60 protein-coding genes and 1 pseudogene (2 of these 61 running past the window's edge) are annotated in these 55,040 nt (G+C 69.8%); 29 read left to right on the top strand and 32 right to left on the bottom strand.

Translation table 11 applies throughout. The features are described 5' to 3' along the window. The 3 genes in view from IH68_RS0130810 to IH68_RS0130820 are tightly spaced (at most 59 nt apart) and all read right to left on the bottom strand, a layout consistent with a single transcriptional unit that may run on beyond the window. Positions 1–79, bottom strand: partial view of a YgfZ/GcvT domain-containing protein gene (locus tag IH68_RS0130810; protein WP_030941516.1) — the beginning only. The gene continues 887 nt to the left of window position 1, outside the view; the window shows 79 of its 966 coding nt (coding positions 1–79); the start codon lies at positions 77–79; its stop codon lies off the left edge, out of view. A gap of 10 nt (positions 80–89) precedes the next feature. Further along, a complete protein-coding gene (locus IH68_RS0130815) occupies positions 90–527 on the bottom strand; it encodes a Fur family transcriptional regulator (protein ID WP_030941517.1) in 438 nt (145 codons plus the stop codon). 59 nt (positions 528–586) lie between these two features. Then, the gene (locus IH68_RS0130820) at positions 587–1,162 is read right to left on the bottom strand and encodes an FABP family protein (RefSeq protein ID WP_030941519.1); all 576 of its coding nucleotides are present in this window, start codon (positions 1,160–1,162) and stop codon (positions 587–589) included. Positions 1,163–1,562: 400 nt separating this feature from the next. Here IH68_RS0130820 and IH68_RS0130835 point away from each other — a divergent pair, with 400 nt between their 5' ends. Continuing rightward, positions 1,563–1,925: a DsrE family protein gene (locus tag IH68_RS0130835; RefSeq protein WP_030941521.1), complete on the top strand. Its 363-nt coding sequence runs from the start codon at positions 1,563–1,565 to the stop codon at positions 1,923–1,925. 30 nt (positions 1,926–1,955) lie between these two features. Here the strand turns inward: IH68_RS0130835 and IH68_RS0130840 are convergent, their stop codons facing one another. The 8 genes from IH68_RS0130840 to IH68_RS0130870 form a co-directional block, all read right to left on the bottom strand. After that, complete coding sequence (locus IH68_RS0130840) at positions 1,956–2,219, bottom strand: DUF3099 domain-containing protein (RefSeq protein ID WP_030941524.1); 264 nt, start codon at positions 2,217–2,219, stop codon at positions 1,956–1,958. Positions 2,220–2,469: 250 nt separating this feature from the next. After that, positions 2,470–2,757, bottom strand: a complete 288-nt coding sequence (locus IH68_RS0130845) for a DUF1416 domain-containing protein (protein WP_030941526.1) — start codon at positions 2,755–2,757, stop codon at positions 2,470–2,472. 85 nt (positions 2,758–2,842) lie between these two features. Beyond that, the gene (locus tag IH68_RS0130850) at positions 2,843–3,682 is read right to left on the bottom strand and encodes a sulfurtransferase (RefSeq protein ID WP_030941528.1); all 840 of its coding nucleotides are present in this window, start codon (positions 3,680–3,682) and stop codon (positions 2,843–2,845) included. 132 nt (positions 3,683–3,814) lie between these two features. Further along, on the bottom strand, positions 3,815–3,895 hold the full coding sequence (locus tag IH68_RS59885; protein WP_350751515.1) for an Ms5788A family Cys-rich leader peptide: 81 nt from the start codon (positions 3,893–3,895) through the stop codon (positions 3,815–3,817). Between the two features lie 198 nt (positions 3,896–4,093). After that, positions 4,094–4,840 carry a DUF2993 domain-containing protein gene (locus tag IH68_RS0130855; protein ID WP_030941530.1) on the bottom strand — a complete coding sequence of 249 codons (747 nt, stop codon included), beginning with the start codon at positions 4,838–4,840 and terminating at the stop codon, positions 4,094–4,096. A gap of 173 nt (positions 4,841–5,013) precedes the next feature. After that, positions 5,014–6,141 (bottom strand): hypothetical protein, encoded by a 1,128-nt coding sequence (locus tag IH68_RS0130860; RefSeq protein WP_030941532.1) that lies wholly within the window; start codon positions 6,139–6,141, stop codon positions 5,014–5,016. Positions 6,142–6,143: 2 nt separating this feature from the next. Then, positions 6,144–6,398 (bottom strand): MoaD/ThiS family protein, encoded by a 255-nt coding sequence (locus IH68_RS0130865; RefSeq protein ID WP_030941534.1) that lies wholly within the window; start codon positions 6,396–6,398, stop codon positions 6,144–6,146. A 41-nt stretch (positions 6,399–6,439) separates the two neighbouring features. Next, complete coding sequence (locus IH68_RS0130870) at positions 6,440–7,303, bottom strand: alpha/beta hydrolase (RefSeq protein ID WP_030941536.1); 864 nt, start codon at positions 7,301–7,303, stop codon at positions 6,440–6,442. 183 nt (positions 7,304–7,486) lie between these two features. Between IH68_RS0130870 and IH68_RS0130875 the strand changes: the two genes are divergently transcribed. The 8 genes and pseudogenes from IH68_RS0130875 to IH68_RS50325 all read left to right on the top strand — a co-directional run bounded on the left by IH68_RS0130875 (position 7,487) and on the right by IH68_RS50325 (position 14,266). After that, positions 7,487–8,266, top strand: a complete 780-nt coding sequence (locus IH68_RS0130875; protein WP_030941538.1) for a winged helix-turn-helix transcriptional regulator — start codon at positions 7,487–7,489, stop codon at positions 8,264–8,266. Positions 8,267–8,363: 97 nt separating this feature from the next. Further along, positions 8,364–9,386 (top strand): LacI family DNA-binding transcriptional regulator, encoded by a 1,023-nt coding sequence (locus IH68_RS0130880; protein ID WP_030941540.1) that lies wholly within the window; start codon positions 8,364–8,366, stop codon positions 9,384–9,386. Between the two features lie 255 nt (positions 9,387–9,641). Continuing rightward, the gene (locus IH68_RS0130885) at positions 9,642–10,700 is read left to right on the top strand and encodes a S1C family serine protease (RefSeq protein WP_030941542.1); all 1,059 of its coding nucleotides are present in this window, start codon (positions 9,642–9,644) and stop codon (positions 10,698–10,700) included. 33 nt (positions 10,701–10,733) lie between these two features. Beyond that, complete coding sequence (locus IH68_RS0130890; protein ID WP_030941544.1) at positions 10,734–10,934, top strand: hypothetical protein; 201 nt, start codon at positions 10,734–10,736, stop codon at positions 10,932–10,934. A gap of 119 nt (positions 10,935–11,053) precedes the next feature. Continuing rightward, a complete protein-coding gene (locus IH68_RS0130895; RefSeq protein ID WP_030941546.1) occupies positions 11,054–11,791 on the top strand; it encodes a response regulator transcription factor in 738 nt (245 codons plus the stop codon). Continuing rightward, positions 11,788–13,221 carry a sensor histidine kinase gene (locus IH68_RS0130900; RefSeq protein WP_030941548.1) on the top strand — a complete coding sequence of 478 codons (1,434 nt, stop codon included), beginning with the start codon at positions 11,788–11,790 and terminating at the stop codon, positions 13,219–13,221. Before IH68_RS0130895 ends, IH68_RS0130900 begins: the two co-directional genes overlap by 4 nt. Before the next feature lie 120 nt (positions 13,222–13,341). After that, positions 13,342–13,461: pseudogene (locus IH68_RS59890) on the top strand (pectin esterase); the annotation flags it as partial. 55 nt (positions 13,462–13,516) lie between these two features. Continuing rightward, a complete protein-coding gene (locus tag IH68_RS50325) occupies positions 13,517–14,266 on the top strand; it encodes a PH domain-containing protein (protein ID WP_051833817.1) in 750 nt (249 codons plus the stop codon). Between the two features lie 7 nt (positions 14,267–14,273). Here the strand turns inward: IH68_RS50325 and IH68_RS0130910 are convergent, their stop codons facing one another. The 6 genes from IH68_RS0130910 to IH68_RS0130940 all read right to left on the bottom strand — a co-directional run bounded on the left by IH68_RS0130910 (position 14,274) and on the right by IH68_RS0130940 (position 20,441). Next, positions 14,274–14,672, bottom strand: coding sequence for a hypothetical protein (locus IH68_RS0130910; RefSeq protein ID WP_030941552.1), 399 nt, complete (start codon positions 14,670–14,672; stop codon positions 14,274–14,276). Next, entirely contained in the window at positions 14,669–14,956 is a 288-nt protein-coding gene (locus IH68_RS0130915) for a hypothetical protein (RefSeq protein WP_030941554.1), read from the bottom strand. Before IH68_RS0130915 ends, IH68_RS0130910 begins: the two co-directional genes overlap by 4 nt. A gap of 68 nt (positions 14,957–15,024) precedes the next feature. Beyond that, on the bottom strand, positions 15,025–16,809 hold the full coding sequence (locus IH68_RS0130920) for an ABC transporter ATP-binding protein (protein WP_037885472.1): 1,785 nt from the start codon (positions 16,807–16,809) through the stop codon (positions 15,025–15,027). Between the two features lie 113 nt (positions 16,810–16,922). Continuing rightward, positions 16,923–17,051 carry a hypothetical protein gene (locus IH68_RS59210; protein ID WP_267883744.1) on the bottom strand — a complete coding sequence of 43 codons (129 nt, stop codon included), beginning with the start codon at positions 17,049–17,051 and terminating at the stop codon, positions 16,923–16,925. Between the two features lie 326 nt (positions 17,052–17,377). Then, a complete protein-coding gene (locus IH68_RS0130935) occupies positions 17,378–18,583 on the bottom strand; it encodes a DUF2993 domain-containing protein (RefSeq protein WP_030941558.1) in 1,206 nt (401 codons plus the stop codon). Between the two features lie 58 nt (positions 18,584–18,641). Beyond that, positions 18,642–20,441 carry a bifunctional metallophosphatase/5'-nucleotidase gene (locus IH68_RS0130940; RefSeq protein ID WP_030941559.1) on the bottom strand — a complete coding sequence of 600 codons (1,800 nt, stop codon included), beginning with the start codon at positions 20,439–20,441 and terminating at the stop codon, positions 18,642–18,644. Between the two features lie 175 nt (positions 20,442–20,616). Between IH68_RS0130940 and mshD the strand changes: the two genes are divergently transcribed. Continuing rightward, positions 20,617–21,543: a mycothiol synthase gene (gene mshD, locus IH68_RS0130945; protein WP_030941561.1), complete on the top strand. Its 927-nt coding sequence runs from the start codon at positions 20,617–20,619 to the stop codon at positions 21,541–21,543. A gap of 62 nt (positions 21,544–21,605) precedes the next feature. Here mshD and IH68_RS0130950 read toward each other — a convergent pair whose 3' ends face one another. The 6 genes from IH68_RS0130950 to IH68_RS0130970 are packed head-to-tail and all read right to left on the bottom strand — an operon-like array spanning position 21,606 to position 26,201. Further along, positions 21,606–22,304 (bottom strand): ABC transporter, encoded by a 699-nt coding sequence (locus IH68_RS0130950; protein WP_199931943.1) that lies wholly within the window; start codon positions 22,302–22,304, stop codon positions 21,606–21,608. Positions 22,305–22,314: 10 nt separating this feature from the next. Next, on the bottom strand, positions 22,315–23,847 hold the full coding sequence (locus IH68_RS0130955; RefSeq protein ID WP_030941565.1) for an ABC transporter: 1,533 nt from the start codon (positions 23,845–23,847) through the stop codon (positions 22,315–22,317). Continuing rightward, on the bottom strand, positions 23,844–24,707 hold the full coding sequence (locus IH68_RS0130960) for an ABC transporter ATP-binding protein (protein WP_030941566.1): 864 nt from the start codon (positions 24,705–24,707) through the stop codon (positions 23,844–23,846). The genes IH68_RS0130955 and IH68_RS0130960 overlap by 4 nt, the downstream gene beginning before the upstream one ends. After that, positions 24,704–25,534 (bottom strand): membrane protein, encoded by an 831-nt coding sequence (locus IH68_RS0130965; RefSeq protein WP_030941568.1) that lies wholly within the window; start codon positions 25,532–25,534, stop codon positions 24,704–24,706. Before IH68_RS0130965 ends, IH68_RS0130960 begins: the two co-directional genes overlap by 4 nt. Beyond that, complete coding sequence (locus IH68_RS59215) at positions 25,531–25,665, bottom strand: hypothetical protein (protein WP_267883745.1); 135 nt, start codon at positions 25,663–25,665, stop codon at positions 25,531–25,533. Before IH68_RS59215 ends, IH68_RS0130965 begins: the two co-directional genes overlap by 4 nt. After that, the gene (locus IH68_RS0130970; protein ID WP_030941569.1) at positions 25,662–26,201 is read right to left on the bottom strand and encodes an RNA polymerase sigma factor; all 540 of its coding nucleotides are present in this window, start codon (positions 26,199–26,201) and stop codon (positions 25,662–25,664) included. The genes IH68_RS59215 and IH68_RS0130970 overlap by 4 nt, the downstream gene beginning before the upstream one ends. A gap of 129 nt (positions 26,202–26,330) precedes the next feature. Between IH68_RS0130970 and IH68_RS0130975 the strand changes: the two genes are divergently transcribed. From IH68_RS0130975 to IH68_RS57315, 9 genes are all read left to right on the top strand, one after another. Continuing rightward, the gene (locus IH68_RS0130975) at positions 26,331–26,756 is read left to right on the top strand and encodes a GntR family transcriptional regulator (RefSeq protein ID WP_030941571.1); all 426 of its coding nucleotides are present in this window, start codon (positions 26,331–26,333) and stop codon (positions 26,754–26,756) included. After that, positions 26,753–27,667 carry an ABC transporter ATP-binding protein gene (locus IH68_RS0130980; RefSeq protein ID WP_030941573.1) on the top strand — a complete coding sequence of 305 codons (915 nt, stop codon included), beginning with the start codon at positions 26,753–26,755 and terminating at the stop codon, positions 27,665–27,667. Before IH68_RS0130975 ends, IH68_RS0130980 begins: the two co-directional genes overlap by 4 nt. Then, the gene (locus IH68_RS50330) at positions 27,664–28,629 is read left to right on the top strand and encodes an ABC transporter permease subunit (protein ID WP_037885475.1); all 966 of its coding nucleotides are present in this window, start codon (positions 27,664–27,666) and stop codon (positions 28,627–28,629) included. The genes IH68_RS0130980 and IH68_RS50330 overlap by 4 nt, the downstream gene beginning before the upstream one ends. Further along, positions 28,626–29,609, top strand: a complete 984-nt coding sequence (locus IH68_RS0130990) for a hypothetical protein (protein ID WP_030941575.1) — start codon at positions 28,626–28,628, stop codon at positions 29,607–29,609. The genes IH68_RS50330 and IH68_RS0130990 overlap by 4 nt, the downstream gene beginning before the upstream one ends. Before the next feature lie 315 nt (positions 29,610–29,924). Beyond that, positions 29,925–32,159 (top strand): RNA degradosome polyphosphate kinase, encoded by a 2,235-nt coding sequence (locus IH68_RS0131000; protein WP_030941577.1) that lies wholly within the window; start codon positions 29,925–29,927, stop codon positions 32,157–32,159. Further along, positions 32,140–33,279, top strand: coding sequence for a CHAD domain-containing protein (locus IH68_RS0131005; RefSeq protein WP_030941579.1), 1,140 nt, complete (start codon positions 32,140–32,142; stop codon positions 33,277–33,279). The genes IH68_RS0131000 and IH68_RS0131005 overlap by 20 nt, the downstream gene beginning before the upstream one ends. Before the next feature lie 52 nt (positions 33,280–33,331). Then, entirely contained in the window at positions 33,332–33,754 is a 423-nt protein-coding gene (locus IH68_RS0131010) for an NUDIX hydrolase (protein WP_030941581.1), read from the top strand. A gap of 283 nt (positions 33,755–34,037) precedes the next feature. Next, complete coding sequence (locus IH68_RS0131015) at positions 34,038–34,868, top strand: hypothetical protein (RefSeq protein WP_030941582.1); 831 nt, start codon at positions 34,038–34,040, stop codon at positions 34,866–34,868. Between the two features lie 115 nt (positions 34,869–34,983). Then, positions 34,984–35,151 (top strand): hypothetical protein, encoded by a 168-nt coding sequence (locus IH68_RS57315; protein WP_199931950.1) that lies wholly within the window; start codon positions 34,984–34,986, stop codon positions 35,149–35,151. A gap of 23 nt (positions 35,152–35,174) precedes the next feature. Here the strand turns inward: IH68_RS57315 and IH68_RS0131025 are convergent, their stop codons facing one another. Continuing rightward, positions 35,175–35,522: a metal-sensitive transcriptional regulator gene (locus IH68_RS0131025; RefSeq protein WP_030941584.1), complete on the bottom strand. Its 348-nt coding sequence runs from the start codon at positions 35,520–35,522 to the stop codon at positions 35,175–35,177. A gap of 224 nt (positions 35,523–35,746) precedes the next feature. On the opposite strand from IH68_RS0131025, the gene IH68_RS0131030 reads away from it, so the two are divergent. Together IH68_RS0131030 and IH68_RS0131035 are read left to right on the top strand one after the other, a co-directional pair. Further along, on the top strand, positions 35,747–36,367 hold the full coding sequence (locus tag IH68_RS0131030) for a DUF47 domain-containing protein (protein WP_030941586.1): 621 nt from the start codon (positions 35,747–35,749) through the stop codon (positions 36,365–36,367). A 7-nt stretch (positions 36,368–36,374) separates the two neighbouring features. Further along, positions 36,375–37,373: an inorganic phosphate transporter gene (locus IH68_RS0131035; RefSeq protein ID WP_030941588.1), complete on the top strand. Its 999-nt coding sequence runs from the start codon at positions 36,375–36,377 to the stop codon at positions 37,371–37,373. A gap of 276 nt (positions 37,374–37,649) precedes the next feature. Here the strand turns inward: IH68_RS0131035 and pstB are convergent, their stop codons facing one another. The 4 genes from pstB to pstS form a co-directional block, all read right to left on the bottom strand. Continuing rightward, positions 37,650–38,426, bottom strand: coding sequence for a phosphate ABC transporter ATP-binding protein PstB (gene pstB / locus IH68_RS0131040; RefSeq protein ID WP_030941589.1), 777 nt, complete (start codon positions 38,424–38,426; stop codon positions 37,650–37,652). A 45-nt stretch (positions 38,427–38,471) separates the two neighbouring features. Next, a complete protein-coding gene (pstA, locus tag IH68_RS0131045) occupies positions 38,472–39,533 on the bottom strand; it encodes a phosphate ABC transporter permease PstA (RefSeq protein WP_030941590.1) in 1,062 nt (353 codons plus the stop codon). Continuing rightward, entirely contained in the window at positions 39,530–40,534 is a 1,005-nt protein-coding gene (gene pstC, locus IH68_RS0131050; protein ID WP_030941592.1) for a phosphate ABC transporter permease subunit PstC, read from the bottom strand. The genes pstA and pstC overlap by 4 nt, the downstream gene beginning before the upstream one ends. Positions 40,535–40,672: 138 nt before the next feature. Further along, entirely contained in the window at positions 40,673–41,797 is a 1,125-nt protein-coding gene (gene pstS, locus IH68_RS0131055) for a phosphate ABC transporter substrate-binding protein PstS (RefSeq protein WP_030941594.1), read from the bottom strand. A 334-nt stretch (positions 41,798–42,131) separates the two neighbouring features. Between pstS and IH68_RS0131060 the strand changes: the two genes are divergently transcribed. Next, positions 42,132–43,691 carry an FAD-binding oxidoreductase gene (locus IH68_RS0131060; RefSeq protein ID WP_030941596.1) on the top strand — a complete coding sequence of 520 codons (1,560 nt, stop codon included), beginning with the start codon at positions 42,132–42,134 and terminating at the stop codon, positions 43,689–43,691. A gap of 120 nt (positions 43,692–43,811) precedes the next feature. Here IH68_RS0131060 and IH68_RS0131065 read toward each other — a convergent pair whose 3' ends face one another. The 4 genes from IH68_RS0131065 to IH68_RS0131080 form a co-directional block, all read right to left on the bottom strand. Next, positions 43,812–44,519 carry a phosphatase PAP2 family protein gene (locus tag IH68_RS0131065; protein WP_030941598.1) on the bottom strand — a complete coding sequence of 236 codons (708 nt, stop codon included), beginning with the start codon at positions 44,517–44,519 and terminating at the stop codon, positions 43,812–43,814. Positions 44,520–44,751: 232 nt separating this feature from the next. Next, on the bottom strand, positions 44,752–45,759 hold the full coding sequence (locus tag IH68_RS0131070) for an NlpC/P60 family protein (protein ID WP_030941600.1): 1,008 nt from the start codon (positions 45,757–45,759) through the stop codon (positions 44,752–44,754). A 206-nt stretch (positions 45,760–45,965) separates the two neighbouring features. Further along, on the bottom strand, positions 45,966–46,739 hold the full coding sequence (locus IH68_RS0131075) for a trypsin-like peptidase domain-containing protein (protein WP_030941601.1): 774 nt from the start codon (positions 46,737–46,739) through the stop codon (positions 45,966–45,968). A 617-nt stretch (positions 46,740–47,356) separates the two neighbouring features. After that, the gene (locus IH68_RS0131080; RefSeq protein ID WP_159403744.1) at positions 47,357–47,926 is read right to left on the bottom strand and encodes a hypothetical protein; all 570 of its coding nucleotides are present in this window, start codon (positions 47,924–47,926) and stop codon (positions 47,357–47,359) included. Between the two features lie 369 nt (positions 47,927–48,295). Between IH68_RS0131080 and IH68_RS0131085 the strand changes: the two genes are divergently transcribed. The 7 genes from IH68_RS0131085 to IH68_RS0131115 all read left to right on the top strand — a co-directional run. Next, the gene (locus IH68_RS0131085; RefSeq protein WP_030941605.1) at positions 48,296–49,669 is read left to right on the top strand and encodes a S53 family peptidase; all 1,374 of its coding nucleotides are present in this window, start codon (positions 48,296–48,298) and stop codon (positions 49,667–49,669) included. Between the two features lie 218 nt (positions 49,670–49,887). Further along, a complete protein-coding gene (locus tag IH68_RS0131090; protein WP_030941607.1) occupies positions 49,888–50,172 on the top strand; it encodes a DUF2500 family protein in 285 nt (94 codons plus the stop codon). A gap of 206 nt (positions 50,173–50,378) precedes the next feature. Further along, on the top strand, positions 50,379–51,692 hold the full coding sequence (locus IH68_RS0131095) for a S53 family peptidase (protein ID WP_030941609.1): 1,314 nt from the start codon (positions 50,379–50,381) through the stop codon (positions 51,690–51,692). A 368-nt stretch (positions 51,693–52,060) separates the two neighbouring features. Then, a complete protein-coding gene (locus IH68_RS0131100) occupies positions 52,061–52,369 on the top strand; it encodes a hypothetical protein (RefSeq protein ID WP_014673544.1) in 309 nt (102 codons plus the stop codon). 186 nt (positions 52,370–52,555) lie between these two features. Then, positions 52,556–53,386, top strand: coding sequence for a hypothetical protein (locus IH68_RS0131105; protein WP_030941611.1), 831 nt, complete (start codon positions 52,556–52,558; stop codon positions 53,384–53,386). Beyond that, on the top strand, positions 53,376–54,716 hold the full coding sequence (locus IH68_RS0131110; protein WP_030941612.1) for a hypothetical protein: 1,341 nt from the start codon (positions 53,376–53,378) through the stop codon (positions 54,714–54,716). The genes IH68_RS0131105 and IH68_RS0131110 overlap by 11 nt, the downstream gene beginning before the upstream one ends. Beyond that, positions 54,713–55,040 carry the start of an SCO6880 family protein gene (locus IH68_RS0131115; RefSeq protein WP_030941614.1) on the top strand. It continues 1,232 nt past the right edge of the window, so 328 of the gene's 1,560 nt are visible here — the first part of the coding sequence; the start codon lies at positions 54,713–54,715; its stop codon lies beyond the right edge, outside the window. Before IH68_RS0131110 ends, IH68_RS0131115 begins: the two co-directional genes overlap by 4 nt.

The following is a 55,040-nucleotide window of genomic DNA, read 5'->3' on the forward strand; positions in this document are numbered from 1 at the left end:
CGCCGTAGTGGGCGGCGACGCCTTCGTCCACGCCCTCGGCGGGGACGGCGCCGGGCAGGGACAGGAGGGGGCTCTTCATATGCACAAGCCTACGACTCGGTAGTTGAACTCTTCAGCGAACAGTCCTGGCATCTGCCGAAGATCGCGAAGTGCTTCATGTCCGTCTCGAAGCCGAACTCCCGGCGCAGCTTCGCGGTGAACTCGGCGGCCACCGACACATCGGCCTCGATCACGTTCTGGCAGTCCCGGCAGACCAGGTGGATGTGGTGGTGGCGGTCCGCGAGGTGGTACGTCGGCGCGCCGTGCCCGAGGTGGGCGTGGCTCACCAGTCCCAGCTCCTCCAGCAGCTCCAGCGTCCGGTAGACGGTGGAAATGTTGACCCCCGACGCCGTCTTCTTCACTTCCGTGAGGATGTCGTCGGGGGTCGCGTGCTCAAGGGCGTCCACGGCTTCGAGCACGAGTTGCCGCTGCGGCGTCAGCCGGTAGCCGCGCTGCCTGAGGTCGCTCTTCCAGTCGGTGCTCACCACACCGAAGAGTCTAGAACTAGTTGTACTTGTCGGAACTACTTGAAAAACGCGGTGCCGTACTACTTGAAGAACGCGATGCCGTCGTCGGGCATGTCGTCCGGCAGGGCCTTGGCCCAGCGCTCGACGTCCTCCGGGGTGACGACCTTCTTCAGGTGCGCCGACATGTAGGGGCGCAGCTCGACCTCGGGGGTCTGCTTCTCGCCGACCCACATGAGGTCGCTCTTCACGTAGCCGTACAGGCGCTTGCCGCCGCTGTACGGGCCGGAGGCGGCCGTCCGGGCGACCGCGTCCGTGACCAGGTCGATCTGCGGCTTCTTGTCGGCCATCTCGCCGTACCAGACCTCGACGACGCCGTCGTCGCGGACCATCGTCACCTCGACCTTGCGGTCGGCGTCGATGCGCCAGAAGCCATGCTCGGTCTCCAGCGGCCGTACCTTGTTGCCGTCGTTGTCGAGCACCCAGGTGCGGGACTGGTACTCCAGGAAGTCCCGGCCGTCATGGCTGAAGGTGACCTCCTGCCCGAAGTTGCACTTCTCGGCACCGGGGAAGTCGTGCACGCCCGCGCCCGCCCAGTTGCCGAGCAGGAAGGCGAGGGGGACGAGGTCCTTGTGGAGGTCGGACGGGATCTCGATCATGGGTCGGCAGTTCCTTGATGGGACCTTGATGGGGGTCAGCGCTGGCCCTGGTACAGCTTCTTCACGGTCAGCCCGGCGAAGGCGAGGACGCCGACGCAGACCAGGACCAGCAGGGCTTCGAAGAATGCCTCAAGCACGGGGTGCTCCTTGATGAGCTGAGGATGGGCGGTACACAAAGGCCGGGCCCCAGCTTACGCGGCCGGGGCCCGGCACTCCTTGTGAGGTACGCCCAAGCGGGACTCAGCCGAGCAGCTCCCTCTGCAGGGCCACCGTCTGCCGGAAAGGTACGGCCTTCGCCGCGCCCTTCCTGGACTGCACGATCACCGCGAGGACCTCACCGGCGGACAGGTACCCCTGCCGGGTCTGCTCGGCGCGAGTTTCAGTTGATTACGATTCGGCCATGGCGAAGAAGCTCGTGATCAAGGTGACGGCGGGGGCCGATGCGCCCGAGCGGTGCTCGCAGGCGTTCACGGTGGCGGCGGTGGCCGTGGCCAGCGGTGTCGACGTCTCGCTGTGGCTGACCGGCGAGTCCGCATGGTTCGCCCTGCCGGGCCGCGCCGCCGAGTTCGAACTCCCGCACGCGGCCCCGCTGCCCGACCTGCTCGACGCGATCCTCGCCGCCGGGCACGTCACCCTGTGCACCCAGTGCGCGGCCCGCCGGGACATCACGGAGAAGGACGTCATCGAGGGCGTACGGATCGCGGGGGCTCAGGTGTTCGTCCAGGAGGCACTCGGCGACGAAACGCAGGCGCTGGTCTACTGAGACGGTCCACTGAGCCGGTCGACCGGGACGCTAGGGCCTCGGGCGCTTCTTGCCGTCCAGTTCGTCCCACCACTCGTCGGACTTCGGGTCGCCTGACGGGTCGTCCCACCAGCGGTCGTCCGGACCCCTGCGGTTGGCGACCATCGCGGCGACCGGGGGGATCAGCATCGCGACCACGCACATCCCGACCGCGACCGGGACAGACCAGATCCGTACGACTCCCCAGGCCAGGACGAACAGCCCGACGCAGGTGCCCATCATGGCGAAATACACGTGACGGCGACGTGCCAGCATGCCTCCAGGGTAGGCCTGGGCACGCCCATCGGGCGCGAGCAGCCCGGGCGGGAACGTCCACCCCAGGACCGGCCCACCGCCGAAGGCCGCCGGACGGAGTCCGGCGCAGCGCTCCGAAACTGCGAAGCAGTGCGAGGCGCGCATCAAAGAGGGGCCACGTGACGGCGACGTGCCAGCATGCCTCCAGAGTAGGCCCGTACATGCCGAGGGGCCGCACCCCGGAGGGTGCGGCCCCTGGTCGGGCAGGTCGTCAGACCGCGATCGCGACCTCCGCGAGGCCGCCCTGCTCGGCGACGACCGTGCGGTCCGCGGTGGCGCCGGGGACGAGGGCGCGGACGGTCCAGGTGCCCTGGGCGGCGTAGAAGCGGAACTGCCCGGTGGCGGAGGTCGGGACCTCCGCGGTGAACTCACCGGTCGAGTCCAGGAGGCGGACGTAGCCGACGACGGGCTCGCCGTCCTTCGTCACCTGGCCCTGGATGGTGGTCTCACCGGGCTTGATCGTCGAGGCGTCCGGGCCGCCGGCCTTCGCTCCACACATGTCTTTCTCCAAGAGGGGTCTGACCGGAGGAAGGCCGGTCGGGATTTGCGGGTCTGTTCGCTTGCTGCTGTGCCTGCGGCAGTTCTTACTTGTTGGCGCCGAGCTCGATCGGGACGCCGACGAGGCTGCCGTACTCGGTCCACGAGCCGTCGTAGTTCTTGACGTTCTCGACACCGAGCAGCTCGTGCAGGACGAACCAGGTCAGGGCAGAGCGCTCACCGATGCGGCAGTAGGCGATCGTGTCCTTGGCCAGGTCCACCTGCTCCTCGGCGTAGAGCTCCTTGAGCTCGTCGTCCGACTTGAAGGTGCCGTCGTCGTTGGCGTTCTTCGACCACGGGATGTTGCGCGCGGACGGGACGTGACCCGGACGCTGCGACTGCTCCTGCGGCAGGTGCGCGGGAGCGAGCAGCTTGCCGGAGAACTCGTCGGGCGAACGGACGTCGACCAGGTTCTGCGAACCGATGGCCGCGACCACGTCGTCGCGGAAGGCGCGGATCGCCTTGTTCTGCGGCTTGGCGGTGTAGGTGGTCTCGGGACGCTCCGGGACCTCCTCGACCAGCTCGCGGGCGTCCAGCTCCCACTTCTTGCGGCCGCCGTCGAGCAGCTTGACGCTCTCGTGGCCGTACAGCTTGAAGTACCAGTAGGCGTACGACGCGAACCAGTTGTTGTTGCCGCCGTAGAGGATCACCAGCGTGTCGTTGGCGATGCCCTTGGCCGACAGGAGCTTCTCGAAGCCCTCCTGGTCGATGAAGTCGCGGCGGACCGGGTCCTGCAGGTCCTTGGTCCAGTCGATGCGGATCGCGTTCTTGATGTGGTTCTTCTCGTAGGCGGACGTGTCCTCGTCCACCTCCACGATCGCGATGTTCGGGTTGTCGAGGTTGGCCTCGACCCAGTCGGCGTCGACCAGGACGTCGCTGCGGCTCATGCTCTTTCTCCTCCGGGGCAGTTGCGGCGGGGCGTGCGAGTGCAGGGGGTGCGGGGGGCCTCCGACGGTGGGCCGGGGCGCGCACGGGTGCCCTGAGCAGGGCGGGGGGATGCGGAGGTCTGGGCCTTCCGCTCAGAAGGGGCGACAGAGCATGGCGGCGACGCGGCACAGGTCGACTGCCCGCCGCTTCGTAAGGTCCGCCTGTCGCTTCATGGCCTCGATCGTAGGGACGTACGGCGGGGCGTGTCACCGCCATGTCGTATCCTGAGACGCGATCGTCCGGGATGTGAGAAACGATCACAGCCCGGGCCGCATCGGCGCAGCCTCCGGGCGTACGAATCGGTCATCACATCTACGGCGCGGACGCGAGCGTCTCGCCTTTCGGACACCTTGCGTCCACCGCCCGTGGTACTACCCCGCGAGCTTGACGTTCGAACCCTTCACCGTGATCTCCACACCGTTCTGCGCAGCCTGCACACTGTCCAGCTTCACGCCACCCGGCAGCTGGTGGATCGCCTGCTGGAAGTCGGTGATCGACCGGATGCGGGAGTCGGCGAGGTCGACGACCAGCTTGGGCAGGTTGTCCGCGTGCACCTTGACGGTGTCGCCGTCCACGGTCACCGAGCTGAGCACGGGATATGTCTGCGCGGCGCCCGCGGCGGTGACCTTGATGTCCACCTTGATCTTGCCGTTGCCGCCGTCGGAGAGGCCGACGACCTGGGCGTTGACGCCGGGGATGATCTGCGTCGGCTCGGACTTGGCCGCCTTGAGGAGTTCGTCGTAGGCGATCGTCGCGGTGCCCGTCGCGGTGGCCGCGGTGGCGGAGCTGTAGTCGCCGGAGAAGCTGACGCCCTTCATGTCGGCCTTCAGGTCGTCGATACGGATCGTCTTCGGGCCGCCGTTGCCGCCGGCGGCGGTGCCGGTGTCGGCCTCGTAGTCCTTGATGCCGATCTCGACGTCGTCCAGCTCGCCGGAGGCGACCTGGGTGAGGAAGGGGAAGCCCTTGATGGACACGTCCGGAGTGGTGGCGAGGTTCTCGGTGGTCCTCACCTTGTCCGCCGCCTCGTTCTCGGCGAAGTGGACCGCGACGCGGTCCGCGATGACGAAGAGGCCGCCCAGGACCACGACGACGATCAGAAGTATTCGCAGGGCGCGCATTCGGTGTTTCCCCCACCTGGCCGGACGACAATGACGGTCACGACGGCCGGGTGGCCGTCCAGCGCGAGACTAACCCTGCACCGGGGTTTGATCGGGGAGTTGTCGATCAGCTGTGACAGTTGTTGCCGGGGTTGGTCCGGCCGTGAGCCGGGGGCTGCCGCCCCAGGCCGGCCCTACGCCAGCGCCCGGCCCAGCACGAACACCACCGGTGCCGCCGCCGTCAGTGGCAGGGCCACGCCCGCTGTGAAGTGGACGAACCTCGACGGGTAGTCGTAGCTCGCCACCCGGTGGCCGATCAGGGCGCAGGCCGCCGCGCCCGCGCCGAGCAGGGCGCCCTTCGCGCCGAAGCCGGTCATCCCGCCGACCGCGATGCCCGCCCCCGCCGCGGCGAGCAGCGAGACCACGACCGACGCCGGGGTGGGCAGCGGCAGGGCGCGGGCCAGGACGGCCACCGCCACGGCGGCCGCGCCGACGGTCACCGCGTCCGGCTCGGCCGCGAGGTATCCGGCCGCGACGATGGACAGCGCCGCCGAGGCGACGGTCGCCATCAGGCCGTACATCCGCTCGTCCGGGTCCGCGTGCGAGCGCAGCTGGAGGACCAGGGAGAGCAGGACCCAGACGCCGAGGGTGCCCAGGATCGCCGCGGGGGCGTTCTCCCGGCCCGCCACCAGCAGCGCGACGTCCGCGGCCAGCGCGCCCAGGAACGCCAGCGCGATGCCCTGCCGGGCCGGCCACATGCCGTTCAGCCGGAACCAGCCCGCCGCGGTGACCGCCTGCAGGGCGATGAGCGGGACGAGCAGGGCGTACGAGCCGACCGCCGCCGCACCGGACACGAGCAGGCCCAGCAGCGCCGTGAGCCCGGCCGGCTGCATTCCCGGCTCGATGATCGGGGAACGTCCCTCCTCACGGGCGCGCTGGGCGTCCGTGATCCGGGAGTTGCCGGCGAGGGTCGCGGGGCCGTAGTCGGAGTCCTCCTCAGGCTCCGCACCGCCTTGGGCGAGGCCCGCACCGCCGGGTGCGTCGTACCCGGGCTCAGCTGCAGCGCCGGCGTACCCCTGCTGCGCGAGGTACGCCGTCTCCGCGGCCGACACCGGCACCTGCGGCTGTGCCTCCCAGGTCTGCCCCTGCCACTGCTGCGTGTACTGCTGGTACTGCTGAGCCTGGGCGGCGTGCGGGTCGTCGTACCCCTGGTAGCCCTGGTACGGCTGCTGCCCCTGCTCGCCGGTCCACGCCTGCTGCTGGGGCTGCTGCTGATACGGGTCGTACGCGTCGTACGGACCCTCGTACGGCTGGTTGGTCATCGTCACCCTCCTGCGAACGGCGGGAGCACCTCGACCGTGCCGCCGTCGGCCAGCCGTACCGTCTCATGTCCGCGGGTGCCCACGGGGTCACCGTCGATGAGGAACGAGCATCGCTGCAGGACGCGCGTGAGTTCTCCGGGGTGTCGCCCGCGCACGGCGTCGAGCGCCTCGGCGAGGGTGGCCGCGTCGTACGGCTCCTCGGCGACCCCGGCCGCGGCCTTCGCGGCAGCCCAGTAGCGCACCGTGACCTTCGGCATCCGGTTCCTCTGGTAGTGGATCGGCGGTGTACACGGTCAGGCTAGCCCGCCTGCGCGGCACCCCAGGTCCCGATACGGGCCAGCAGAGCGTCGGTGGCCGCGTGTTCCGCGTGGCCCATGCCGGGCTCCAGCCACAGTTCGCCCCGGTCACCGGCGGCGTCGGCCAGCATGCGGGGGTGGTCGACCGGGAAGTACCCGTCCCGGTCGCCGTGCACGATCAGCAACGGCGTGGGAGCGATCCGCGGTACGGCCTCCACGGGGGACAGCGGCACCGGGTCCCACTCCCGGTGGTGGATCCGGGTACGGAATCCGTAGCGGCCCACCAGCCGGCCCTCCGGCCGCGTTACCAGCCAGTGCAGCTTCCGCATAGGGGCCGTGCCCCGGTAGTACCAGCGGGCGGGTGCACTCACCGAAACCACGGCGTCCGTCGCCGCTTCGGTGCGCCCCTCGCGCCCCTTTCCGTACAGCGCCGCATGGCGCAGCACCACGGAGCCGCCCATCGAGAAGCCGACGGTCACCACGCGCGCGTGCCCGAAGCCCCGCGCCCACTCCACCGCGGCCGCCAGGTCGAGGACCTCACGGTCGCCGACCGTCGAGCGGCCGCCGGAGGCGCCGTGGCCGCGGAAGGAGAACGTGACCACGGCCCCGTACTGCGCGAACGCCTCCGCCACCCGCCGAACATGTGGCCGGTCCACGTCGCCGGTGAATCCGTGGGCGACGACGAACACCGGAACAACGGAAGGTGGCGTCGAGGCGTCGTATACGACGACACCCGGGTCGTATACGGAATCGATCGCAACCTCGTCGTCGGTGCGCAGAAACGTACGGAAAGGCCCCCGTCTGCCCGTCTCACGATTCGGACGAACGGTGGATCGCGCCACATGACCTGCCGGAGTGATGCTCATGTGGGCTATTCTGCTGGGCAGAGGACTCGGGCAGCGTAGCCCCCGGGTCCTTTTGTGCTTTCGGAAGCGTTGTATACGAAGCGGGAAACTCCAGTTGACCGCAGGTGTACGGGGCCTTTCGGGATCGCAGAGCAGGTGATGCACCACACACGTCCTCGCAGGGACCGAGGAGGAACCAGACGTATGAGTTCTCTGCTGCTCCTGACCAATGCCCTCCAGCCGTCGACGGAGGTGCTCCCCGCCCTCGGTCTGCTCCTGCACACCGTGCGAGTGGCTCCGGCGGAGGGCCCCGCCCTCGTCGACACCCCCGGTGCCGACGTCATCCTCGTCGACGGCCGCCGTGATCTGCCCCAGGTCCGCAGCCTCTGCCAGCTGCTGCGCTCCACGGGCCCCGGCTGTCCGCTCGTCCTCGTCGTCACCGAGGGCGGCCTCGCGGCCGTCACCGCCGACTGGGGCATCGACGACGTGCTCCTCGACACCGCCGGCCCGGCGGAGGTCGAGGCGCGACTGCGGCTGGCCATGGGCCGGCAGCAGATCGTCAACGACGACTCCCCCATGGAGATCCGCAACGGCGACCTGTCGGTCGACGAGGCGACGTACTCCGCGAAGCTCAAGGGGCGGGTTCTCGACCTCACCTTCAAGGAGTTCGAGCTCCTCAAGTACCTCGCACAGCACCCGGGCCGCGTCTTCACGCGTGCGCAGCTGCTGCAGGAGGTCTGGGGCTACGACTACTTCGGCGGCACCCGGACGGTCGACGTCCATGTACGACGCCTGCGCGCCAAGCTCGGCCCCGAGCACGAGTCGCTGATCGGGACCGTCAGGAACGTCGGTTATCGATTCGTTACTCCCGAGAAGGCCGATCGCGTCTCCGACGAGGCCAAGGCCAAGGCAGACCGGGCAAAGCCGGAGGATGCGGACGAGACCGCCGCTCTGGACAGCACCGAGGTGGCGGCCGAGGCATAGCGGACCGCCGGAAGGGGCATTGCTTCCGCACAGAGAGCGTGGAGGCAAGCTCCTTCTCGCCCTGCCCAGGGCCGGTATATCCGCGTAGACTCCGCGCGTGGCCAAGGTGACTCGGGATGATGTGGCGCGACTGGCGGGGACTTCGACCGCGGTCGTCAGTTACGTCATCAACAACGGACCCCGGCCGGTCGCCCCGGCCACGCGCGAGCGTGTCCTCGCCGCCATCAAGGAGCTGGGGTACCGGCCGGACCGGGTCGCCCAGGCGATGGCGTCCCGGCGCACCGACCTCATAGGCCTGATCATCCCGGACGCGCGCCAGCCCTTCTTCGGGGAGATGGCGCACGCGGTCGAACAGGCCGCCTCCGAGCGCGGAAAGATGGTGCTCGTCGGCAACACCGACTACGTCAGCGAGCGCGAGGTCCACTACCTGCGCGCTTTCCTGGGGATGCGGGTCTCCGGGCTCATCCTCGTCTCGCACGCCCTCAACGACCAGGCCGCCGCGGAGATCGAGGCCTGGGACGCCCGGGTGGTCCTGCTGCACGAGCGGCCCGAGGCCATCGACGACGTCGCCGTCGTCACCGACGACCTGGGCGGCGCCCAGCTCGCCGTACGCCACCTCATCGAGCACGGCTACGACTACGTCGCCTGTATGGGCGGCACCGCCGAGACCCCGGCGGTCGGCGACCCCGTCTCCGACCACGTCGAGGGCTGGCGGCGCGCGATGGACGAGGCCGGGATCTCGACCGAGGGGCGGCTCTTCGAGGCGCCGTACAACCGCTACGACGCCTACCGCGTGGCGCTGGAGATCCTCTCCGGGCCGCAGCGACCGCCCGCGATCTTCTGCTCCACCGACGACCAGGCGATCGGCGTGCTGCGGGCCGCCCGCGAGCTGCGCATCGACGTGCCGGGCCGGCTGGCGGTGGCCGGCTTCGACGACATCAAGGAGGCGGCGCTGGCGGATCCTCCGTTGACCACGATTGCGTCGGACCGCAGCGCCATGGCTCGGGCCGCGGTGGATCTTGTGCTTGATGATGGGTTGCGGGTGGCCGGGGCTCGGCGGGAGCGGTTGAAGACGTTTCCTTCGCGACTGGTGGCCCGGGGTTCCTGCGGATGCTCGTAGGCGTTCGGCTTGCGGTTTGTTCGTTGTGGCTGGTCGCTCCCCCACTCTCGACTTCGCTCGAGCGGGGGGACCCCCATCGCGGCGGAGCCGCATATCAGCACAGCCCCGCGCCCCTGATGGGGCGCCTGCATGAGGTCCGGCTGAGAAGCTGACCGAAGGCGCGAGAACGCTCTTTATATCGGGCAAACAAGGTTCTGCCGGGCTTCTCAGCCGGCACTCAGGAAGCTCTCATGGTCACGGTTCAAGCTCGTTGTCATGACCGAGAGCTTCCGCCGCAGCGGCGAGTACGAGAGCTATGACAGCTACGGGAACCCGCAGCAGGGCACCCCGCAGCACGCCTCCTCCCCTGTGAACCCCGAGTGGCCGCCCCCGCCGGCGCAGCCACCGGTGCAGCAGGTCATGGTCGAGCCCGCCGCTCCGGCACCGAAGAAGCGGGCCCGGGGCCCCATGGCCCTGCTGGCAGCCGTGGCGATCGTCGCCGCGGCGATCGGCGGCGGCACCGCGTACGGCTTCCAGGAGCTGACCGGCAACGACACCGTCGCCACCAGCAGCACCAGCACCAATGTGGTGCCGGCCGGCAAGAAGGGTGACGTCGCCACCATCGCCGCGGCGGTCAGCCCGAGCGTGGTCGAGATCAGCGCCACGCTGAGCAACGGCTCGTCGACCGGCTCCGGCGTGATCATCACCAGCGGCGGCGAGGTCGTCACCAACAACCACGTCATCTCCGGCGCCCAGTCGATCAAGGTGACGACCAGCAGCGGGAAGTCGTACACCGCGAAGGTCGTCGGCACCGACAGCAAGAAGGACCTCGCCCTGATCAAGCTGGAGGGCGCCTCCGGTCTCAGGCCGGCCACGCTCGGCAACTCCTCCGGCGTCCAGGTCGGCGACACGGTCGTGGCGATCGGCTCCCCCGAGGGCCTGAGCGGCACGGTCACCAGTGGCATCGTCTCGGCCCTGAACCGCGACGTGACCGTCTCGACCGACGAGGGCCAGAGCCAGGGACAGGGCCAGGGCGGCGGTGACGGCCGGTGGCCGTTCTCCTTCGGCGGCCAGCAGTTCAACGGCGACACGGGGTCCTCGACGACGACGTACAAGGCGATCCAGACCGACGCCTCCCTCAACCCGGGCAACTCCGGCGGCGCGCTGATCGACGCCGCGGGCAACATCATCGGCATCAACTCCGCGATGTACTCGGCCAGTTCGCAGTCGTCCTCGGGTTCGTCGGACGCCGGCAGCGTCGGCCTCGGCTTCGCCATCCCGATCAACACCGTCAAGTCCGACCTGGCCACGCTGCGGTCCGGTTCCACCAGCTGATCCAGGGGCCCCCGGTCCAGTAGGGAGTACGTCATGTTCCAGCAGGTTTCCCACACCGCCGCCGGCACCGACCCGGCCGGTCTCGCCCTGGCCCTCGAGGTGGCGTACGAACTGCACGCACCGACGACCCGGGCGCCCGAGGTGGCCCCGCAGCTGATGGGCCTGCACACCACGGCCGCCCGCCCGCACCGCCGCAAGGTGCCGCTGAACCGGCTCGCGACGATGCACGGCTGATCCCCGCCGCTGCTCCTGTCTTCACGTGCCCGCAGGGAAACATGCGACGCTGAGGGCGTTCAGCAGTGCCGGCCCCCTGAGCTCCTGTCGTCCCACCGCACCCGAGGAATCCGAATCCCATGAGCCCCGCCGATGGCGACCGTGACCCGCAGCGCATCCTGATCGTCGACGACGAGCCGGCCGTACGCGAAGCGCTCCAGCGCAGCCTCGCCTTCGAGGGCTACGAGACGGAGGTCGCGGTCGACGGTGCGGACGCCCTGGAGAAGGCGACGGCGTACCAGCCCGACCTGGTCGTCCTCGACATCCAGATGCCGCGCATGGACGGCCTGACCGCGGCACGCCGCATGCGGGGGGCGGGCACGACAACGCCGATCCTGATGCTGACGGCGCGCGACACCGTCGGCGACCGCGTGACGGGCCTGGACGCCGGCGCCGACGACTACCTGGTCAAGCCCTTCGAGCTGGACGAGCTGTTCGCGCGCGTCCGTGCCCTGCTGCGGCGCAGCTCGTACGCGGCCGCGGCGGCTGCCGGGGCCCTCCAGGAGGACGAGGCACTGACCTTCGCCGACCTGCGGATGGATCTGGCGACCCGGGAGGTGACGCGGGGCGGGCGCCCGGTGGAGCTGACCCGCACGGAGTTCACCCTCCTGGAGATGTTCATGGCCCACCCGCGTCAGGTGCTCACGCGTGAGCAGATCCTGAAGGCGGTGTGGGGCTTCGACTTCGAGCCGAGCTCCAATTCTCTGGACGTGTATGTGATGTACCTGCGCCGCAAGACGGAGGCGGGCGGGGAGCCGCGCCTCGTGCACACCGTGCGGGGCGTCGGGTACGTACTGCGGCAGGGCGGCGCGGAGTGAGGAAGGTTCTGCGCCGCTTCCAGACGCTGCCGATCCGCTCGCGGCTGGCGATGCTCGTCGCTGCCGCTGTGGCGTTTGCGGTGGCGGCGGTGTCGGTGACCTGTTGGTTCATTGTGCAGGGGAAGCTGTACGACCAGGTCAACGACGATCTCAACCAGATGGCGGGCAGGCCCGGCACGGTCAACCAGCTGCTGCAGAGGTGCACGCAGAACCCGCAGGAGAACACCCAGAACTATCCGGGCCGGAACAACTACGTTCAAGCGATCAAGGAGAGCGGCGCACCCTGCGTCGACCCGAGCTCCCCTGGCACGGTCCAGGTCACCGGCTCCGACAAGGACGTGATCAAGGCGGGGAAGTTCCTCCGGGGTACTTTCCGCAACGGCACCGACGACCACGGCAACGCCGTCCGCGTGCTGACCCTGTACCTGGGCGTCGACCAGAACGACTCACAGGGGGTCGCGCTGCAACTCGCGGTCCCGCTCAAGGGCACGCAGTCCACCCTCAACGAACTCGCCCTGATCCTCCTCCTCGTCTCCGGCGTCGGAGTCCTCGGCGCCGGCGCCGCAGGCCTCGCGGTCGCCCGCGCGGGACTGCGCCCAGTCGACAAACTCACCGAGGCCGTCGAACACGTGGCCCGGACCGAGGACCTGGGCATCCGCATCCCGGTGGAGGACGACGCCGAGGACGAGGTGGCCCGGCTGTCCCGCTCCTTCAACTCGATGACCGCGTCCCTCGCCAGCTCCCGCGACCTGCAGCAACAGCTCATCGCCGACGCCGGCCACGAACTCCGCACCCCCCTCACCTCCCTCCGCACCAACATCGAACTCCTCACCCGCAGCGAGGAGACCGGCCGCCCCCTCCCCCCGGCCGACCGCAAGGCGCTGCTCGCCTCTGTGAAGGCGCAGATGACCGAACTGGCCGCGCTGATCGGCGACTTGCAGGAGCTGTCGCGGTCGGCGGGCCAGCGGGGCGAGCGGGTGCAGGTGATCTCGCTGGAGGACACGGTGGAAGCGGCGCTGCGCCGGGCACGGCTGCGCGGGCCGGAGCTGACGATCACGGCGGACCTGCATCCCTGGTACGTACGGGCGGAGCCCTCCGCCCTGGAGCGGGCGGTCGTCAACATCCTCGACAACGCGGTGAAGTTCAGCCCCGAGGGCGGCACCATCGAGGTGGAGCTCGGCAGCGGCATCCTGACCGTCCGCGACCACGGCCCCGGCATCCCCGCCGAGGAACTCCCCTACGTCTTCGACCGCTTCTGGCGCTCACCGAGCGCACGGGCGCTGCCGGGCTCGGGCCTGGGTCTGTCGATAGTCGCGCGGACGGTGGAGCAGGCGGGCGGCGAGGTCACCCTGGCCCGCGCGGAGGGCGGCGGCACGGTGGCGACGGTACGGCTGCCGGGGGCGCCGACGCCGCCGCCGGAAGGGCCGTAGTCCGGCCGGCCTCAGCCGCGCTTCGGGCCGGTGATCGTCTCCCCGATCACGAATCCTTCGAGGGGCCTTCGGGAATGGTGACCTCGGTGCCGTAGGGGACGCGGTGGATGTCCTCCCAGTCGGAACACCGGTGCGGGGTCGGGTGCGGCGAGCAGTGACCGGCCGCAGCTGACCGACGCGCAGGCCGCGGACCAGGAGGTCGCGGACTGGCTGGCCGGCTGGACGCCGACCGCCTCCTGACTCCCTCAGCTCCCCGCTCTACGATCACCTCGGACATGGATGCCGGGGAGGGCGTATGGGCGGGGACACGGGCGGGATCGAGCGGGTGTACCGAAGACGGCGCGGGCTGCCGTGGCTGCAGCTGGGCCTTATGGCGGTGATCGGCGCGAACGCCCTCATCCAGGCGACCCGATTCGACGATCCGTACGCCTATCGCGACGGGCCGCCCGGATGGGCGCCGTTGGCGGTGTCACTGCTCATGGTGGCGACCTTCGTCCGTATCGCACTGGAGCAAGTGCGGGCGCACACCCGCGTCACGGCTTCCGGCATCACCGTTCAGGGGCGCCTGCGCTCTCGCTCCTGGACCTGGCACGAGGTGTACGACATCCGGGTCGAGCACGCTCCACGCGGAATGGGCTCGATGGGCCCCCGCTGGCTCAGCTTCCTCTACGACGAGGAGGGCCGCCGTCACCTGCTCTGGCATCTCGACGACTGGCAGCTGGCCGACCCGTATGCCGAGGTCTCGGAGCTGTGCCTGACGGCCGCCCCGTACCGCAGCCTGGCCTGGGAGCCACGTCCTGAGGTCGAGGCGCGGATCCTGCGCGGGGCGGCACGGCGCAAGGCGTGGACGTGGGCTGCATACGGGGCGCTCGCGGTGCTGATCGCCATGTCCGTGGTCGACTTCTGGGAGGCCGTCGACGGGCGGCCCGAGCATGCGTTCCTGCTGCTCGTCTGCGTACCGCTGGTCTCCTTCGGCGTCCTGGGCGCCGCACTCGACCGGTACTGGGGCGGTCGTCCGCCGGTCTCCCCCGTACCGCGGCCGTAGCGTCCGGTCAGTAGTTGCCGAGCATGCCTGGGGAGTCGATGTCGACGGTGAGGATGCCGGGCGGGTAGTCGCTGTCCCGGCCGGTCAGGATGATCGACATACCGCCGGACTCGTGGTGCGGAGTGGCGACGTAGAGCGCGTGACAGATGTCGGGACCGCCCCACCCGTCCCGGATCATCCCGCCGACCGTGGCCGCCGCAGTCTGGCCGAGCGGGTCGATCATGACCCCGGGGAGTGCGAGAACGTCGCTCGCCACCCCTTTCTCGGTCGACTCCGCGTACATCAGACACAGTGCCGGGATGTGCAGCCAGTCCCCCGGCGTGTGGGCGACGTTGTCGGCGAGGTGGTGCAGAGCGCGGTGCCCCTGGGACAGGGCGACAACCGCGCTCGTGTCGAGAATGATCACGCGGCCCCGCCCCGCAGGCCGTGCATCTTCTCGGCAGCCATCGCATAGATGTTGGCCAGGACATCCGGCCCTTGATCGAACTCCTCGTCGGTCAGCGTGCAGCCCATGCGCTCACGCAGCACCTTGCGGGTCGCGGCGACGCGCTCCGCGATCTGCTCCGCCGTGAGCTGCTCCGAGGCCAACTGCTCGACAAGCTGCCCCAAAGTCATCCCCCGCTCCTTGGCCACCTGGGCGAGATGGTCGCGGGCCTGCCGGGACACCTGAATGGTCGTGTGCTCTGCCATGGCTCCACCATAGGGCCGCTACTGCACCCCGGTGCCCATTCCGCACCCACATCACCCGAACATGTGGGCTACCACCTGAGGATCATCGTCTCGTCCTGCGTCGGCGGTACGTCGGCCACGGCGTCCGGCAGCGGCTCGGCGAGCCGGGCGTAGGCGCCCAAGCGGGCGAGGAGTTCCTGGTGGGTGCCCGCCTCCACCAGGCGGCCCCGGTCGACGACGAGGATCCGGTCCGCGTCCGGTGCGAGGCTCAGGTCGTGCGTGATCATGATCGTCGTACGGCCCGCCATCAGCTTGCGCAGCGGTGTCACCACCTGGCGGGCGGCCACCGCGTCCAGGCCCGCGGTCGGTTCGTCCAGGACCAGGACCGGTGCGGCGCGGAGCATCGCGCGGGCGATGGCGACGCGCTGCAGCTGGCCGCCGGAGAGGGCGGCCGTGCCGGGCGCGATGTGGGTGTCGTACCCCTCGGGCAGGGCGGTGATGAAGTTGTGCGCCGCCGCCTCGCGGGCCGCCTGCTCGATCTCCTCGTCGCTCGCGCCGGGCCGCCCGCAGGCGATGTTCTCCCGGATGGTGCCGCTGAGGACGAGGGTCTCCTGGGGCAGCAGCGCCACGTTCTCGCGCAGGAACTCCAGCGGTACGTCCGTGAGCGGGACGCCGTCCAGGGTGATCGTGCCCTGCGCGGGGTCGTAGAAGCGGGTGAGGAGCTTCGAGAGGGTCGACTTGCCTGCGCCGCTCGAACCGGTGACGATCACCAGCTCGCCGGGCCCCGCGGTGAAGGTCACGTCGCGCAGGGAGGCGCGGCGGGACTCGGGGTAGCGGAAGGACACGTCGTGGAAGGCGACCCAGCCGCGCACCGGCCATTCGGCGACCGGTTGGGCGGGGTCGGCCACGGCGGGCTTCGCGTCCAGGATCTCGTTCAGGCGCTGGGCGCCCGCGGTGGCCGCGGTGAGGGTGAGGCCGAGCCGGCCGAGGTTGCGGACCGGCGGGTAGAGGTAGCCCAGGAAGGCGGCGAAGGCGAGGAGCTGGCCGAGGGTCATACGGCCGGCCGAGATCTCCCAGACGCCCAGGCCGATGACGGCCAGCACGCAGAGGGTCTCCACGACCTCGACGAACTGCTCGTACATCTCGCTGAGGCGGGCCCCGCGGACCGATGCCGTCATCCAGGCGCGCGCCTCGCGGTCGAGGCGCTGCTCCTCGTCCCGGCGGCGGTTGTAGGCCTGGGTGAGGACGATGTTGCCGAGCGACTCCTCCACGACGGAGGTGATCGCGCCGTCGGCGACCCGTTCGTCCTGCGAGGCCGTCCTGATACGGCCGGAGAAGCGGCGGGCGGCGAGGAGGAAGAGGGGCGCGAGGACGAACGTGGCCAGGGCCAGGTCCCAGCGCAGGTAGAGGGCGGCGCAGGAGTAGAAGACCGCCGAGAAGGCGGCCGACGCCGTGCCGACGACGCCCGAGACGACCATCTGCTCGATGGCCTCGACGTCACCGGTCAGCCGCTCGACCAGGTCGCCCTGGCGGTGCTTCTGGAAGAAGTGCGGTGGCAGGCCCTGGACATGCCGGAAGACGCCCGCCCGTAGCCGCAGCACGAATCTCTCCGCGGTCCAGGTGGCAAGGGAGTTGCCGAGGTAGCCGACGAGCGCGCCGAGCGCGGCGACGGCCAGCCAGGCACCGGCCGGGCCCCAGAAGGCGGAGAGCGAGCCGGCCTTCAGGGCGTTGTCGGTGAGCTCCGCGAACAGCAGGATCGAGGCGGTCTCGGCGAGCGCGGACACCACCACGCACGCGACGATCGCCACGAGCCACTTGCGGTCGCCGCGGGTCAGCGGCCAGAAACGGCGGAAGGCCGCACGGACCTCGCTCATGGTCGACTCCCTTCGGGCACACGGCCCTTGATACGGCCATCGGACATGGCCGAGGCGGGGCCCCGGTGCGAGCAGGATGCTCGCCGACCGGTGACCCCGCCTCGTGGCCTGGCTCAGCCCTGGTGGCCGACGGGGCGGCGCTTCGGGGCCGGGGCGGGCTTCTTCGGCGCCTTCTTGCGGGGGGCCGGGGCACCCTTCTTGCAGTCGTTCTTCTTCACCGGGGCAATCTTGTGGAAGCTCATGGGATTCTGCCTTTCTGGCTGTGAATTGCTTTGATTTACCGAGCTAAATTCTGTGTCAGCACTTGTGGCCGACGGGGCGCTTCGGCGCGGGCTTCTTCGGGGCCTTCTTCTTGGGGGCCGGCGCGGGCTTGTGGGCCTTCTTGACCGGGGCGATCTTATGGAAGCTCATTATGTTCTCCTTCGTTTCGCGTCGTTCGCTTTCGACATGGAAAACATTACGGCATTCCCGAAGCAGGAAAAGTCCAATACCGCTTAGAGGTTCCTGAGTTGATGCTGTGAGAGATTCTTATGTAAATTGCGGAACCGAATCCGCACTCACACAGCTTTTATGGGGCGCCGGGGGTGCTGCCGACCGCAAGGCCCGAGCCCTCGATCCGCACCCGAATCCCGTCCTTCTCCACCCGCACATCCCGAAGCCGCAGCTCACCGCGGTGCGGTGTGGGCAGGCGGAAGCCCAGGGACAGGCGGTCGACCAGCACCGGGCGGGTGAGCCGGGGCAGGGCGTCCAGGAGGGACGGGTCGAAGCCGAGGCGCTTGAGCAGGGCCGGGTGTTCCAGTGCCAGGTCGATGAGGTTGAGCCGCATGGCCCGGTGGATGAAGCGCGGTGAGCCCGTCACGCGCGCCAGCTCGGTGTCGGAGCGCAGGGCCGTGCGTACGACGGAGTCGGGTACGCCGAGCCGCCGTATCACCGCCGGAACCGCGAACAGCGCCTTCGCCTTCTTCGTCTCGTGCGCGAGGCGTGCGGCGGAGGTGCGGGTCAGGTGCAGGCCCTCGGAGGCGCGGGTGCCGGGCCGGTAGGTGGCCAAGTCCCCGATGTCCAGGCGCATTCCGCCGATCTGGGTGGCGATGCCGTGCTCGCCGTCCCGGCCGATACGGGCGTCGGCCCGCAGCCGGAGGTCGTGGCCGGCCACCGGGAGCGTGCCGCGCGCCAGCACCCGGTCGTGGCCTTCTCCCGTGAACGTCACCTGGGACGCGCCGAGTTCGCGGTTCAGGTCGTCGAAGGAAAGCAGTACGTCGCCGTCGAGCCGGGGAATCCCCGCGCCACGTACGGAGGTCGGTCCGTCGGGCGCGTCCAGCCGTACGTCGTGTGCGGTCGCCGTCACCGTGGCCAGCGTGACCCGGTCGGCGGCGACGTCCGGCACGGTGACCTTCACCGACTTCACTCTGCCGTTGGCGAGTTGGGTGAGGAAGGGGAAGCCGTCGATGTCCACTTCGGGCGCCGCGCTCAGGTGCATCCGGGCCTTGAGCTCATCGGCCGCCCGGCGCTCGGCGTACAGGAGCGCCCAGCGGTCGGCGAGGGTGAGGAAGGCGGCGAGGACGACGACGCCCACCACCGCCTTCAGCGCGAGCGGCAGGCCCGCGAAGCGTTTTCGCCTGCGGCGGCCGCGGCGACGGTGGTTGGGCGGAGCCCAGGGCTCGTCCTCCTCTTCCTCGCTCGCGACGAACTCGACCTCGCTTGCGGCAGAGGCACCCTCGAAAAAGTCGTTGATGTTTGTACCAGGATGCGTCGTTATGTGGTGGGGGGCACGCATCGATCCATCCGACCATGCGAACGCCCCCCACCCGCAACCTCTACCTCAGGTATGCGATCTAGCTCACGATCGTGATCCGGTCGGCCGCCGGGGGCGAAATCGGGCCGCCGGCCGAGGAGTTGGCCGTCAGGTACTTCTCCAGCGCGGCCAGGTCGTCGGTGCCCACCAGGTCACCGGTGCCCTGCCCGAGCGTCGGGAAGCCGTCACCGCCGCCCGCGAGGAAGCTGTTGGTGGCGACACGGTAGGTGGCGGCCGGGTCGATCGCGGACCCGTTGAGCTTGATGGAGTCCGTCACCACCCGGTCCGCGCCCGTCTTCGTCAGGTCCAGCGTGTACGTCAGGCCCGACGAGGGCTGCAGGATCTTCGGCGCGGCGGCGTTCGTGCCGCTCACCTGCTCCTTCAGGACCTGGATCAACTGGGCGCCGGTGAAGTTCTGCAGATTCACGGTGTTGGAGAAGGGCTGGACGGTGAAGCCCTCGGCGTAGGTGACCACCCCGTCGCCCTCGCTGCCCTTGGCCGCGTAGGTCAGCCCGGCCCGCACCCCGCCCGGGTTCATCAGCGCGAGGTCGGTCTCCGGGTCGAGCTCCTTGCCGTACGCGAGCTGCGCGTCGGCGATCAGGTCGCCCATCGGGGACTCGGTGCCGGTGTTGGGGACGTCGGCGGAGATGTAGCCGATCGTACGGTTGCCGATGGGCGCGGCCAGGGTGTTCCACTTGCCGATCAGCTCGGTCATGTCCGGCGCCTTGGCGACGGTCCGGGTGACCACGTGGTTCGCCGACTTGACCGCGGTACGGGCGATGTCACCGGTGAAGCGGTCGTACGTCAGCGTGGTGTCCGTGTAGAGACGGCCGAAGGACGCGGCCGAGGTGACCATGCGTGGCCTGCCCGCCGGGTCGGGGATCGTGCAGACGTAGGCCGCGTGCGTGTGGCCCGTGACCAGAGCGTCCACCGACGGCGTGATGTTCTTCGCGATGTCGACGATCGGGCCGGAGATGCCGCTGCCCGCGCCCGCGGAGTCGCAGTTGTAGTTGTACGAGCCGGAGGCGGGCAGGCCGCCCTCGTGGATCAGCGCGACGATCGACTTCACGCCCTGTGCCTGGAGCACACGCGCGTACTTGTTGATCGTCTCGACCTCGTCCTTGAACTTGAGGCCCTTGACTCCTTCGGCGGAGACGACTCCCGGGGTGTCCTCCAGCGTGACGCCGATGAAGCCGATCTTGACGTCCTTCTTCTTCCACACCCAGTAGGGCTTGAGGATCGGCTTGTTCGTCTTCTCGTCGAGGACGTTCGCCGCCAGGTAGGGGAAGTCGGCGCCCTCGAACTCCTGGTCCGTGTAGCAGCCGGCCGTGGGGTGGCATCCGCCGTTCTGCAGCCGGGCCAGTTCCCTGGCGCCCTCGTCGAACTCGTGGTTGCCGACGGAGGTGACGTCCAGGTCGAGCTTGTTCAGCGCCTCGATGGTGGGCTCGTCGTGGAAGAGGCCCGAGATCAGCGGGGAGGCGCCGACCATGTCGCCGCCGGCCGCCGTGATGGAGTACGCCTTGCCCTTGCGGGCCTCGCGCAGATGGGTCGCGAGGTACTCGACACCACCGGCGTCGATGGTCTTCGTCGTACCGTCGGCCTGCAGCTCGGTGACCCGGCCGGACGAGCCCGACGGCGGCTCCAGGTTGCCGTGCAGGTCGTTGAAGGACAGCAGCTGTACGTCCTGGTAGCGGCTCGGGTGGTGACCGCCGCCCTTCGTCTCGTGCGCGTCCGCCGGAAGCGCGGCGGCAAGGGCGCCGGCGGTGGCGAGTCCGGCGGCTGCGGCGACGAGACGGAACGCCCGTCTGCGGCGCGGGTACGGCTGGGAAGTGGCTGGCATGCGCCCCCCTGAGGGTCCATTGAGGCCTGCGGGTCTGCTGAATGTCATGGCCTCGTCCGGCGCAGCCTAGAGTCAACGCGCGTAGCACGAAAAGGGATTCGTGGTTACATCCTGGTTTCCCTTTGCCCTTCCGTTGACCCCCACTTTGCGGGGCGCTCCGCTTACCCTCGTACGCATGACCAGCGACGACACCGCCCGGCCCGGCCGGACCCGCTCCATCGAGACCTACTCGGCGCTCTCCCCGGAGCAGACCGAGGCCGTGCTCTCCCTGCTCGCCGCGGCCGCCGAGGACGACGGCCAGCAGGCGGTGTCCGAACAGGGGCGGCTGCAGCTGCGCGGCGGCGAACGCGAGGGCGTGTCCCATCTGCTGCTCAGCGTCGGCGACGAGCTCGTGGGTTACGCGCAGCTGGAGGACACCGACCCGGTGGAGGCGCCGGCCGCCGAGCTGGTCGTGCACCCCGCGCACCGCGGGCACGGGCACGGGCGGGCGCTCGGCTCGGCACTGCTCGCGGCCTCCGGCAAGCGGCTGCGGGTGTGGGCGCACGGCGGGCACTCCGCGGCCCGGCATCTCGCGCAGGTCCTGGGGCTCACGCTCTTCCGCGAACTGCGGCAGATGCGGCGGCCGTTGACCGACCTGAACCTGCCCGAGCCGGTGCTGCCGTCGGCCGTGACGGTCCGTACCTTCGTCCCCGGCGAGGACGACGCCGCCTGGCTCGCGGTGAACGCCGCCGCCTTCGCCCACCACCCCGAGCAGGGCTCCCTCACCCAGCGCGGCCTCGACGACCGCAAGGCCGAGCCGTGGTTCGACCCCGCGGGCTTCTTCCTCGCCTTCCAGGGCGGCGAACTCATCGGCTTCCACTGGACGAAGGTGCATGCGGCCGACCGGCTGGGTGAGGTGTACGTCCTCGGGGTGCGTCCCGGGGCGCAGGGCGGGGGGCTGGGCAAGGCCCTGACGACGATCGGGCTGCGCCATCTGGAGGCGCAGGGGCTGCCGACCGCGATGCTGTACGTCGACGGGGACAACAAGGCGGCGGTGTCGGTGTACGAGCGGCTGGGGTTCACGACGTACGAGACGGATCTGATGTACCGCACGGAGACGTGAGCCAGCCTCCGGCGGTCGGGCGGAGTGTTGTGCGGGCCAGTCGGGGTGCGCGTCCCTGGGGGCTACGCCCCCAGACCCCCATCGGCCTCCGGCCTCGTCCTCAAACGCCGGACGGGCTGAAAGTGCCGCACCGGCTCCGGCAGACAGATCCCCAACGCCACCGCCGCAATCCCCAGCAGCACCCCCCACCGCTCATGCGCATCCCCCCAGCGGGGATCACCGGCGGTGGCGAGCAGGGTCCAGCGGCTGGGGATCAGCAGGGCCCCCAGCGTCGCCGCGGTCAGGACGGCGGCCGCCACCGACGGGCCCGGTTCGGGCTCGTCCGTGAGGCGTACGGCGATGGCCGCCGCGGCCAGGGCGAGGGCGGCGGTTGCGCCGGCCTCCAGGGTGACGGCGCCGACCGGGGGACGTACGCCGTGCGGGACGAGGGCCAGTGCGGCCGTCCACCACAGCGCGGCCACCGGCGCGACCAGCAGCACCCGCAGGCCCGTGCGCACCCAACGCGGGGTGGTGACGGGTGTGGTGAGGTGCCGGGCCGGGTCGTCCAGCAGGAACGTCAGGCCCAGCGCGAAGGCGAGGGCGGCGGCCCGCAGCAGGGTGAGCGCGAGCCAGGCACCCGGCGGGCCGTCGGACAGCCGTGGCAGGGTGACGAGCAGCAGCCCCACGGCCGCACCCGCCCCGAGCGCCCGCCACGGCACCGTGCGTGCCACGGCCGCCACCAGCGCCCCGCTCACCGGCACGGTTTTGCGCTCACTTCTCACACTCGTCCGCTCACCGCCCACACTCGTCCGCCCCCTTCGGCACCTTGGTCCCGAGCACCCGCGCCACCTCGGCCGTGGTCACCTTGGGAGCCGTCAGCTGCGACCAGTGGGCCTTGACCGCGGACGTCACCTCACCGCGCGGGCGGGAGAGCAACTCCCGTACGACATCGGTCTGTCCGGCCGACATCGACACCGGGTTGGTCGGTGTCAGAGCGATCGCCGGGCCGCTCAGGCTGTCGTCGAGGCGGACGTGCTTGAGGTCGGCGAACGGGTCCGCGTCGCGGCCCAGTGCCAGCCACATCACCGTCACCACGCGGCCGTCGCAGAGCTCGCTGCCCTTCTTCTCGTCGCCGCCGACCAGCACGGAGGCGACGCCGACCGCGAACTCGGGCACCCTGTTGCCGCCCCAGCGCGTGCCGACCGTCACCTGGCCGGGTGTGGTGGACGGTTCGATCGCCGCGTCGCCGTCGAGGCCGTAGCGGGCGTCGATCCGCTGCCGTACGAGCAGGGGCCGGCTCGCGGCCGTGCCACCGGCGAGGGCCTGGACGCGGTCGACGACCCCGGCCCAGGTACCGGTCCGGGCGTTCCACTCGTCGAAGGCGCAGTACTGCGAGGCGCCGTGACGTACGCACGACTGCTCCTTCTCCGGGGAGACCGTGGCCCGCTCCCGGGCCGCCGCCAGCTCCGGCGAGACGCCTCCGGACTGCCCGACCGCGCCGGTCAGCGCGAGGGCCAGCGCACCCGCGAGACCCGCCTTCAGCGGCCAGGACCGGCCGCCGGCCGCCACCACCGCGGCCATGGCCGCCAGCAGAACCAGCCCGGCGAGGTACAGGGCGTGCCAGGCCGCGGGGCGGCCGAGCAGGTCGGACGGCAGGGTCGAGCTGCTGGTCTCGCTCACGACCGGTGACAGCCAGCGGCTCCACTGCGCATCACCCGTCCCCGTGGAGACGAAGAGCAGGGCGGTGAAGAGACCGATCACCACGATCGGGGCGGCGAACGCGGACGGGATCAGCCGGGCGACCAGCAGGCCGAGGGCCCCGAAGAGCAGCACGTACAGCGGAGCCACGGCCAGTTCGGCCACCGACCCGTGGCCCACCGCGCCCGACCGCAGCGCCTGCCAGGTGAACTGGGTCAGCACGACAAGTGCGGTGAGCACGGCGAACGGCACCACGGACAGGACGTGCCCGACCGTGCGCCGCCACGGCTCCATGACCAGCACGTCGAAGTGGCGGTCGGTACCGCGCCGGCGGGAGCGCAGCGCGGCCCGGTTGACGCAGACGAACAGGGCGATGCCGAGCAGGATCGGCGTGGCCTGGGTCGCACGGTCGACGTCCTGGAGCGCCGGGTAGGCGGCCATGCCGTCCGAGGGGGACACCAGCTTCCAGCCGGTGTAGCCGACGTAGAACAGCAGGGTCGCCGCCACCGGGATGTACTGGAGCAGATCGCGTGCCTCGAAGCGGGCGAGGGCGAACACGGCCGCCCAGCTGCGGCGCTGTTCGCCGTCTACGACGGGCGGGGCCGTCGCCTCCATGAGCGTGCTCATGCGGCCGCCACCTCCGCGCCCGCGCCGTCCAGGGTGAGCAAGTAGCCGTCCTCCAGGGTGGGTTCGAGCAGGTCGGCGCCGACGGGCGGACTGCCGACGTTGCGGAAGGTGCCCGTGCCGGTGCGCCAGCCCGCCTTCGCGCCGGGGTCGCGTTCCGTACTGCTCCACACCCGTCCGGCCGCCCGTGCGGTCAGTTCGGCGGGCGTGCCGTCGAAGCGGATGCTGCCGCCCGCCATCACCAGCACACGGTGGCAGAGCATCGCCACGTCCTCGGTCTGGTGGGTGGAGAGGAGGACGGTGCGACCCTCCCCAGCCTGTGCGATCAACTCCCGGAAGCGCATGCGCTGTTCGGGGTCGAGCCCGACGGTCGGCTCGTCGAGCACGAGGAAACCGGGGTCGCCGACCAGCGCGGCGGCCAGCGCGACCCGCTGCCGCATCCCGCCGGACAGCTTCTTGATGCGCTTGGCACGTACGTCGCCGAGGTCGACCTCGTCCAGCACGCGCCGCACCTCCCGGTGCCGGGCACCCCGGTCCGTCACCTCCTTGAGGATCGCCACATAGTCGACGAACTCGAAGGCCGTGAAGTCCGGGTGGAAGCCGGGCGTCTGCGGCAGATAGCCGAGCCTGCGCCGCACCTCCTGCCGGCCGGCCGCCGTCGCCGGGTCGTGCCCGAGCACGGTGAAGGCACCCCGGTCCGGGGGCACGGCGGTGGCCAGCACACGCAACAGGGTGGTCTTTCCTGCCCCGTTGGGCCCGAGCAGCCCGGTGACGCCCGAGGTCAGCCGCAGCGACACCTCGTCGAGGGCCTGTGTCCCGCCGAAGCGGAGACTGAGCCCGGAAGCGGAAACGGTCGGTGTCATACGGCATCCCCCTGGAAGCGGTCGAAACGGTCACGTACGAAGAAGAGCAGCCCGCCGGCGAGCGCGGCGACCGCCGCCGCCACCCCCTGGCCGGCCGCGGTGAACGGCACGGGCGTGGCGCCCGCGTCGTAGGCGCGGGCCGCCAGGAGCAGCGCCACCCACACCCCGCCGACCAGCGACGGCGCGAGCACCGGGCCGAGCCGGGCGGTGAGGACCAGGCCGGTCGAGGTCAGGGCCAGCGCGGGCAGCAGCCAGGCGAGGGCGCCCAGTCCGTAGCCCGGCAGCGCGAGCGTCGCCAGGCCGCTGAGGCCGAGCACGGCGGTGAGCACGGCCACCGTCCGCACCATCAGCAGCCTGAACCCGTGCATCGGCGCGACCACCGCCATCTCGTACGTCGGGTCCAGCGCGGGTCCGTACGACAGCGCGACCCCGCCGAGGGGCAGCAGCGGCGCAAGGGCGAGGAAGAGCGTGGGCGAGGCGGCCGCCGTACCCGCGTGGGCCGCGACGACGCTCATCACCAGCACGGCGACGACCGCACCCAGCCAGGAACGGCGCAGCACGGGCGTGGCCGCGAGCAGCCGCGCGGTGTGATCGGCGACCCCCAGCCGCATCAGCAGCCCCTCGAACACCCCCGGCCGGGGCGCATCCAGCTCGGCGTCCAGCCGCTCCCAGCCGGCGTCGACCCGGTCCGGGTCACCGACCTCGGCGAGAACGCCACGGCACTGCGCGCACGCGACGAGATGGGTGTCGGCGGACCACAGCGCGGGTGGCGCCAACTCGCCCCGGGCGTAGGCCCGTAGGTCCTCTGCATCCACATGCCAGGTCATGCCGTCACCTCCAGCACCGGCACGCGGCCCGGCAGAGCCCGGTCGCGCACCTGCCTGCCCATGCCGCCGCTTCCCTGCCCGTGCGGCCGGCGCGCGGCCCGCCAGACCCGATTGCACATCCGCCCGCTCATGTCAGCGCCTCCCGCAGTTGCTTACGGGCCCGCATCGCCCGTGTCTTGACCGTCCCCGGCGGTATCCCGAGCAGGACGGCGGCCTCCCGGGTGGTCAGGCCGTCGATGACGGTGGCCTGGAGCACCGCGCGCAGCTCCGGTGAGAGCCGGACCAGGGCACCCGCGAGATCCCCGTGCTCCACCCCCGCGAGCACGCGTTCCTCCGCGGACGCCTCGTCCCGGTGCCGCAGCCTGGACAGTGCCTGCCTGAGGCGCCCCCGGGCCCCGTCGCTCCGCAGCGCGTCGATCAGCCGCCGGGAGCCGATCCGCCACAGCCATCCGGCGACGTCGCCGTCCTCCCGGTAGCGGGCCTTGCCCCGCCAGATCGCGAGGAACGTCTCCTGTACGACGTCGTCGACCACGCCCGCGTCGGCGCACCGGCCGCGCAGCCGGGCGGTCAGCCACGGCGCGTACCGCCGGTACAGCTCCTCGAAGGCGCGCCGGTCCCCGTCCGCGGCGGCCCGCAGCAGCTCACCGTCGCTTCTCGTTTCGCTCACGTCCCCTCATCGGACCGGCCCCGCGGATCGGTTCACACGGTTTCCCTCGACTTTCTCAGGCGGCTTGACTTTCACAGGCCACTTCAACCACCCTTTCACTACTCAATTAGTGAAAGGGTGGTTGTCCGCGTGGTCGAGTACCGCATCGACCGGCGCTCCGGCGTCGCCACCTACGTCCAGATCGTCCAGCAGACCAAGCAGGCCCTCCGTCTGGGCCTCCTGGAACCGGGGGACAAGCTGCCCACAGCCCGCGAGGTGGTCGAGGCCACCGCCATCAACCCGAACACGGTCCTGAAGGCCTACCGCGAGCTGGAACGCGAGGGCCTGGTCGAGGCCCGCCGGGGCCTGGGGACCTTCGTACGGCGGTCACTGGGCACCGCACCGGCCGAGTCCCCCCTGCACGGGGAGCTGGACGTCTGGGCCGCGAAGGCCCGCGCGGCCGGCCTGGACCGGGACGACGTGGCCGCGCTCTTCACCGCCGTACTCGAGAAGCACTTCGCCGACTTCCCGGCCCAGCACAGTTCGGACCAGCACAGCCAGGGGGACCTTTCATGACCGACACCACCGGCTTCGCCCTGGAGGCGGCCGCTGTGGGCAAGCGCTTCGGCAGGCGCCGGGGGGCCGGGGGCTGGGCGCTGCGCGACTGCGGCTTCCGGCTGCCCGCGGGCCGCGTGTGCGCCGTCGTCGGCCCGAACGGGGCGGGCAAGTCCACGCTCCTGGCGCTCGCCGCCGGGCTGCTGGTCCCTACCGAGGGCAGGGTCACCGTCCTCGGCACGGACCCGGCCTCGGCCCGCGCCCGCGTGGGCTTCGTCGCGCAGGACAAGCCGCTCTACCCGCACCTCACGGTCGCCGAGACGCTGCGCATGGGCGCCGACCTCAACCCCGACCGGTGGGACGCACCGACCGCCGAGCGGATCGTCGCCGACGGCGACCTCGACCCGAAGACGAAGATCCGCGCGCTCTCCGGCGGCCAGCGCACCCGCGTCGCGCTCGCCCTCGCCCTCGCCAAGCGGCCCGAACTGCTGCTCCTGGACGAGCCGATGGCCGACCTCGACCCGCTGGCCCGGCACGAACTGATGGGGGTGCTGATGGCGCAGGCCGCGCAGTACGGCACCACGATCGTGATGTCCTCGCACGTGGTCGCCGAACTGGAGGGCTCCTGCGACCACCTGCTGCTCATAGGCGGCGGCCGCGTCCGCCTCGCCGGGGAGATCGACGAGCTGCTGGAGGCGCATGTGCGCGTGTCCGGCCTCGCGACCTCCCTCGACCCGCACACCGTCGTCGAGTCCCGTACGACGGGCCGCCAGCTCAGCGCGCTGATCCGCCCGGCGGGCCCGCTCCCGGAGGGCCTGCGCACGAGCGCGCCCTCCCTGGAGGAGCTCGTCCTCTCCTACCTGCGCAACCCCCAGGCCCCGGGTACGACACCGGCCGAAGCCGCGTCCGAGTCCGAGAAGGCCGCGCTGTGAGCGCGCTCCGGGTGCCGGGACTGCCCCGGACGGTCCTGCGGCTGCACCGCCCGGCGCTGATCGTGTGGGGTGCCTTCGTGGCCGCCCTGATCGGCTGGCTGGTCTGGCTGAACACGGTGACGTCGAGCGCGGGCGAGCGGGAGCGGGCCTACTGCGACCATCACGGGACCTGCAACATCCTGGACCAGCTGAACTACGGCCAGCGGACCGTCTGGGGCGCGACGCTCGTCTGCTACAGCTCCCTGGCCGTGGCCGCCTGGGCGGGCGCCTCCCTGATCGGCCGCGAACTGGAGTCCGGTACCGCGCAGTTGGCGTGGACACAGGGCGTCTCCCCGGCCCGCTGGCTGGCCGCCAAGCTCGCCGTGCCCGCACTGCTGCTCACGCTCGGCTGCACGGCGCTGGTCCTGGCGTACCGCCACGCCTGGAACGCCCACCCCGGCCTGCGCGACGGCGCCTGGTTCTCCGTCGTCACCTTCGTGGCCCGCGGCCCGGCGACGGTCGCCTACGCCCTGTGCGCGCTCGCCGTCGGCACGCTCACCGCCCTGCTGCTGCGCCGCACACTGCCTGCCCTCGGCGCCTCCCTCGCCGTGACCTGGGCGCTGCACTTCGTCCTGGAACGCTTCCGCGAACACCTATGGCCGCCGGTGACCCGCGTCACGGCGACCGAGGCCCTGACGACCCGGCACGCCTGGCAGCTGGAGGACGGAGCCATCGAGCACGGCCACCGCGTCGCGTACACCGGCACCACGCCATGCGACGGCACCCCCGCCCAGGTCAAGCAGTGCGCCGCAGACCTGCACATCACCGGCTACTACCAGGTCTTCCACCCCCAGTCCCACTACTGGCCCCTGCACCTCGTGGAGACCGGCATCGTCCTGACCGTCGCCGCCCTCGCGACCTTCCTCGCCTTCCGTCTCCTGCCCGCCCCTGCTCGGGCCGCCCGCAAGGAAACCCTCGTATGACCGCCCTGACCACCGGCGCCGCTCGCGCCGTCATACGAGTGCACCGCACGACGCTGATCGTGTGGGCCGTGTTCATCGTGGGCGCCGTCGCGTGTCTGGTGTGGCTGAACGAGGTCACCGCACCTTCCGCCCGCCGGACGATCGCCGCCTGCAGCCGCATCGGGCACTGCGACACCCCTTTCACCGCCCTCGGCTTCACCGAGCTGATGGGCTGGGTCGTCACCCTGGCCTACTACACCTTCTGGGCCGTCGCCGCCTGGGCGGCCACCTCGTTGATCGGCCGCGAACTGGAGCACGGCACCGCGCAGCTCGCCTGGACGCAGGGCGTGAGCCCCGCCCGCTGGCTCGCCACCAAGCTCGCCCTGCCCGCGCTGGCGATCGTCCTCGGCGGCACGCTCTTCTCCCTCGTCTACGGCTGGGCCCGGTCGGCGAACCACGCCCTGTTGGGCGACGACTGGACCTTCCCCGAGGTGTTCGCCGACCGCGGCCCCACCCTGGCGGCGTGGAGCCTCGCCGCCCTCGCCGTCGGCACGCTCAGCGCGCTCGTGCTGCGCCGCTCGCTGCCCGCGCTGGGCGTCGCGGTCACCGTGATGATCGTGCTCAACCGCTGCCTGGAGCAGTACCGCGTGGACCTGTGGCCGACGGTGACACGCACCTTCGCGAGGCCGCTTCCGATGGGCAACGGCGTCTGGCAGGTCGAGCAGGCGGGCAAGGGCACATGGGGGGTCGAGACCGGCGTCCTCGTCCACGGGCAGCGGAACCCGAACATCGACGCCTACGGCCTCTGCGACGGCACCGCCGCAGAGGCCAGGCGCTGCCTCGACAGACTGGGCATCGACGGCTACTACACCGTCTACCACCCCCAGTCCCACTACTGGCCCATGAACCTCGTCGAGACCGGCATCCTCCTCACGATCGCCGCCCTCGCGACCGCCGCCGCCTTCCTCGTCCTCCGCCGCCGCACCGCTCGCACCGTGTGAGGCATCCGATGCGCGTACGTCCTTCCACGGGGGGATGGACGTACGTATTCTCGGGGCGGCTCCCAGCAGGCTCGTACGCCGGTCCCGCCGACGTAGACGTCTGGGAGCCGCCCCCAGATATCCCGCACGCCATGTCGCCGTAACCAACGGTTCAGACAGGCTTGCGACGCTCAGCCAATGACGCCCTCCGTGCCGAAGCCTTCGCCGCCCCCCGAGGGGCCCGCGGGGAACGGGGACGCCCTCCGCTCCGCAAAAGCACTCCCACCCGCGCTTTCCGACGCGCCCGTTTCGCTGGGAACGCGGAAGAATGGGTTCATGAGTCAGCCAGACACCGCCCAGGCACAGGTCCAGCACGCGCAGCCCTCCGTGGGCTCCATCGCCGCGCACCGCCCGCACACGGTGGCCGCCGCGGTCTCCGACCTGGAACCCGACATCGATGCCGATCTCGATGCCTACGAGGAGTCGCCGTACGACGGCCCTCAGTTGCCGCAGGGTCGTTTCCTCGACCGGGAGCGCAGCTGGCTGGCGTTCAACGAGCGGGTCCTCGAACTCGCCGAGGACCCCAACACCCCGCTGCTGGAGCGCGCCAACTTCCTCGCGATCTTCGCGAGCAACCTGGACGAGTTCTTCATGGTCCGGGTGGCCGGTCTGAAGCGCCGTATCGCGACCGGTGTCGCCACCCGCTCCGCCTCCGGCCTCCAGCCCCGCGAAGTCCTCGAGATGATCTGGGCCCGCTCGCGCGAACTCATGGCCCGGCACGCCGCCTGCTACCACGAGGACGTCGCCCCCGCGCTCGCGGAGGAGGGCATCCACCTGGTCCGCTGGAGCGAGCTGACGGAAAAGGAGCAGGCCCGCCTGTTCACTCTGTTCCGCCACCAGATCTTCCCGGTGCTCACCCCCCTCGCGGTCGACCCGGCGCACCCCTTCCCCTACATCTCGGGCCTCTCCCTGAACCTGGCCGTGGTCGTACGCAACCCGGTCACCGGCCACAAGCACTTCGCCCGCGTCAAGGTCCCGCCGCTGCTGTCCCGCTTCCTGGAGAGCTCCCCCGGCCGCTACGTCCCCATAGAGGACGTCATCGCCGCCCACCTGGAGGAGCTGTTCCCGGGCATGGAGGTGCTGGAGAGCCATGCCTTCCGGCTCACCCGCAACGAGGACCTGGAGGTCGAGGAGGACGACGCCGAGAACCTCCTGCAGGCCCTGGAGAAGGAGCTCATGCGGCGCCGCTTCGGGCCACCGGTGCGCCTGGAGGTCGAGGAGTCCATCGACCGCGAGGTCCTGGACCTGCTGGTCCGCGAGCTGAAGATCAGCGAGGCCGAGGTGTACCCGCTGCCGGGTCCGCTGGACCTCACGGGCCTCTTCCGTGTCGCCGGCCTCGACCGTCCCGAGCTGAAGTACCGGAAGTTCGTCGCCGGCGTCCACCGCGACCTCGCGGAGGTCGAGTCGGCGTCCGCGCCCGACATATTCGCCGCGCTGCGCAGCCGGGACGTGCTGCTGCACCACCCGTACGACTCCTTCTCCACGTCGGTGCAGGCGTTCCTGGAGCAGGCGGCCGAGGACGAGGACGTCCTCGCGATCAAGCAGACCCTGTACCGGACCTCCGGCGACTCCCCCATAGTCAACGCGCTCATCGACGCGGCCGAGGCCGGCAAGCAGGTCCTGGTCCTGGTCGAGATCAAGGCCCGCTTCGACGAGCACGCCAACATCAAGTGGGCGCGCAAGCTGGAGGAGGCCGGCTGCCATGTGGTCTACGGCCTGGTCGGCCTGAAGACCCACTGCAAGCTGTCCCTGGTGGTCCGCCAGGAGGGCGACACGCTACGGCGTTACAGCCATGTCGGCACGGGCAACTACCACCCGAAGACCGCGAGGTTGTACGAGGACCTCGGCCTGCTGACCGCCGACCCGCAGGTCGGCGCGGACCTCTCCGACCTCTTCAACCGCCTCTCCGGCTACTCGCGCCGCGAGACGTACCGCCGTCTCCTCGTCGCCCCCAAGTCCCTGCGCGACGGCCTGATCGCGCGGATCAACAAGGAGGCCCAGCACCACCGTGCGGGCCGCCCGGCCTTCATCCGCATCAAGGTCAACTCGATGGTCGACGAGGCCCTCATCGACGCCCTCTACCGAGCGTCCCAGGCCGGCGTACCGGTCGACATCTGGGTGCGCGGCATCTGCGCGATCCGCCCCGGCGTCACGGGCCTGTCGGAGAACATCCGGGTCCGCTCGATCCTCGGCCGCTTCCTCGAACACTCCCGGGTCTTCGCCTTCGGCAACGGCGGCGAACCCGAGGTGTGGATCGGCAGCGCCGACATGATGCACCGCAACCTCGACCGCCGTATCGAGGCCCTGGTCAGGGTTACCGACCCGGCCCACCGCGCAGCCCTGAACCGGCTGTTGGAGACCGGCATGTCCGACACCACCTCGTCCTGGCACCTCGGCCCGGACGGCGAGTGGATCCGGCACGCCACCGACGCGGACGGCGGGCCCCTGCGAAACATCCAGGAGATGCTCATAGACGCCCGGAGGCGCCGGCGTGGCACAGCAACACCTTGACCCGACGGTCCCCACAGGCGAAGCCCTCGCGGGCTACCTGAGGGCCCAGGCCACGGAGTTCCTCCGCGCCCTGCGGCTGCACCGGGAAACCGGCGGTGCGAGCGGCAACGGCACGGAGGACTCCGTCGACGCGGCCCGCGCCCTGCGCCGCTCGGTCCGCCGCATCAGCGGCAGCCTGCACACGTTCCGCCCCCTCCTGGAAACGGAATGGTCGGAGTCCCTCCAGCCCGAACTGGCCTGGCTGTCCGGCACCTTGGCCATGGAACACGCCTACGCGGCAAGGCAGGAACGGCTGTTGCTGGCGCTGCACAGGTTGTCGGGGGCGACGGCATTCCCGGCCCAGACGGCTGCTGCAACGCCGGCTGTCTCTGCGTCACCGGCCGCCGTTGTGGGCAGCCGTGCCGACGTAGCTGCGGGCAGTCGTGCCGCTGGGGCGGCACCCGTCCCACTGAAAGCGGCACCGTCCCACGCGGGCCCCCCACCCCCCACGCCCACAACAGACCGCGGGAACTTGACAGTTGGCGCCGCCAAAGCAGGCGCCCTACTGGAGCGCCAGCTGACCCTGGCCCGCACCCGAGCCCACAGCACCGCCCTCCAGGCCCTGGGTTCCTCCCGCTTCCACGCCGTAGCAGACAAGATCGCAGTCCTCGCCAGCGAAGTCCCCCTCACCCCCACCACCCCCCTCCACCCCCTCGCCACCGCAGCCGAGGAGCGCCTGACCGACGCCATCACCGCGCTCCCCCTCGTCACCGCAGGCAGCCCCTACAACGCGGAGGCCCTGATCCACGGCCTCTCCCCGGACCCGTCCCCGCACCCCCAGGACGCCCCCTGGCACCAGGTCCGCCTGCTGCTGCGCCTGCACCGCTATGCCCGCGAGGCCCTCCACGGCACCGGCGGCCCCATCGACGTCCGCCTGCTGACCGCGGGCCAGGCCCTGGACCGGCACCGCGACGCCTCGGAGGCGGCGGCGGCCGCGGCCTCGGCGGCCCGTACCCCCCGGATCGCCCCGGCGACGGCGTACGCGCTCGGGGTGCTCCACGCGGACCAGCGGCACGAGGTGGAGGCAGCCCGCTTCGCCTTCCAGCAGTGCTGGCAGAAGCAGGCGGTGAGCACGCCCTGAGCCGGTGACCCCGGCGCCCTCAACCCCTGTCGAAGGAGGCGGTGACCCACCCGTGACCCACACCAACGACACCATCGTCCAGGCAGCCGGCTGCGTCCTGTGGCGACGCTCACCGGTCGACGGCGAGCTGGAGATCTGCCTCGTCCACCGGCCGAAGTACGACGACTGGTCCCACCCCAAGGGCAAGCTGAAGCGGGGCGAGGACCACCTGACGGGCGCCCTGCGCGAAGTCGCCGAGGAGTCGGGCTACATTGCGGAGCCGGGCGCCGAGCTGTCCACCCTGCGCTACTTCGCCAACGGACGCCCCAAACAGGTCCGTTACTGGGCGGCCGAGGCGGTCTCGGGCGGCTTCACCCCCACCACGGAGGTGGACCGCATCCTGTGGCTCTCCCCCGCCGCGGCCCGCAGCCGGCTGACCCAGTACCGCGACCGCACCCTCGTCGACGAACTGCTGACGACGCTGCGTCACGCCTGAAGGCTCACGTGCCCTTCGGCGTCCGTCCGGGCCTGGCTGCGCGCTCTGCGGGCCGGTCCGCGCCATCCGCAGCTGCACCTGGCAAAACAGAAGCGACCCTGCTCGACGGTCGTCGTCCGATGTTCGTGCTGCGCCACACTGACAACGTTACCCACCCCACGGCTGCATTCATCAGCTGCCTCCGGCAGCGGAGCCGGTATGCGCGTGACGAGCCCACCCACCCGTCGTTATCCGGAACGACAGGGGGCCCGTGACGGACGTACCGGCTGGGGGTAGGCAGGCGATGGCGGAGCGGCAGCACAGGGGGACGGTCGTCACGGCAGGACTCATGGTCTGTGTCTGCCTGGGAGCCGGCGGATGCTCCGGCACCGGGTCCGCCGCCGAGGACCCCCGCGCCTCCGATCCCGTCGAGACCCTGCACCGCGCCGCCGAAACCCTGGTGGAAGCAGGCAGTTCAAGGGCGACCACGTCGATGGAGATGGCCATCGGCGGCACCCGCGTCACCATCCGCGGCGAGGGCGACTACGACTACCGCCGGCAGCTCGGCAGGCTGAAGGTGCAGCTCCCGCAGAACCCGTCCGGCACCGCCGACCACCGCCCGATCACCGAACTCCTCGCGCCCGGCGCCCTGTTCATGAAGAACCGGGGCGCAGGAGTGCCCGCCGACAAGTGGGTGCGCGTCGACACGGCCACCCTCTCCGACGGCAACCTGGTGACCGGCGGCGCCACCGACCCGTATGCCGCGGCCGAGTTGCTGCGCGGGACGCGCAGGGCGACGTATCTCGGCCGGACCGAGTTCGCCGGTGTCGAGGTGCGGCACTACCGCGGCACCGCCGACCTCACCACAGCGGCGCGGCACGCCTCGAAAGGCGTCCGGGAGGCCCTCGCCGCGGCGGCGAAAGGGTTCGCCACGGCCGAGGTCCCGTTCGATGTCTACCTCGACGACCAGGGCCGCATCCGCAAGATCCGGCACCGGTTCCGCTTCGTCAACGGCCTCCAGAAGGGCACCGTCGCGGTCGCCTCGACGACGCTGCTGTACGACTTCGGGGCCCCCGTCGACGTACGTCTTCCGGCCTCGAAGGACATCTACGCAGGGAAGATCGCCGAGCAGTAGCCCGTACTGGAGGATGACTGACGGGCGTCAAGAACTAGCCCGTCCGTGCCATGCGCGGCGTGTAGGCCGCTCCCTACTCTAGGAAGTCGGTAACGGCAGAGATGAGGTGATGCACGTGGCTCCGGTCGGCGGTACGGCAGTTCAGGACCACGTGGCCCTCGCCGAGATCGAGCTGTGCGGAGAGCTGATCATCGCGGCCTCGGCCGCGGAGGACCGGCTCAGCCTGGAGAGCATCGACGAGGTGCTGAAAGTGGCCGAAGAGCGCGACGCCTCCGGCGACTAGCCGGAGGCCCTGCACCGGCGGGTTCAGGTGCGCAGCAGCCGGGCGATCGCCTTCGTCGCCTCGTCCACCTTGGCATCGATCTCCTCACCGCCGCGGACCGCGGCATCGGCGACGCAGTGCCGCAGGTGTTCCTCCAGGAGCTGCAGCGCGAAGGACTGCAGGGCTTTGGTGGAGGCGGACACCTGGGTGAGTATGTCGATGCAGTAGACGTCCTCGTCGACCATCCGCTGCAGGCCGCGGATCTGGCCCTCGATCCGGCGCAGGCGCTTGAGGTGCTCGTCCTTCTGCTTGTGGTAGCCGTGCGTCGTGTTCGTCACGTTCTGCGTGCTGTCGTCGGAGGGCGCCGTCGCGCCGGCCTCGGTGGTCGTCATCGCGTCCTCCCGTAAGACATGCGGACATATACCCCTGGTGGGTATATGGTATCGAACTTTGCTGGGTATACGGCCCTTGGTCCTTGCCTGGACCGGGCCTCCGTACGGCCCCCGTGCCGACCACTCTGCCCGATGGGCGACACTGGGGGACGGCCCATTAGCCGTGGCCGGATGATGCGCCTAGCATCAGCCTGACCGAAACCGAAGCATCCCGAGGACCCCACGTGCGCTTTCGTCTGACCCCCAGGGAGACGAGCTTCTACGACATGTTCGCCGCCTCCGCGGACAACATCGTCACGGGCTCGAAGCTCCTGATGGAACTGCTCGGGGCGGACGCACCTGCCCGGGCCGAGATCGCAGAGCGTATGCGGGCCGCGGAACACGCGGGTGACGACGCCACACATGCGATCTTCCACCAGCTGAACTCCTCGTTCATCACGCCCTTCGACCGCGAGGACATCTACTCCCTCGCCTCGTCCCTCGACGACATCATGGACTTCATGGAGGAGGCCGTCGACCTGGTCGTCCTCTACAACGTCGAGGAACTCCCCAAGGGCGTCGAGCAGCAGATCGAGGTCCTTGCGCGGGCTGCCGAGCTGACGGCGGAAGCCATGCCGAACCTCCGCACTCTGGACAATCTGACCGAGTACTGGATCGAGGTCAACCGCCTCGAGAACCAGGCCGACCAGATCCACCGCAAGCTGCTCGCGCATCTCTTCAACGGCAAGTACGACGCGATCGAGGTGCTCAAGCTCAAGCAGATCGTGGACGTACTGGAGGAAGCGGCGGACGCGTTCGAGCACGTGGCGAACACGGTGGAGACCATCGCCGTCAAGGAGTCCTGACCCCTCCATGGACACCTTCGCTCTGGTCGTGACCATCGCGGTCGCGCTCTTCTTCACGTACACGAACGGCTTCCACGACTCGGCGAACGCGATCGCGACGTCGGTCTCGACCCGGGCGCTGACGCCGCGGGCGGCGCTGGCGATGGCCGCGGCGATGAACCTGCTGGGTGCGTTCCTGGGCAACGGAGTGGCCAAGACGGTCAGTGAGGGGCTGATCGAGACCCCGGCCGGATCGAAGGGGATGGGCATCCTCTTCGCGGCACTGGTCGGTGCCATCGTATGGAACCTGATCACCTGGTACTTCGGCCTGCCCTCCTCGTCCTCCCACGCGCTCTTCGGCGGCCTGGTCGGCGCGGCGCTGGCGGGCGGCACGGACGTCCTGTGGAACGGCGTGCTCGACAAGGTCGTCATCCCGATGTTCGCCTCGCCCGTCGTTGGCCTGATCGCCGGCTACCTGGTGATGACGGCCATCATGTGGCTGTTCCGCCGCTCCAACCCGCACAAGGCCAAGCGCGGCTTCCGTATCGCCCAGACCGTCTCCGCGGCCGGCATGGCGCTCGGCCACGGTCTCCAGGACGCCCAGAAGACCATGGGTGTCGTGGTGATGGCCCTGGTGATTTCCGGCCACCAGACGTACAGCGACCCGATCCCGGTCTGGGTCAAGATCGTCTGTGCGGTCATGCTCTCCCTGGGTACCTACGCGGGCGGCTGGCGCATCATGCGCACCCTCGGCCGCAAGATCATCGAACTGGACCCGCCGCAGGGCTTCGCCGCCGAGACGACCGGCGCCTCGATCATGTTCACCACCGCGTACCTCTTCAAGGCCCCCATCTCCACGACCCACGTCATCACGTCGGCCATCATGGGCGTCGGTGCGACGAAGCGGGTGAACGCGGTGCGCTGGGGCGTCGCCAAGAACATCATCCTGGGCTGGTTCATCACCATGCCGGCGGCGGCACTGGTCGCAGCGGGCGCCTTCGGCGTGGTCAACCTGGCATTCCTGTAGGGCGTTTCCTCGCCCCCGCCGCCCCTACCCGTCCCGTACCGGGGGCCGGCCCCCGGACCCCCGCTCCTCAAACGCCGGAGGGGCTGGATTGGCCCAGCCATCTCAGCCCGTCCGGCGTTTGAGGACAAGGCCGTTCAGGCCGATCGGGGGTCTGGGGGCGGAGCCCCCAGGGGACGTGCCGAACGACGACGGGCCCGCCCCCGGGAGCCAGGGGCGGGCCCTTCATCGTCCTCGCGGTGGCACCGCCATGCAGCACCGCGAGGGGTTCGTGGCGGCCTAGCCGAAGCGGCCGGAGATGTAGTCCTCCGTCGCCTGGACCGACGGGTTGGAGAAGATCCGCTCCGTGTCGTCGATCTCGATCAGCTTGCCGGGCTGCCCGACCGCCGCCAGGTTGAAGAAGGCCGTACGGTCCGAGACACGCGCCGCCTGCTGCATGTTGTGCGTCACGATGACGATCGTGAACCGCTCCTTCAGCTCACCGATCAGGTCCTCGATGGCGAGCGTCGAGATCGGGTCGAGCGCCGAGCAGGGCTCGTCCATGAGCAGGACCTTCGGCTCGACCGCGATCGCCCGCGCGATGCACAGACGCTGCTGCTGACCACCGGACAGACCCGAACCGGGCTTGTTGAGGCGGTCCTTCACCTCGTTCCAGAGGTTCGCGCCCTTGAGCGACTTCTCGACGACGTCCGCGAGCTCGGACTTCTTGTACGAGCCGTTCAGCCGCAGCCCCGCCGCCACGTTGTCGAAGATCGACATCGTCGGGAACGGGTTCGGCCGCTGGAACACCATGCCGACCTCGCGGCGCACGGACACCGGGTCTATGCCCTGTCCGTACAGGTCCTCGTCGTCCAGCAGCACCTTGCCCTCGACCCGGCCGCCGGGCGTGACCTCGTGCATACGGTTCAGCGTGCGCAGGAACGTCGACTTGCCGCAGCCGGAGGGGCCGATGAACGCCGTCACCGAACGCGGCTCGACGGTCATCGAGATGTCTTCGATCGCCTTGTGGGCGCTGTAGTAGGCGGTGAGCCCGCTTACGTCGATTCGCTTGGCCATGATTGCTTCACTTCCAGAAAGTCTTGATCGGTCGCTGTCGGCCGGTCAGCGACCGGTCTTCGGGGCCTTCCAGCGCGCAATGGCGCGGGCCACCAGGTTCAGGATCATCACGAAGGCGATCAGGGTGAGCGAGGCCGCCCACGCCCGGTCGAACGCCGCGTTCGCGCCTGCGCTGTTCGCGTACTGCTGGTAGATGTACAGCGGCAGCGACTGCTGCGCACCCTCGAAGGGGTTGTTGTTGATGAACCGGTTTCCGAACACCAACAGCAGCACCGGAGCGGTCTCACCGGCGATACGGGCGACCGCCAGCATGATGCCGGTCGTGATGCCGCCGATCGAGGTCGGCAGGACCACCTTCAGGATGGTGCGCCACTTGGGGACACCGAGCGCGAGAGACGCCTCACGCAGCTCGTTCGGGACGAGCTTGAGCATCTCCTCCGTGGAGCGCACGACCACCGGCATCATCAGGATGGCCAGGGCCATCGAACCGGCGAAGCCGAACGGCTCCATGTCGAAGATCAGCATCAGCGACAGGATGAACAGACCCGCGACGATCGACGGGACACCCGTCATCACGTCGACGAAGAAGGTGACGGACCGGGCGAGGCCGCCACGGCCGTACTCCACGAGGTAGATCGCCGTGAGCACGCCGATCGGCGCGGCGATGATCGTGGCAAGGCCGACCTGCTCGATGCTGCCGATGATGGCGTGGTAGATGCCACCGCCCGGCTGGGAGTCGGCGACGATGCCCATCGAGTGGGTCAGGAAGTAGATGTTGAGGACCTTCACACCGCGTGCGATGGTCGTCCAGACCAGGGAGACCAGCGGTACGACGGCGATCAGGAAGGCGACCCAGACCAGCGCGGTCGCGATGCGGTCCTTGGCCTGTCGGCGGCCCTCGACGCGCGCGGCGATGCCGTACGTGGCGAGGAGGAAGATCAGCCCGGCGAGCAGGCCCCACTGGACCTTGCTGTCGAGGCCGGCGCCCAGGCCGATGGCGACCGCGACGGCGATCGAGCCGACAGCGATCACCCAGGGCGACCACTTGGGCAGACGGGCGCCGCGCAGGGTGCTGGCGGGCTTTTCGGCGATGGCGGCGTGGCTCATGCGTTGGCCCCCGAGTACTCCTTGCGGCGGGCGATGATCATGCGGGCCGCGCCGTTGACCAGCAGGGTGATGACGAACAGGACCAGACCGGAGGCGATCAGCGCGTCACGGCCGAACTCGTCCGCCTCGCCGAACTTGCTGGCGATGTTCTGGGCGAAGGTGCCGCCACCCGGGTTGAGCAGGCTGCCGTGGATGAGGAAGTCCGGGGAGAGCACGGTGGCCACGGCCATCGTCTCGCCGAGCGCACGGCCGAGGCCGAGCATCGAGGCGGAGATCACACCGGAGCGGCCGAAGGGGATCACCGCCATGCGGATGACCTCCCAGCGCGTGGCACCGAGGGCGAGAGCCGCCTCCTCGTGCATCTGCGGGACCTGGCGGAAGACCTCGCGGCTCACGTTGGTGATGATCGGCAGGATCATGATCGCGAGCAGGATGCCGACGGTGAGCAGCGAACGCGCCGGGCCCTCGTCCCAGGAGAAGAGGCCGGTCCAGCTGAAGTAGTCGTTCAGCCAGCCGAAGAGGCCGTTCATGTGCGGTACGAGGATCAGCGCGCCCCAGAGGCCGTAGACGATCGACGGCACGGCGGCGAGCAGGTCGATCACATAGGCGATCGGGCCGGCCAGCTTGCGCGGGGCGTAGTGCGTGAGGAACAGCGCGATGGCCACCGCGACCGGGACCGCCAGGGCCATGGCGATGATCGAGGAGACCACCGTGCCGTAGGCCAGAACCGCGATGCCGAAGCTCGGCGGCTGGATGCTGGTGTTCCACTCGAAGGTGGTGAGGAAGTTGCCGTGGTCCTTGCTGATGGCGAGGGACGCACGGTAGGTGAGGAAGACCGCGATCGCGGCCATGATCACCAACAGGAAGATGCCCGACCCGCGGGAAAGACCGAGGAAGATCCGGTCACCGGGTCGGGTGGCGCCGCGAGCCGCGCGCTTCTGCTCGGCGGTGGGCTGCGGGGTGGGGGGTGGCGTGTCAGATATCTCTGTAGATGTGTCCATCGGGTTCTCCGGTCTGCGGAACCTCACGCGAGGTGCGGTTCTGCGAAGCCGTACGGGACGTACGGCTCGTGGCGGCGGTGCACCGGACGATGCGGTCCGGTCCCGGGTTTTCAGGCCCGGGACCGGACCGCACTCAGATCAGCTCAGGCCCTCGATGGTGGTGCGGACCTTGGCGTTGATGTCGGCGGGGATGGGGGCGTACTTCAGGTTGGGCAGCAGGCCCTGGCCGTCCTCGGAGGCGATGTAGCGCAGGAACGCCTTGGTCGCCGGGAGGGTGTCGGCCTTGTTGCCCTTGTCGCAGACGATCTCGTAGGTGACCAGGGTGATCGGGTAGGCGCCGTCGGCCTTGGTCGCGTAGTTCAGCTTGAGCGACAGGTCCTTGCCCACGCCCACGACCTTCGCGTCGGCGATGGCCTTGGTGGCGCTGTCGCTGCTCGGGGCGACCGGGGCGCTGGCACCGGTGTTGATGCTGACGGCCTTCACGCCGTCGGCGACGTAGGACAGCTCGAAGTAGCCGATGGCGCCGTTGGTCTGCTTGACCTGGGCGGCCACACCGGAGGACTGCGCGGCGGACTGGCCGCCCTTGGCCTGCCAGGCCTTACCACCGGAGTACGTCCAGTTGGTGGGCGTCGCGGCCTTGAGGTACTTGGTGAAGTTGTCCGTGGAGCCGGACTCGTCCGAGCGGTGGAACGCCTGGATCTTGAGGTCGGGCAGCTTGACGCCCTTGTTCAGCGCGGCGATCGCCGGGTCGTTCCACTTCGTGATCTTGCTGTCGAAGATCTTCGCAATGGTCGGAGCGTCCAGGACCAGGTTGTCCACGCCGGAGAGGTTGTAGCCGAGCGCGATCGGGCCGCCGACCATCGGGAGGTCGATGCCCTGGCCGCCAGTGCAGACCTTCTTGGAGGCGGTGACCTCTTCGGGCTTCAGCGCCGAGTCGGAACCGGCGAAGGCGAGCTGGCCCTGGGTGAAGGAGGTGACACCCGCACCGGAACCGCCGGCCTTGTAGTTGATCTGCACGCCGCAGGCCTTGGAGAACTGCGCCACCCACGCGTCGATCGCGTTCTTCTGCGCAGACGAGCCGTCGGACAGCAGCTGGCCCTTGGCGTTGTCGCACTTGATCGAGCTGGCGTTGCCCGTCGAGGACGCGCTGGCGCCGCCGCCGCTGCTGGTGTCGTCCGAGCCGCACGCCGTGAGGACCAGGGCGCTCGACGCGGCGATGGCACCGAGGGCGATGGCCCGCCGATTCATGCGCTGAAGCTTCACTTGAAAGAGTTCCTTCCAGGAGCCGCCGTCCTGAATTCGGCGGCGTGCAGGTTGAAGTCCTGGCGACGGAGGACGCACCTTCCCCAAGGCACGGCCCACATCGCGTAAGGCCGAAATTAGGCAGACCAGGTGAAGGCGCCTACGGCCGGAAATGAACGGCAGGTGAACCCCTGCCGACGGTGTGGTTAGGTCACGGAACGCTTACGGGGAGAGCACACGAAGGTTCCGGCCCAGCGGGTGTCTCCCTCCACGGTGACACAGGAGTGACACTTCCGCCGGAACCCATGTGGTCGGCGAGCCGTCTCGTTCCCCGAGAGCTATCGGGAGGCGCAACATGGAACGTCGTACGTTCATGGGAGGCGGCGCGGCCGCACTGGCGGCGGTCGCCACGGCCGCGTGCAGGGGCGGGTCCGCCGACGCGGACGCCAGCACCTCGTCGTCGTCCTCGTCCTCCTCCGGTACGGCGATCAGGTCCCAGTCCGCCGCGGCAGCCCCCGCGAACTGGACCGCGCTCTCCCGCGACCTCGACGGCGCCCTGATACGCCCGGGCGAGGCGACCTGGACCACGGCCCACCAGCTGTACAACACCCGCTTCGACGGCCTGAAGCCGGCGGCCGTGGCCTACGTCGCCCACGCCGACGACATACGCACGACCCTCGCCTACGCCCGCGCCCACAACATCAAGGTCGCGATCCGCAACGGCGGCCACTCCTACGCGGGATGGTCCTCCGGCAACGGCAAGCTGATCGTCGACGTCTCGAAGCTGAAGCAGATACGGGTGGGCGGCGGCCAGGCGGTGGTCGGCGCCGGCTCCAAGCTGATCGACGTCTACCGGGCGCTGACCGCGAAGGGCGTGACGATCCCCGCGGGCTCCTGCCCCTCGGTCGGTGTCTCGGGCCTGGTCCTGGGCGGCGGCCACGGCGTGGTCTCCCGGGCGTACGGCCTCACTTGCGACAGCCTCACCCAGGCAACCCTGATCACGGCCGACGGCAAGCAGCTCGTGGCCAACGCGACCGAGAACAAGGACCTGTTCTGGGCCCTGCGCGGCGCGGGCAACGGCAACTTCGGCGTCGTGACGGAACTGCACTTCAAGACCCACCCGGCACCGCAGGCCGTCTCCGCGTATCTGACCTGGCCCTGGTCGAAGGCCGCCGCCGTGCTGAAGGCCTGGCAGGAGTGGGGCCCCGACCAGCCCGACGAGATCTGGTCCTCCTGCCACCTGGAGAACGGCGGCTCGCCCACCGTCTCGGTGGCGGCGTTCTCCATCGGTACATACGGAGAACTGCAGAACGCCCTCGACCGCCTGGTCTCCGCGGTCGGCTCACCGGCCCGCAGCGAAACGCTCAAGCGGCACACCTACGAGGGCGCGATGGAGGCATACGCGGGCTGCTCGTCCTTCCGCACCGAGGCCCAGTGCCACCTCCCCGGCTCCACCCCGAACCGCAACCCGCAGGGCGCCCTGGGCCGGGAGACCTACACGGCCCGCTCGGACTTCTTCGACCGGTCGATCTCCTCGGCGGGCATCCAGACCCTGCTGCGGAACGTCAGCTCGGTCCCGGGCGGCGCGGGCAGCATCGCGCTGACGGCCCTGGGCGGCGCGGTCAACCGCGTCTCCCCCACCGCCACGGCCTTCGTCCACCGCCGCTCCCGGATGCTGGCCCAGTACCTGGCGTCCTGGCGCGCGGGCACCACAGGCTCAGCAGCCCAGACCTGGCTGACCAACACCCACAAGGCAATGCGCCCGTACGCCTCGGGAGCGGCCTACCAGAACTACACGGACCCGACGCTGACGGACTGGCGGAAGGCGTACTACGGGGATGCGGCGACCCGCCTGTCCCAGGTGAAGAACCAGTACGACCCGAACCGCTTCTTCACGTACCCGCAGGCGCTGTAGCCGCCCCGCCCGCCTTGGATGCGGGCGTCAGTGCCGCTAAGGGCGGCACCCGTCCCTAAGAGAGCGGCACCCCGCGCGCGGGCAAGCAACGCCCCCGTACGCCGGCCCACCCCGGGTCACCTATGCAGCGAGGTCCCGCTCATCCGCCCCCAGGGCCTCATTCCGCGCCCCGGGGATCAACGCGCCCTGCCCTACGGCCGCCCGCCCAGGCTTCCGCACGAACCACCCACCCCAAGCCGACCCCTCAACGGCCTTCACCACAGGCGTAAGCAGCAGCATGGCAACCGGCGACAACAGCAACGCCACAGCCGTCCCGAGCGCAAACCCCCCGACCACATCAGTCGGATAGTGCACACCCATATAAACCCGGCAAAACCCTTCGAGCAGCGCCAACCCGATCCCGACAGCCCCGAACTTCCGATTGGCGACAAACACCCCCACCGCCACAGCCATGGTGATGGTCGCGTGATCGCTCACAAACGAGTAGTCGGTCTTCCCGGACACCAGAACATCAAGCCCGTCATGGGTACGAAACGGCCGAGGCCGCTCGACAAACCCCCGTATCGGCACATTCACCAGCACCGCCAACGCCGCAGCAACCGGCGCCCATACCAACGCGGCCACGGACGAAGCAGCGTCCTCGTCCCCCCGCCGCCGCACGGACGACCAGCACCACACCACCAGCAGCACCATGGCCAGCAGCAGCCCGTACTCACCGACGAAGGAGACGACCCGGTCGAGCCAGTGCGGCGCGTCCTTGGCCAGGCCATTGATGTCGTAGAGCAGGTCGACGTCGGGGTTCGACCCGGATTCGGCGAGTCCAGCCATGGTGCTGCGGCCCCTTCGTCGTCTGCTGCCGGACGTACTCGCGCACGCCCGCTTACCCACCCCCGTGGTTGTAGGTCATGTCGTGGACAGCCACCGGGATGACTGTCGGATGACTACGAGAACAGGAACGCACGGTCCCAGTCACTACGTTCCACACTCCACCGAATGATCACGCAGACGTTATCGAAGAGAGACTCATCTCTGCAGCTCAGGGGGTGGGTTCACGCTCGGTTCACACCGTGGTGGGCAGTGCTTTCGCGCCATCTTCGGTGACTCGCGTGGCTCCGAAGTACTCGGAGGTGTCGATGGGGTCGAACCGGATCACCGCGCCCGTCCTCGGCGCGTCGATCATGTACCCGCCACCCACATAGATCCCCACGTGGTGGATGGCCCGGGAGTCGGTGGGGTCCTGGGAGAAGAACACGAGATCGCCGGGCAGTAGCTCGTCCCGCTTCGGGTGCGGTCCGGCGTTGTACTGGTCGTTGGCCACCCGCGGCAGCGTGATCCCGACACTCTCGTACGCGGCCTTGGTCAGCCCCGAGCAGTCAAAACGCCCGTTGTCCTCGGCGGTCCCGTTGCCGCCCCACAGATAGGGCGTGCCGAGCTTCTTCTGCGCGTAGTAGATGGCCCCCGCGGCCTGCTTGCTGGGATCCACCCGGCTGACGGGCGCGGCGAAGCTCTCCTCGAGCGTAGTGATCGTCTTGACGTAGTTCTGGGTCTCCTTGTACGGCGGCACGCCGCCGTACTTGATCACCGCGTAGGACCCCGCGTTGTACGAGGCGAGCATGTTTTCAGTCAGATTCCCGGGCACGTCCTTGACGTACGAGGCGAGCTGGCAGTCGTAGGAGGCGGCGGACGGAATGGCATCCGCCGGGTCCCAGACGTTCTTGACCCCGTCCCCGTTGCCGTCGACACCGTGCGTGGCCCAGGTGCCGGGGATGAACTGCGCTATCCCTTCCGCGGCCGCCGCACTCCTGGCGTTCGGATTGAACCCGCTCTCCTGGTAGAGCTGGGCGGCGAGCAGCGCGGGGTTGAGGGCGGGGCAGAGGTTGCCCCACCTCTGCACGATGGCCGAGTACGCGGCGGGCACGGCCCCCTTGGCCAACGCCTTGGTCCCGCCGCCCACCCCGTTGACGAGGTTCCCGGCGACGACGTACACCCCGACGACGAGCAGCATGACGAAGGACAGGGCAGAGCCGACGGAAACGCCGGCAATGATCCACGCCTTACGCACCGTCAGCCGCCCCTCACCGCCCGGTAGTCCGATAGCCCACGTCAGTCTAGGGGCGCGTCCGGTGTTTCCGGGTGATCACACAGAAGGAGAAACAGACGGAGAAACTGCACGCGGAAAGGCCATACCCATCCCCTGCCAACAGGCATGCACCGCAAGGTGGTTACGCGCCAAATGGCGCCCGATATCCGCCTTGTGGCGCGCCCCGCCGGCCGTCAGCCGGTCGCGTCCCGATACAGCTCGGCCACTTCCGCTCCGAACACCACGCTGTACGAGATGTCGTCCGTGCTCCCGCCCTTCTCGTGCCCGCCCAGGATCCCGACGACCGCCTTGTCCCCGTTGACCCAGGGACTGCCGCTGGTTCCTCCCGCAAGGCCGGGACAGTAGATCCGCTGCTGGGTACGGCTGTGCACGGTCGGTCTGTTGGTACAGCTGACGGGCACTTCCCGGGAGTTGGGATACCCGGTGATGGTGACGGCGGTGGCCCCGGTCGCCATACCGGCCACGAAGGGGTTCCCGCCGACGGCGTCCTCGACGCCCTTCCCGCCCTTGTTTTCGACGACGGCAAAGGCGACGTCACTGTCCTCGTGCTGCCCCTTGGCCCACCCGTCAGGCAGGAACACCTTCCGCACCGTCCACACCCCGTACGGCGCCCGGCCCGCCCGGTACCCGGGCACGAAGACGAGGTCCCCGTCCTTGCTCCCGCCCAGACAGTGGGCCGCGGTGACGATGAGATTGCGGCGCGGGCTGTACACGACGGAGGCGGTGCAGAAGTGCCCGCCGGCCAGTGAGGATCTTCGGTCGGCGTCGAAGAGGGCCCCGACCTTCCTGGACTGCGCGTTGTCCGACGCGACGGCGGTGACCCCGAGGGGTCCCGGCCCGTCATCCGCATTGGCGAGGGAAGCGGAGGTGAGCGCCGGCACAAGGAGCACGACGGCCGCGCACAGGGGACTGGTGACACGCCTGCTGATGCGTGGGATGCGCTTCATCGGCACCCACTGTGGCCGACGAAGGTGAGAAAAAGGTCTGCCGTTCACTTGGATCTCTCCGTGAACGATCCTTCCTGCGGCCGCGCCCTCAGGTACATGGAAGCCTCGGACGATACGGACATCGCTCGCTGCCTCCGTCCCTCCTCCTCGCCGGCTGCACGAGCGGGGTCACTGGGAGGTCCGAGATCCCGCTCAGCGTCGAATCCACCGTACTGTGCGACCTGCTCCCCCGCCTCCGCGTCACGCTCCGCACACGCGCCCGCAGCCCTCCTGCCCCACGACTCCACCTTTGCCACAACACCCTCCCATCACTCTCCGAACCCACACCATCACGTTAGGCCACCGGACTGACATTCGGCCCACAGCAGCTTCCCGCCCCTCGACGCGGCGAGCTCCCGCAGCACGGAAACCCCGACCGAGTCCGCAAAGGCCGCACGAGCTGCAGCCCACGCCCACCTTCGGCGCCTTCTGCGGCTACGGCGGGTTCAGCCCGGAACCCGTACGGGACGCGGAGGTCCGTGTCCCGTACGGCCACCCGGAGCCGCCCGGATTCCATGAGCACGACACGGAGGGCGTACGGGCCCCGGGTATGACACGGCGCGAACGCTAGGGATCACTCAGAAAACCGATTTCCCCCCGGCCGGAGTGACCGCATACCACTCCCCGTCCTTCCCCTGCCCGTTCAGCTGCCCCGCCCCCGTATCCCCCACATACCGGTACAACGGCCACCCCCCGAGGGTGAGTTGCTTCCTGCCGTCACGGTGGACCGTGCCGAGAAGACTCTTCTCCACACCCACCGTCTGCACGGAGTCAGGCACGATGACCGGAATCCACGTCTTCACGCATGCACCCGCACACGTCCACCTGGACGGATTCGGCCTGTCCTTGTCGTAGCGGTAGAGGGTCGCCCCGGTGCCGTCGGTGACCACGCTGCCCCCGCCCTTGACGGCCTCGGCCCTCACCGTGGCCGTCTGCCCGCTCCCGGAGTCCCCGCCACCGGCCGGCGCCGAGGTCGCCGGCGCCGACGCCGCCGACGTGACCGGCGCGACGCCGGCAGCGCTCGTACCGGAGGCGTCACTGTTCGACGAGTCGCACGCCGCCAGCAGGAAGGCGCAGACGAGGCCGGCGGCCGACGCGAGGACGATGCGGTGCTGGATCACAGGATTGCTCTTCTTCGGAGTCGCCATCCACATGCCAACTACATACGTAGGCCAACTCCCGCCCTCTCAGACGCCGATGCCACATGACACAGACTTGACCCCCGCCCTTCCCAAGCAGAGCCGACCACAGCCGGGGACGTGACGCGCGTAAACCTGTCCCCCACCTGTCCGAATGCTGTGCGCGAAGTCAAGCCACCCCCAACCCCCCTCCATCGCACCGCCATTGAGCAGCAATCCGCCAACCCCCTTCAGTAATGCGGAAGTCAGTATTCCGAAACTGCCTTGTTTGTCGCGTACTCAACAAGCGATGGTCTACGCGGGTCGCCGCCCCTGCCGGACACCCCCGGCAGTCCCCCCACCGCAGGCCTCTGCCCACCACTCCCAGGAGGCTGTACGTTGCGTACGACCACCCCCAACTCCCCCCACATATCCGACAGATGGCGCCGGATCGGCTCGGCCGCCGCGGCCACCGCAGCGCTGGTCCTCGCCGGATTCGGCACCGCGGTCCAGGCGAACGCCGCCACCACGACCACGACGGCCGCCCACAAGGTGAGCACCAAGGCGATCGCCGCGCAGGTCGCCAAGGCCCACGTGCAGTACACGAAGGCCTGTGGCGCGACCCCGAAGAAGGGCTACGCCGCGTGCAACGCCCTGCGCGTCACCGGCGGCACCACGGCCTTCATGGAGAAGCAGGCCGCGCTCAAGGGCGTCGCCCCCAAGACCATCAAGCCGAACGCCGCCACCGACGACCCGACGGGTTACGGCCCGAGCGACATCCAGTCGGCGTACGGCCTGACGGACGCGGCCTCCTCCAACGGCTCCGGCGAGACCGTCGCCATCGTCGACGCCTACGACGACCCGAACGCCGAGGCAGACCTGGCCACTTACCGTTCGTACTACGGCCTGTCGGACTGCACGACCGACAACGGCTGCTTCAGCAAGGTCTCCCAGACCGGCTCCACGACCTCCCTCCCCTCCGCCGACAGCGGCTGGGCCGGTGAGATCTCCCTCGACCTCGACATGGTCAGCGCGACCTGCCCGAACTGCAACATCCTCCTCGTCGAGGCCAAGTCGGCGTCCGACGCCAACCTGGGTACGGCCGTGAACGAGGCCGTCAAGCTCGGCGCCAAGTTCGTGTCCAACAGCTACGGCGGCTCCGAGTCCTCCTCGGACACGACGTACGACTCCTCGTACTACAACCACCCGGGCGTCGCCATCACGGCGAGCGCCGGCGACAGCGGCTACGGCGCCGAATACCCGGCCGCCTCGAAGTACGTGACAGCAGTCGGCGGCACCAAGCTCTCGACGTCCTCCAACAGCCGCGGCTGGACCGAGAGCGTCTGGAACACCAGCAGCACAGAAGGCACCGGCTCCGGCTGCTCCTCGTACGACGCGAAGCCCTCCTGGCAGACCGACACCGGCTGCACCAAGCGCATGATCGGTGACGTCTCCGCGGTCGCCGACCCCGCCACCGGCGTCTCCGTCTACGACACCTACGGCTCCGACGGCACCGGCTGGAACACCTACGGCGGCACCAGCGCCTCGTCCCCGCTCATCGCATCGGTCTACGCCCTCGCCGGCACCCCGGGCAGCAGCGACTACCCGGCGCAGTACCCCTACAAGGCGGCCGGCACCTCCGCCCTCAACGACGTGACGAGCGGCAGCAACGGCTCCTGCTCCACCAGCTACTTCTGCACCGCGAAGTCCGGCTACGACGGCCCGACCGGCTGGGGCACCCCCGAGGGCCTCGACGCCTTCACGGCGAGCTGACAGCAGTAGGCAGCACGACCACCCCGTCGGGTCACGGGGAGCCGCCGGAACGAGGGAGTACGTGGGGCCTCCTCGGCGGCACGGAAAGGGAAACGGGTCACGGCAGCCGGTCGCGGCCCGTTTTCCCGTGCGGCCCCGCCGTTCTGACACGACCGTGCATCGGGCACCATCTTCCGGAGAACGTCGCCGTCCGATCCACGACGCCCCGGGGGAAACACATGAAGCGCACGCTCGCAGTCCTGCTCACCGTCGCCGCACTCACCGCGCCACTGGCCGGTTGCAGCAGCAGCTCGAAGAACGTCACCGGCACCGTGGTCAGCAAGAACACGGACCACGAGTGCAAGACGAAGAAGAAGGGCACGAAGAGGACCCGCAGCTGCCACACCGAGTACGAGCTGATGGTCCGCCCGAAGAACGGCGACGAGCAGGAGGTCGACGTCAGCTACAGCGCCTACAGCAACTGCGCCGAGGGTTCGACCTACCCCAAGTGCACCACACGCTAGGGGAGCAGACACAGGCCCGGTTCAATGCAACTCCGGTGAATTGCCTGTGAGTTGAGTAAAGCCCAAGACCGCGTTCGGTAAGCCGGAAGTCAGGATTCCGAGCCTCACTTGTTGTCGCGTACTCAACAAGAGAGGCTCGGCAGCGCACCCGCACCGCCCCTGTCCCACCCCCATCGGAAACACCGGGAACATCAGGAGGCTGCACGATGCGTTCCGCTCCCCCCGACAGACCGGCCGGCCGCCGCGGTTGGCGTCGTATCACCACCGCAGCGGCCGCCACGGCCGCCCTGCTCCTCACCGGCTTCGGCACCGCCGTCCAGGCCGACGCGGCCCAGCAGGCCGCCTCCACCAAGGTCACCTGGACCGCAACCCCCTGCGCCATCCCCGCCCACAAGGGCGAACTGGCCTGCAACTCCTACCGCGTCACCGGCGGCCTCACCGCTTTCCAGAAGCAGCAGGCGGCAAAGACGGGCGTCACCCCCAAGGCAGCCGACGCGGCCACTCCCTCCGGCTACGGCCCCACCGACCTCCAGTCGGCCTACGGCCTCACCTCAGCCGCCGCCTCCAACGGCTCCGGCGAGACCATCGCCATCGTCGACGCCTACGACGACCCGAACGCCGAGGCCGACCTCGCCACCTACCGCTCGTACTACGGCCTCTCCGCCTGCACCACCGCCAACGGCTGCTTCAAGAAGGTCAGCCAGACGGGCTCGACGACCTCCCTGCCCTCCGCCGACAGCGGTTGGGCCGAGGAGATCTCCCTCGACCTCGACATGGCGTCCGCCATCTGCCCCAAGTGCAACATCCTGCTCGTCGAGGCGACCTCCGCCACGATGGCCAACCTCGGCACGGCGGTGAACCGCGCGGTCACCCTCGGCGCGAAGTACGTCTCCAACAGCTACGGCGGCTCGGAGTCCTCCTCCGACACGAGCTACGACTCCTCGTACTTCAACCACGCGGGCGTCGCCATCACCGTCAGCGCGGGCGACAGCGGCTACGGCGCCGAATACCCGGCGGCCTCCCGCTACGTGACCTCGGTGGGCGGCACCGCGCTCTCCAAGTCCACCTCCACCACCCGAGGCTGGACGGAAACCGTCTGGAAGACGTCAAGCACCGAAGGCACAGGATCCGGCTGCTCCTCCTACGACGCCAAGCCGACCTGGCAGACCGACACCGGCTGCACCAAGCGCACGATCTCCGACGTCTCCGCCGTCGCCGACCCCGCCACCGGCGTCTCCGTCTACGACTCCTACGGCATCACCGCCGGCTGGTACACCTTCGGCGGCACCAGCGCCTCGTCCCCGATCATCGCGGGCGTCTACGCCCTCGCCGGCACCCCCTCGTCCTCCTCCTACCCGGCCTCCTTCCCCTACGCGAAGGCCGGCACCTCCGCCCTCAACGACGTCACCAGCGGCAACAACGGCAGCTGCTCCACCAGCTACCTGTGCACCGCCCGGTCGGGGTACGACGGCCCGACCGGTTGGGGCACCCCTGAGGGGGTCTCCGCCTTCACCGGCTGACGACTGACTCTCCGTCACCGAGCGGGCCGTGGCCACCAGCCGCGGCCCGTTCGCCGTACCGGATACTCTTCATGCGTTCGTCCGTCACCCGGAGAACATCGGCTCGACCCCTCGCCCGACCCCCCGTCAGGAACGATTCAGGTCGTAAGAGAGATCAACGACGGAACCCCACCACAGGTTCCGCTCAGGCCTCATTGCCCGGCGTGACCTGCCGTGATACACAGAGTGACCTAACAGCTATTCGTACGAAACCCGCCAAGCAATGACGCCAAGTCGACATACGAAGGCAGCATTGTCGGCGAGAATGAGCCTGACCTCTGCATCCCCGCAGGGGACTGCGGAACTACCCACCAGGGGCGGTGACTTACATGCTCTTTGCGGCCGACAAGGGAGACATCAACACCATCATCGGCGGGATCGCTCCGGACTGGGGCCCCTTCGGCAGCCTGGGCAACGAGGCGAAGGTCATGATCGAGGTGGTGATGGCCGTCGCCATTCTCCTCTGCCTCGGCATCGCCGTCTGGGGCGCCGCGAAGCAGCGCATCGGCGCGACCGCGCTCCGCGACACCTTCAGCGCGGAACAAGGCAAAGGCCTCATCATCGCCGGTCTCACCGGGGTATTCATCATCGGTTCGCTGGGCACGCTCTTCACCATCGTGTACGGCATGGCCGTCTAGCAGGCCTTTTACGGCAGGCGTCCTCCAGTCCCCGCCGGGCCCGCCCGGTCCCCTCTACCCCCACCCGCCCGTCGTGCCCACCGGCTGAGGTTGCGTTTCCCTGATGTCGAGTCACCACACCGCGCCCGCGCGGGAACCAGCACGGCTACCGTCGTATGTCTACGAGCTGGAGAGGGCGTACACGGCATGAGTCTCGGAGACGAGCACGAGGCCTCCGGCGGTTACGGCGGCACGGGCCAGACCCGGACCAGGCTGCCCGAGGGGGGCGGCGATGTGTACGGGGGCGCACGGCGCGGCGGCCGGTCGTCGTCCCGGAGCCTGATCACGGTGGTGGGCGTGGTGGTCCTGCTCATCGCCGCGATCGCCTTCGCGAACCGTGGAGGAGGCGATTCCTCTTCGGACAGCGGGAGCGGGAGCAAGCCGGACGCTGCGTCTACGGCTGCGAGCGGCACGAAGCCGGTACGGACGACGGCGGGCGGGATCCCGACGGGGTTCGCACATGACCAGCAGGGGGCGCAGAGCGCTGCGGCGAACTACTCGGTCGCGCTGGGCTCATCCGACATGTTCAACAAGACCAGGCGGGACGCCATCCTGCAGGCCGTGATCACGCCTTCCCGCGTCGCAGGCTTCGAGTCGAAGCTGGACCAGGCGTACACGCCGGAGTTCAACAAGAACGTTGGGCTCAACGAGGACGGTTCTACACCGTCGGGCTATACCTTCGTTTCCCGCACAAGCCCGATCGGCACCAAGGTCACCGCGTCCTCCGAGAACAACGCGACCGTCGAGGTCTGGTGCAGCGGCCTCCTCGGCCTTGCCGGTGAGAACTCCACGAACCCGGTCACGAACAGCTGGTTCACCATCACCATCAAACTGGAGTGGACCGGCGGTGACTGGAAGATCGTGACGCACTCTCAGAAGGAAGGCCCCGCGCCCGTCCCAGGCGACGACAAGGCCTCCAACGCCGACGACATGGCGAAGGCCGTCGAGGAGTACGGAGGGTTCACGTATGCCCGCTAAGCGACGCGCACTCAAGCTGACCGCCCTTGTCGCGGCCGTACAAACCTCCGCAGTCCTCATGGCCACGCATGCCTTCGCGGCACCCACGCCCTCGCCCACGGCGAGCAACGACCCTTGCGACCTGATCCACGGCCCCGCCAAGGACTACTGCGAACGCGGCAACGGCGACAAAGGCCTCACCGGCACGGGCGGCGGCTCCCTCGACCCCACCTCCACCCTCGACCCCCTCTCCTCCCTCGCCAAGGGCTGTGCAAAGGCCGCCTCCTGGACCGTCGACAAGCTCAGCGAGGCCGTAAAAGAAACCGCGAACGTCGACTTCACCAACCAGAAGTTCCTTCAGCAGTACGCAGTGGTCTTCGCGGCCTCCACGATCCTCACCCTCCTGCTCTGGCTGCTGGCCGTGGCCAAGCGAGCCGTCCGAGGTGTCCCCCTCACGACGGCGATCTCGGAGGCGATCGGCTTCCTCTGGCTCACCGTCCTGGCCTCGGCCTTCACACCCCTGATCCTCTACACCGTCGTATCGGCGACCGACGGCGTGACCGACGTCCTCGCCAAGACGACCGGCGACCAGACGGACACCTTCTTCGGCACGTTCTCCGGCGCCCTCAACAAGGGCGAGAACATCGGCGGCGGCCCCATCATGCTGATCGTCGTGTCCCTGGTCAGCATCCTCGCCGCAGGCGTGCTCTGGCTGGAGCTCGTCATCCGCGCCGCCCTCCTCTACGTCGGCGCCCTCCTCGGCACCGTCGTCTACGCGGGCCTGGTCGACAAGAACCTGTGGAGCCACGTCCGCCGCTGGGCGGGCATCATGATCGCGGTGATCCTCGTCAAGCCGATCATCGTGATCGTGCTCGGCCTCGCCGGCGCCCTGTCCTCCGCGAACGGCCCGGACTCGTTCTCCGCCGTCGTCTCCGGCCTCGCCATCATCCTGCTGGCGATCTTCGCCTCGGCGATGATCTACCGCTTCGTCCCCGGCTTCGGCGACGAGATCGCCAGCGGCCGCAACAACCGCATCATGCAGGGCGCCGAGGGCAAGGCCGCCGCGGTCATCAGCTCCCCGGCGACCATGGTCGCGCAGGGCATCAAGACCCACAGCGCCCGCGCCAACGACAACGGAGGCGGCGGCCAGTCGTCCTCCAACGGCGGCCCCCGCCCGGCCAACCCGGCCTCCGGCGGCGTCGCCGCCCACAGCACCCGCCCCTCGAACGGTGGCGGCGGATCCGTCCCCTCCGCCGCACCCGCACCCCGTTCGTCGAGCCCGGTGAACACCCCGCACGCCAGCAACACCCGCAACAGCAGTACCAACCGCACGGGAGGTGAAGGGCGTTGACGACCGAGTCCCACCTGTCCCATCCGGTCACGCCCCGCCGTACATATCTCATCGGCCGCGCCCGGCCGAACGCGATCGTCGGCCGCAACCGCGAGTCCGGCGAGATCGCGCTGATCATCGCGGGTGCGTTCCTCGGCATGATGTGCGGGCTCCTCGTCCCCGTCCTCTCCCTGCGCATCGTGCTGCTGATGGGCTTCCCGCTGCTGGCGCTGATGGCGGTCTACGTGCCGTACAAGCACCGCACGTTCTACAAGTGGTTCGAGATCAACCGCAGTTACAAGCGCACCCTGAAGCAGGGCACCCTCTACCGCAGCGGTGTCATCG

The organism is Streptomyces sp. NRRL S-646, from assembly GCF_000720765.1.
Classification (GTDB): Bacteria; Actinomycetota; Actinomycetes; order Streptomycetales; family Streptomycetaceae; genus Streptomyces.

Excerpts from the sequence above, each read along its gene's own strand:
- IH68_RS0130885 (WP_030941542.1), top strand. The coding sequence starts at position 9,642 with ATGACCGAGAGCTTCCGCCGCAGCGGCGAGTACGAGAGCTATGACAGC.
- IH68_RS0131000 (WP_030941577.1), top strand. The coding sequence starts at position 29,925 with ATGAGTCAGCCAGACACCGCCCAGGCACAGGTCCAGCACGCGCAGCCC.
- pstC (WP_030941592.1), bottom strand. The coding sequence starts at position 40,534 with ATGGACACATCTACAGAGATATCTGACACGCCACCCCCCACCCCGCAG.
- IH68_RS0130860 (WP_030941532.1), bottom strand. The coding sequence starts at position 6,141 with ATGACCAACCAGCCGTACGAGGGTCCGTACGACGCGTACGACCCGTAT.
- IH68_RS0130915 (WP_030941554.1), bottom strand. The coding sequence starts at position 14,956 with ATGGCAGAGCACACGACCATTCAGGTGTCCCGGCAGGCCCGCGACCAT.
- IH68_RS0130890 (WP_030941544.1), top strand. The coding sequence starts at position 10,734 with ATGTTCCAGCAGGTTTCCCACACCGCCGCCGGCACCGACCCGGCCGGT.
- IH68_RS0130960 (WP_030941566.1), bottom strand. The coding sequence starts at position 24,707 with ATGACACCGACCGTTTCCGCTTCCGGGCTCAGTCTCCGCTTCGGCGGG.
- IH68_RS0130850 (WP_030941528.1), bottom strand. The coding sequence starts at position 3,682 with ATGAGCCGCAGCGACGTCCTGGTCGACGCCGACTGGGTCGAGGCCAAC.
- IH68_RS59885 (WP_350751515.1), bottom strand. The coding sequence starts at position 3,895 with ATGAAGCGACAGGCGGACCTTACGAAGCGGCGGGCAGTCGACCTGTGC.
- IH68_RS0131105 (WP_030941611.1), top strand. The coding sequence starts at position 52,556 with ATGAGTCTCGGAGACGAGCACGAGGCCTCCGGCGGTTACGGCGGCACG.
- IH68_RS0131015 (WP_030941582.1), top strand. The coding sequence starts at position 34,038 with ATGGCGGAGCGGCAGCACAGGGGGACGGTCGTCACGGCAGGACTCATG.
- IH68_RS0131035 (WP_030941588.1), top strand. The coding sequence starts at position 36,375 with ATGGACACCTTCGCTCTGGTCGTGACCATCGCGGTCGCGCTCTTCTTC.
- mshD (WP_030941561.1), top strand. The coding sequence starts at position 20,617 with ATGACCAGCGACGACACCGCCCGGCCCGGCCGGACCCGCTCCATCGAG.
- IH68_RS0130965 (WP_030941568.1), bottom strand. The coding sequence starts at position 25,534 with ATGACCTGGCATGTGGATGCAGAGGACCTACGGGCCTACGCCCGGGGC.
- IH68_RS0130935 (WP_030941558.1), bottom strand. The coding sequence starts at position 18,583 with ATGCGTGCCCCCCACCACATAACGACGCATCCTGGTACAAACATCAAC.
- IH68_RS0131065 (WP_030941598.1), bottom strand. The coding sequence starts at position 44,519 with ATGGCTGGACTCGCCGAATCCGGGTCGAACCCCGACGTCGACCTGCTC.
- IH68_RS0131025 (WP_030941584.1), bottom strand. The coding sequence starts at position 35,522 with ATGACGACCACCGAGGCCGGCGCGACGGCGCCCTCCGACGACAGCACG.
- pstB (WP_030941589.1), bottom strand. The coding sequence starts at position 38,426 with ATGGCCAAGCGAATCGACGTAAGCGGGCTCACCGCCTACTACAGCGCC.
- IH68_RS0130840 (WP_030941524.1), bottom strand. The coding sequence starts at position 2,219 with ATGCTGGCACGTCGCCGTCACGTGTATTTCGCCATGATGGGCACCTGC.
- pstA (WP_030941590.1), bottom strand. The coding sequence starts at position 39,533 with ATGAGCCACGCCGCCATCGCCGAAAAGCCCGCCAGCACCCTGCGCGGC.
- IH68_RS50325 (WP_051833817.1), top strand. The coding sequence starts at position 13,517 with ATGGGCGGGGACACGGGCGGGATCGAGCGGGTGTACCGAAGACGGCGC.
- IH68_RS0130870 (WP_030941536.1), bottom strand. The coding sequence starts at position 7,303 with ATGAGCATCACTCCGGCAGGTCATGTGGCGCGATCCACCGTTCGTCCG.
- IH68_RS0130865 (WP_030941534.1), bottom strand. The coding sequence starts at position 6,398 with ATGCCGAAGGTCACGGTGCGCTACTGGGCTGCCGCGAAGGCCGCGGCC.
- IH68_RS0130855 (WP_030941530.1), bottom strand. The coding sequence starts at position 4,840 with ATGCGCGCCCTGCGAATACTTCTGATCGTCGTCGTGGTCCTGGGCGGC.
- IH68_RS0130990 (WP_030941575.1), top strand. The coding sequence starts at position 28,626 with ATGACCGCCCTGACCACCGGCGCCGCTCGCGCCGTCATACGAGTGCAC.
- IH68_RS0130820 (WP_030941519.1), bottom strand. The coding sequence starts at position 1,162 with ATGATCGAGATCCCGTCCGACCTCCACAAGGACCTCGTCCCCCTCGCC.
- IH68_RS0130920 (WP_037885472.1), bottom strand. The coding sequence starts at position 16,809 with ATGAGCGAGGTCCGTGCGGCCTTCCGCCGTTTCTGGCCGCTGACCCGC.
- IH68_RS59215 (WP_267883745.1), bottom strand. The coding sequence starts at position 25,665 with ATGAGCGGGCGGATGTGCAATCGGGTCTGGCGGGCCGCGCGCCGGCCG.
- IH68_RS0131080 (WP_159403744.1), bottom strand. The coding sequence starts at position 47,926 with ATGGCGACTCCGAAGAAGAGCAATCCTGTGATCCAGCACCGCATCGTC.
- IH68_RS0131060 (WP_030941596.1), top strand. The coding sequence starts at position 42,132 with ATGGAACGTCGTACGTTCATGGGAGGCGGCGCGGCCGCACTGGCGGCG.
- IH68_RS0130895 (WP_030941546.1), top strand. The coding sequence starts at position 11,054 with ATGAGCCCCGCCGATGGCGACCGTGACCCGCAGCGCATCCTGATCGTC.
- IH68_RS0130955 (WP_030941565.1), bottom strand. The coding sequence starts at position 23,847 with ATGAGCACGCTCATGGAGGCGACGGCCCCGCCCGTCGTAGACGGCGAA.
- IH68_RS0130835 (WP_030941521.1), top strand. The coding sequence starts at position 1,563 with ATGGCGAAGAAGCTCGTGATCAAGGTGACGGCGGGGGCCGATGCGCCC.
- IH68_RS59210 (WP_267883744.1), bottom strand. The coding sequence starts at position 17,051 with ATGAGCTTCCACAAGATTGCCCCGGTGAAGAAGAACGACTGCAAGAAG.
- IH68_RS0131090 (WP_030941607.1), top strand. The coding sequence starts at position 49,888 with ATGAAGCGCACGCTCGCAGTCCTGCTCACCGTCGCCGCACTCACCGCG.
- IH68_RS0131110 (WP_030941612.1), top strand. The coding sequence starts at position 53,376 with ATGCCCGCTAAGCGACGCGCACTCAAGCTGACCGCCCTTGTCGCGGCC.
- IH68_RS0131095 (WP_030941609.1), top strand. The coding sequence starts at position 50,379 with ATGCGTTCCGCTCCCCCCGACAGACCGGCCGGCCGCCGCGGTTGGCGT.
- IH68_RS0130980 (WP_030941573.1), top strand. The coding sequence starts at position 26,753 with ATGACCGACACCACCGGCTTCGCCCTGGAGGCGGCCGCTGTGGGCAAG.
- IH68_RS0130940 (WP_030941559.1), bottom strand. The coding sequence starts at position 20,441 with ATGCCAGCCACTTCCCAGCCGTACCCGCGCCGCAGACGGGCGTTCCGT.
- IH68_RS0131100 (WP_014673544.1), top strand. The coding sequence starts at position 52,061 with ATGCTCTTTGCGGCCGACAAGGGAGACATCAACACCATCATCGGCGGG.
- IH68_RS0131075 (WP_030941601.1), bottom strand. The coding sequence starts at position 46,739 with ATGAAGCGCATCCCACGCATCAGCAGGCGTGTCACCAGTCCCCTGTGC.
- IH68_RS0130845 (WP_030941526.1), bottom strand. The coding sequence starts at position 2,757 with ATGTGTGGAGCGAAGGCCGGCGGCCCGGACGCCTCGACGATCAAGCCC.
- IH68_RS0130875 (WP_030941538.1), top strand. The coding sequence starts at position 7,487 with ATGAGTTCTCTGCTGCTCCTGACCAATGCCCTCCAGCCGTCGACGGAG.